Raw genomic sequence first — 50,434 nt, 5'->3', positions numbered from 1 at the left:
GGCACCTCCAAATGGAACAAGATCGAACACCGGCTGTTCTCCGCGATCAGCCGTAACTGGCGCGGACGACCCCTGGAATCCCACGAGGTGATCATCGAAACCCTCAGGGCAACAACCACATCCACCGGACTAACCGTAAACGCGGCACTCGACACCACCACCTACCCCCGCGGCATCAAGATCACCGACAAACAGATCGCTGCCCTGCAAGCCACCCAGCTACACCGCCACCAATTCCACGGCGACTGGAACTACACACTCACCGCCCACCACACCCCGACACGCCCGACACCACCTACCTAATTACTGCGCGAGCCCTTAGCTCACCGGCACGACCAGTCGACAGTCAGCACAACGATCTGGCTATTATGCGCCGAACCATAGCGACCTCGAGGACTGCGTCAACGCGGTCCTCGATTATCGTGAGCCAACGCCGTCAACCGGTTTGGCCACCGGCGCTAGTGTCCTGAGTCATTAATTCGGGTGCAGTAGTTGGCGATGCCGGCGAGAATTTGGTCGGCGGTTTTGAGGCCCACCCTCCAACTCGGCCCGCTCGTCGGCGGTCAACACGAACTCGATGGCGTGAGGTTCGGCACAACCCAATTCAACAACTAGATCGCAATTAATGACTTCAGGACATTAGTTGATATTTTCCGAAGGGTCAGGTCCTTCGTCCTCATGGGGCGGCAAGAACATGTTCATGTTGTGCGTGAAGTTATAGCGGCTGACGGCCATACCATTCACGAAGATTAGCCTGTCGTGATCGAATGCGTCTGCCGGGAAATCTGCCAAGTTTCCAGGAAACTGCGGCGGATCCTCTGACGAATCGTTATTGTAGTCGCCATACGAAGAGCTGGAATCTTCAGATCCATAGGAATAGGAGACTGGGAAGTCGGGCGGCTGACTATCATTCGAAACGAGAAGTAGATTGGAGCCGTAGCCATCTATTGGCACTGCCTGCAATGACTCGTCGATGTTAATCGCTGCGAGATTCGCAGTGGCGGTGGTAGCGTCTTCCTGAACGGAATTATTCACCAAGCCCGTGATATCGTCGGAAAAATCATTTGCGGAGCTGGTGGGGGTATCGTTGGTCAAGTTGTTGTTGCTGCTGCAGGTGTCAAGCTTGAATCTGCCGTGCCCGGTCAACCTGACGGTAAGTCGACCTACGCTGACCGTGGGATCGTGGGCGTTGATGGGTTTATCAATGGCTCCGGCAACGCCGCTGGCTAGCGTTAAAGAGCCCAATGCGGCGGCAGCCGCACATTTGCGTCGCCGCGAGCTGGTAAGCGAGGCTTTCGCATGGGTTAAATCAGTTTCGGCGGCGCTGCGACTGCTTTCGGGTATCACGGCGCGCCACAATGGAGACATGCTCAAGAATCTCCTTTAGCTGAGGTGTCGAGAGGTTGAGAAACTTCCATGCCGACGTCGAAGGAACATCTCGGGCATTAAGCAACGCCTCTTTCATCCGGTGCACACCGCGGTTATGTGCCAGAGATCTACCATCGATGGTTGTCAGCAGCTCAAGGCGTTCGGTAACGACCTTGCCCATTTTGGCCTGCTCGCGAGCACTGTATCAGCTACCGCTCTTGGTGACGGGGACACCATCACTGATTCCCGGCTGCGGCTGCGGTACTACGCTACCCAGGTGGACGTCGACGCGTTCTTGCTGACCCACCGCGGCACCTGGGATCGCCTCGACCAGTTGGTCAAAAAGCGTCGCTCGCTGACCGGTGCCGAGATCGACGAGCTCGTCGAGCTGTACCAGCGCGTGTCGACGCACCTGTCGATGCTGCGGTCGGTGTCGTCGGATTCGCTGCTGGTCGGCCGGCTGTCGAGCCTGGTCGCCCGCGCGCGGGCCGCGGTCACCGGCGCGCATGCGCCGCTGACCAGTACCTTCGTCCGGTTCTGGACCGTGTCCTTCCCGGTCGTCGCCTACCGCGCCTGGCGGTGGTGGTTGGCGACGGCGGTGGCGTTCTTCGCCGTCGTGGTGCTGATCGCATTCTGGGTGGCCGGCAGTTCCGAGGTGCAGTCGGTCATCGGAACTCCGGGCCAGATCAACGAATTGGTCAACCACGACGTCGAGTCGTATTACAGCGAGCACCCGGCAACGTCGTTCGCGCTGCAGGTCTGGGTGAACAATTCCTGGGTGGCCGCCAAGTGCATCGCGATGTCGGTCGTGCTGGGCCTGCCGATACCGCTGGTGCTCTTCCAGAACGCGGCCAACGTCGGAGTGATCGCCGGCTTGATGTTCGCAGCTGGCAGAGGTGGTTTGCTACTCGGTCTGCTGATTCCGCATGGACTGCTCGAGCTGACGGCGGTGTTCCTGGCCGCCGCTACCGGGATGCGGCTGGGCTGGTCGGTGATCGCCCCCGGTGACCGGCCGCGCGGACAAGTCCTGGCCGAGCAGGGCCGCGGCGTGGTGTCGGTGGCGGTGGGCCTGGTGGGGGTATTGCTGGTGTCCGGGCTGATCGAAGCGATGGTGACGCCGTCACCGTTGCCGACCTTCGTCCGGATCGCCATCGGCCTCTTGGCCGAGGCCGCGTTCGTTTTCTACATCGGGTACTTCGGCCGTCGCGCCGCCAGGGCCGGGGAGACCGGCGACATCGAGGACGCTCCCGACGTGGTGCCCACCGGCTGAGGCCCACTGCCGCGACAGTGAATCGGGCGACGCGACACGCCGCGCGGGCGTAGCACAATTCACACTCGGGGGCCGAAAACTAAAGCCGGCCAGTCGCTTTCATCGCCAGATAACGATCCGCCAGCGCCGGTGCAAGCTCGGCAGGCGGCGCGTCGACGACGTCCACTCCGCTGCGGCGCAGTCGCGACGCGATAGCCCGACGGTCGTTGCGGGCGCGTTCGGCGGCGGCCGCGTCGTAGACCGCTGCCGCGTCGGACCGCCCGATGGCCAGTTCGTCGACGCGCGGGTCGGCGACGGCGGCCACCACCACATGGTGTTTGGCCGACAGCTGCGGCAGCACCGGCAGCAGACCCTCGTCGAGGGCGGTGGCGTTGAGGTCGGTCAGCAGCACCACCAGCGACCGGCGCCGGGTGCGCCGTAGGATTGCGGAAATCATTGCCCGCCAATCTGATTCGACGAGCGCCGGGTGCAGCGGCGCCATCGCGTCGACCAGTTGGGCCAGCAGTTCGGTGCGCGACGCCCCGAAAACTGCCGCCCGGCTCACCCGGTCATGGGCCAGGAAGTCGACGTGGTCGCCGGCCCGCGACGCCAGCGCCGCCAACAGCAGCGCGGCATCCATCGACCAGTCCAGTCGGGGCCATCCGGCGGGATCGGCGGCAGTGGGGTCGACGCCGACCCGCCCCGCCGCCATCCGCCCGGTGTCGAGCACCAGCACCACCCGCCGGTCCCGCTCGGGCCTCCAGGTGCGCACCATCACGTCGGAGCGACGGGCCGTCGCGCGCCAGTCGATTGAGCGGACGTCGTCGCCGACGACATATTCGCGCAGCGAGTCGAATTCGGTGCCTTGCCCGCGGATCAGCGTCGGCAACAACCCGTCGATCTCGCGCAGTTTGGCCAGCCGCGACGGCAGGTGCTTGCGCGACAGAAACGGCGGCAGCACCCGGACCTTGCCCGGAACCGGTTGCGAACTTTGGCGGCCCGCCAAGCCCAGCGGTCCGAGCGATCTGGCGGTGACCACGGCCGCGCGCTGGTCGCCGCGGCGAACCGGCCGCAACTGGGTGGTTAGCTGCTGTCGCTCGCCGCCGCCGATAGTGATCTGGTGGCTGCGCGGTTCGCCGCGGGCGCTGGGCGGCCAGGCGTCGCGAACACGGCCGCGAAACCGGCGCCGGCCCTCGTTGTGAACGGACAGGCCGGCATCCGCGGGCTGGCCCAGCCGGATCGAGCTGTCGGCGGAGCGGGTGAAGCGCAATGTGCGGGGGCTGGCCGCCAGGGCGATGTCGATGACCACGGCCGTCATCAGCGCCGCCAGCAAGATGACGAAAGCCCTTGCCGGCCAAGGGGCCAACGCGATCGGCAGGACGCAGATCAGCGCCAGCAGTCCGGTACGTCCGGTCAGGACCACTAGCGGGGCACCGGAACCGACGCCAGTATCCCGTCCAGCACGCCGTCGGGTGTGGCCCCTTCGAGCTCGGCTTCCGGACGCAACATGATCCGATGCCGCAGCGTGGGGCGCGCCATGGCCTTCACGTCGTCGGGAGTGACGTAGTTACGCCCGGACAACCACGCCCACGACCGGGCGGTGCCCAGCAGCGCCGTTGCCCCGCGGGGCGACACACCGAGCTGCAGTGCGGGCGAGGAGCGGGTGGCCCCGACGATGTCGACGATGTAGCCCAGGACCTCGTCGGCGATCAGCACCTGACGAACCGCCTCGCGCCCGGCGGTCAGCTCAGCCGCCCCGGCCACCGGCCTGATCGCCGACAGGTCGCGCGGGTCGAAGCCGTGCGCGTGCCGGCCCAGGATGGCGATCTCGGAGTCGCGGGCCGGCAGCGTGACGTTGAGCTTCATCAGGAAACGGTCGAGCTGGGCCTCGGGCAGCTGATAGGTGCCTTCGTATTCGATCGGGTTCTGCGTGGCCGCCACGATGAACGGGTCCGGCAGCAGTTTGGCCTGGCCTTCCACGCTGACCTGACGCTCTTCCATGGCCTCGAGCAGCGCGGCCTGCGTTTTGGGCGGCGTGCGGTTGATCTCGTCGGCGAGCAGCAGATTGGTGAACACCGGGCCCGGCCGGAAGGTGAATTCGGCGCTGCGCGAGTCATAGACCAGCGAACCGGTGACGTCGCCGGGCATCAGGTCGGGGGTGAACTGCACCCGCTTGAACTCCAGCTGCAACGCGGCGGACATGGCCCGGACCATCAGCGTCTTCGCCACTCCGGGAACGCCTTCCAGTAGCACGTGGCCGCGGCACAGCAGCGCGATCACCAAGCCGCTGATCACACCGTCCTGTCCGACGACGGCCTTGCCGATCTCGGCACGTAACCCCAGCAATGCTTCGCGTGCCGAGTCCGCGGGCGCGGATTGGGTGGGAGCGGGTTGTGTCACGAGTGGGTGACCTGCCTTTCGATGTCGTCGAGCGCGCGGGCGAGGTGTAGTAGATCCTGGTCGGTGGCCGGTGGTGGGCCGTACAAGTGGTATCGAATGAATTCCGGGTCGGCCCCGCTGCGCCGGGCCACGGTCAGCACCACCGCCGGCGGGTCGGTGCCCGGGCCGATACCCAGCCGCGGCAGCAGCCGCTGCAGCGTGGCGGTGCGCAGCGCCTCGGCGGCGCGATCGCGGGCTCGCCGGGACCGGTACAGCCGGCCGCGGCCCTCGACCGTCTCCGATGCGCGCACCACCACGGGTATCGCTTCGGCCACCAGCGGGCCCAGCCGGCGCCCCTTCCAGAGTGCCGCCAGCAGCACCACCAGCCACAGCTGCCAGACGATCCACGTCACGTTTGTCGGGATCAGGTCGGACAGCGAACCGGGCTCCGACGTCTGTCCCTCGACGCGGTGTGGCGCGTACCAGACCAGCCGTGGCCGGTCGCCCGCGAGGTTCATCGCCAGCGCGGCGTTGCCCTCTTCGAGCAGGCCGCCGTTTGTCATGAAGTCGCTACTGCCGACCACCGTGACGGTTCGCCCGGCGTCGCGATAGCGGACCAATGCCCCGCCGTAACAGCTGACCACGTCCAGATCGTCCCTGGGCTGGTAGGCATCGCTGGGCCCGAAATGCACTTTTCCGGCCCGATTGGCTTCGCGCAGCGGGCATTTCGGCTGGGACGCGAATTGCTCGGCCGCGGTGATGCGCAGTTTCGGGGTGAGCGCCCTGCGGGCTCGCGCGGTGGGTTCGACCAGGAACAGGTCACCGGGGGCTTGTGCCAGCCGTTGCAGCAGTGCGCTGTCGGTCAGGTATTGAGTCTGGGCCACCAGCAGCAGCGAGTCGGCGCGGGCTAAGCGTTCGACGTCGGCGACCGTATTGGCGACGACGACCTCGACGCCGCCGTCGCGCAGCAACGTCACCAGCGCATGGGCGCCGGAGGAGTTGGTGGCCGCGGGATCCATCATGCCGCCGGGCCGCGGCGCGGTCAGGTAGGTGCCGACGGCGGCGACGAGGATGATCGCGACCAGCGCGAGCACCATGCCACGCCACGGCCGCCACGGACGCCGTCGCCGGGTGATACCCGGTGCCGGCATCACCGGACCTGCGCCCAGGAATCGGGCGCGGTGGGCCGTTCCACCGCAGACGAGGCATGAGCACGTGATCGCAGGTGGTCATCCAGGTCGGCGATCAGCCGGTAGGAATCTTGAGTTCCGGGCCGCTCGCCGTAGGTGACGTCATTGAAAGCCGTTGCTGCCCGGGCCAATTCGCCAGCCAGGTGAGGCAGGGCCGCGCCCGCGTCGGTGGCCAGCTCGTTGGCGGTGCGTCCGGGAGCCGGGTTCAGCACGCCGGTCTCTTCGAGCTCGCGCGCGACCGCGCGCAGCCGGTGCCGGATAGCTGCGGCCCAATTACCTTGGGCCGCAAACGCTTCAGCCGTAGCTCTATGCTGGGCCGCGGTGAGTTGGCCGGCTTCGAACAGCTGGTAGTCACCGCCGCGGTTGGTGCGCATGGTGCGGCGGGCGATGTGGACGGCGACGATCACCGCGATCACCGCCAGGATAAACACCACCGTCAGGGTGAACCAGCCGCCGGACACCGAAGCGCCCTTCTCCAACAGCCGGTACAACTGCTCGTTGAGCCAGTCGCTGAAAGCCGTCGACAGCGACGGCTTGGGGTAGATCGGTTTGTCGAGCTCATGCTGTGCTGCCTGATGGGCGGCATCGCGGTCGATGTCGATGGAAGGCATGGTCAGTCAGTCCTCACCAGTCGATCAGCAAGGCCGCGTGAGCCACAGGTTGTCGGTGGACTCCACCGCGGCGGGCCCACCGGCGGCACCGGTCTGCAGCACCAGATCGAAAGCCTCGGCGCGCATGCGGCGATCGGTGTAGAGCAGCACGACAACTCCGGCGGTGAACGGTGCGGTGATGATCTGGCTGATCGCCGAGCCGACGGCCGACAGCGTCGTGCCGACGAGCAGCATAGTGATGGAGCCTTCCGACGCGGTGACCCCCAGCAAGATCTGGCTCGCGATGCTGAAGGGCGCCGCGACCGCACCGCCAACCAGTCCCACCACCAGGGCCGTCAGTAACCGGATGCCCAGGACCCGCCAGAACCCGCCGCGGACCAGCCGGAACGATCTGGTGACCGCGTCGACCAGCGGCAGTCGCTCCAACACGATCAGCACCGGCGCGAACACCAACATGGTGTACAGGTAGGCCAGCAGCAACCCGACCAGCAGCAGCAGCGGGATGCCGACCAGGACCGCCGCCGCACCGTTGATCGCGGCCCCGACCCCGACCAGGATGACCACCACCAGCCCCGCGAGCGCCACCATCCCGGCGGCTTCCAGCAAGGCCAGCCCGATCAGTGCCAGTACGCGCCCGCGGACCCGGGCCCACGCCTCGCTGATCGTGATGGGAGACCCGAACACCGCGCGCCCGACGACGACGGTGAGGATTCCGCTCAGCAGCATGCCGCCCAGCCAGGTGACCAGACCACTGGCCGCGACCGAACCCATCCAGGCGCCGAAGACGCCCAGACTCAGCTCGGTTGACGGCTGGGTTTTCAGTTGGTTGAGGGCCGTCAGCGGTCCGACCGTGGCGATCAACGTGATGACCTGCATGATCACCACGACGATCGCGGTCAGACCCAGCGTCGCCTTCGGGTTGGTGCGGATGTAGCCGACCGCGCCGTTGTAGATATCGCTCAAGGTCAACGGCCGCAGCGGGATGATTCCGGGTTTGACTGCCCCGGGAACCAGGGGCGGGCCATATCCCGGTGGCGGCGCACCATATCCGGGCGGAGCGCCGTAGCCGGGCGGCGGGGGACCGTAACCCGGTGGCATGCCGTAACCGGGCGGCGGGCCGTATCCCGGCGGTGGGGCGCCGTAGCCCGGCGGCTGCGATGGTGGCGGCGGATAGCCGGCGCCTAATGGTGGGTACCCGGCCGGTACGTACCCGGGGGTCTCGGCCGGCGGGTCAACCGGATAACTCGGCGGCAGCGTACTCACCGGATGTGGCGGCTGTCGTCGTTGGTCATGGGCTCCATCCTGTCGGCGGTCTGCGCATTTCTCAATGCGGGTACGTCTTCCGGTCTTGGTGTCGGGTTCGGCAACCTCCGAAAACAACCCGCGTAGCGTCTCTGCCATGGCGGAACTCAAATCGCGGCTTCGGGCCGACCTGACCGAAGCGATGAAATCGCAGGATAAGTTGCGAACTGCGACCCTACGCATGGTGCTGGCCGCAATCCAGACCGAGGAAGTATCGGGCAAGCAGGCCAAGGAGCTCTCCGACGACGAGGTGCTCAAGGTGCTGGCCAGGGAATCCCGTAAACGTGGCGAGGCGGCCGAGATCTACACCCAGAACGGGCGGGGTGAGCTGGCCGCCAACGAGCACGCGGAAGCCCGGATCATCGACGAGTATCTGCCCACGCCGCTCACCGAGGCAGAAGTGGCCGACGTCGCCGACACCGCCATCGCCCAAGTGGCCGAACAGCTCGGGCATCGGCCCACCATGAAGCAGATGGGCCTGGTCATGAAGTTCGCCACCGAGATCGCCGAGGGCAAAGCAGACGGGGCCCGCTTGTCGGCGGCGGTCAAAGAACGGCTGTAGCGGCCCTTCTCCAAGATCACTTGCCGGAATCGAGCCTTTCGCGCTGCGGCACCACCACATATTTCGGATCCCTGGTGGATTCCACGCCGGCCTCGAACACGCCGAACCGCTGCAGCGCACTGCCGGTGAGTAGCGCCAGCCCGCACAGCGTCGCCGCGAACCGGCTCCGGCCCGCCGCCGCCGTGCCCAGCGCCCCGCCGATCGTCAGGTACTCCGCCCACTTGCGCAGCCGGTGCGGCTTTCCCGTGGTGTACGCCTCGGCGGCCAGCCCCAGCCGTTGCTCCAGCAGCCGCGACGCCGCGATCTCCAGCCCGGCGCCCACGACCGCCAGTCGCCGCGCCGGACCGGCCTCGGCCCCGGGCGCCAGCACCATGCCCCAGCCGCCGCCGCTGGCTGCGGCCGAGCCGGTGAAGACGAAGGGCAGATACGGGTGTGCCTCGTGCCAGGCGGGGACGGCGGTCTGCGACAGCAGGACCGCGGTGTAGGAGGCGACGCCGGGTGCGACGGCCGCCGCCGAGAGTCCGGCCGGGCGTGCCAACCAGCGCACGAGCGCTCCGACCCCGGTGCGCCGCAGCGCCGCCGGCATGAGCGCGGCGGCCCCGGCCAGCCCGGCGCCCGGCCCGTAGGCGGTCAGAATCCAGGTGCCGACGCTCATCGGCGAGCTCGGCTTGGCCACCCGCAGCATGTGGTGGAACCGCTCGGGGCGGCCGAGGTCGGCGACGAGGAAGTACATGCTGGCCAGGAGGCTGGCCAGCGCCCCGACTCGGCTGACTCGGCACAGCGCCGGACGCTCGGTCAGATCGGCGCCGGCGGCCAGCAGCGCCGACCCCGCCGACAGGCCACCGGAGAACAGGTAGGCCGCGATCTTCCACTCCCACACCGGTGGTTTGAGCACCGGACGCCCGTAATACGACCGGAACTCCGCTCGGGGCACGGCTAGCTGTTCCCGCCCGCTGCCCGCCCCCCGGGTCATAGCCGTCTCCCAACGAACGCCGACACCGCGGCGGCCACCAGCGCCGACGCGGCCATCCCGGCGTAGCGCCACATGGCCGGCAAATCGCGGGTGGGCACCACCGGATCCGGCGGCAATCCGTAGACCTCGGGCTCGTCCAGGAGCAGGAAGAACGCACCGTCGCCGCCGACGCCGTCGTCGGGATCGTGACCGTACAACCGCGCCTCGGTCACGCCGCGCTCATGCAGCTGCTCGACCCGGCGGGCGGCGCGCTCCCGCAGTTCGTCGAGCGGGCCGAACTGGATGGAGTCGGTGGGGCAGGCCTTGGCGCACGCCGGTTCCAGCCCGTCATGCAGCCGGTCGTAGCATAGGGTGCACTTCCACGCCCGGCCGTCACCCTCGCGGCGGTCGATCACCCCGTACGGACAACCGGACACGCAATACCCGCAGCCGTTGCAAATGTCTTGCTGCACAACGACAGTGCCGAACTCGGTGCGGAACAGCGCGCCCGTCGGACAGACATCCAGACATCCGGCATGGGTGCAATGTTTGCACACGTCGGAGCTCATCAGCCAGCGAAAGTCTGTGCGGGACTGCGGGTCGGCCGACGCGCCGGGGCGCTCGAATTTCGGGATGCCGAGGTCGGTAGCCGGCTGCTCGATGAACGCCACGTGCCGCCAGGTGTTTGCGCTGAGCATGCCGGTGTTGTCGAACGACATCCCCAGCAGGTTGAAGCCGTCGTCGGGCACCCGGTTCCATTCCTTGCAGGCCACCTCGCAGGCCTTGCAGCCGATGCACACCGAGGTGTCGGTGAAGAACCCGACTCGCGCGGGGTGCTCCAGATGCCCGGCATCGCCGGCCGGATCGCTCAGCGGGCCATAGAAACTGTTGCGGTTCAAGGGGTTTCCTCGCTATGGGTGTCCAGTCGGGTGCCGGTCGCCGTGGTGACGCCGGCGCGGCGGCGGTATTCGGCGATGTAGGCCAGCAGCTCCGGTCCGCGGGGCCGTCGTCCCGGTTGCACGTCACAAGTGCAGACCTTGCTCTCTTGGATGAAGACGTTGGGGTCCAACACCACCCCGAGCAGATCGTTGACCACGTCGCCGTCGACCAGGCCGGTGTAACCAAAATGGTAAGGCATCCAAATCTGTTGGACCACATGGTCTTCGATGCGAAGTGGCTTCATCCGCTCGGTCACCAGCACCCGTGCGTCCACCGCGGTGCGGCTGGTGATCACATGCGCCCAGTCCATATGCGTCAGCCCCCGGATACGCGCCAATTCCGGTGAAACCTCGACGAATAACGCGGGCTGCAGCTCCGACAGGTAGGGCAGCTGACGGCTCATCCCGCCGGCCGTGTGGTGCTCGGTAAGCCGTGCGGCGGTGAAGATGAACGGGAACACCTCGCCGTGGGCCTCCGGCGGCGCCGGGTTCGACGGATTGTCGTTGCGGCCATAAACGATTCGGGTCGGGTTGCCCTGCTGTCCATACATCGCGTTGCGCACCGGGGACTCGTGCGGTTCGTAGTGCGTGGGCAGCGGACCGTCGGCCAGGCCGCTGGGTGCGAACAGCCAGGCCTTGCCGTCGGCCTGCATGACGAACGCGTCGTCGCCGCGCAACGCCTCGACGCCCACCGCGCCTTTGGGCGGGCGGTAGTCCGGCGGCTTGTGCTTTTCGAAGTCGGGCACGTCGTGGCCGGTCCATTCCCGGTTCTCCGGATCCCACCAGATGAGCTTCTTGCGCTCGCTCCACGGCCGCCCCTGTGGGTCGGCCGACGCCCGGTTGTAGAGCACCCGGCGGTTCAGCGGCCAGGTCCAGCCCCACTGCGAGGTGTCCCGCCGGTCCGCCTGGTTGACGTCGTCGGCGTACACGCCGCTGTAGATCCAGCAGCCGCAGGCGGTGCTGCCGTCGGCCTTCAACTCGGTATAGCCGTTCACCGCCCGGCCGGTCGTCAGGTCGATGCCGTTGATGCGGCGCAGCACGTCCTCGCCAGAGGGCTCGTCACCTTCCATCGCGTAGTCCCAGAACAGCTCCAGCAACGGCCGGTCGCGCTCGTCGGTCGAGCCGGCCAGCTTCTCCCGCAACCGCCGGCCCAGGTGGTAGAAGAACCACAGCTCCGAGCGGGCGTCACCGGGCGGGTCGACGGCCTTTTCGCGCCATTGCAGCATCCGCTGGGTCTGGGTGAACGTGCCGGCCTTCTCCACGTGCGAGGCGGCCGGGAAGAAGAACACCTCGGTGCGGCAGGTCTGCGGGGTGATCTCGCCGGTCTCGACTTCGGGGGCGTCTTTCCAGAAGGTGGCGCTTTCGATCATCACGAGGTCGCGCACCACCAGCCAGTCCAGGTTGGCCATGCCGAGCCGCTGCAGCCGCCCGTGGGCGGAGCCGACGGCCGGGTTCTGGCCGAGCAGGAAGTAGCCGAACACCGTGCCGTCGACCATGTCCATGACGGTGCGGTAGGTGCCGTGGTCGCCGTTGATCCGCGGTAGGTAGTCGAAGCAGTAGTCGTTGTCGGCGGTGGCGTGCTCGCCCCAGTACTCCTTGAGCAGCGACACCATATAGGCGTCGGCGTTGTGCCAGAAGCCCTTCTGGTTCTGGCTCTTGATCCGGTCCAGGTAGTCGGCCAGGTTCGCTTGGCCGGCGTGCGGCATGGCCAGGTATCCGGGCAGCAGGTTGAACAACGTCGGCACGTCCGTGGAGCCCTGGATGCTGGCATGCCCGCGCAGCGCGAACACCCCGCCGCCGGGCCGGCCGATGTTGCCGAGCAGCAGCTGGATGATCGAGCCGGCGCGAATGAACTGCGCGCCCATGGTGTGCTGGGTCCAGCCCACGCTGTATACCAGCGCGGTGGTGCGCTCGCGGCCGGAATTTTCCGTCCACGCCCGCGCGACCCGCAGGAAGGTGTCGGCCGGCACGCCGCACACCCGCTCCACCATCTCCGGGGTGTAGCGGGCGTAGTGCCGCTTGAGGATCTGGTAGACGCACCGCGGATGCCGCAGCGTCGGGTCGGCCGGGATATCGCCCGCAGCACCCTCCACCGCCGGTCCGCCGGAGCCGAGCTGATCAGGGGCGGCGCGCAGCTTGTCGTCGGCCCCGCCGCGACCGCCATGGTGTGTTGACTCGTAATGCCAGGTGGCCGGGTCGTACGAGGCGGTGTCGGGGTCGTAGCCGCTGAACAGACCGTCGAGATCCTCGGTGTCGCGGTAGTTTTCGTCGACCAGGAACGCGGCGTTGGTGTAGGCGGTGACGTACTCGCGGAAGTCCAGCCCGTTGGACAGGATGTAGTTGATCACCCCGCCGAGGAACGCGATGTCACTGCCGGCGCGCAGTGCGACGTGGCGGTCGGCCAGCGCGCTGGTGCGGGTGAACCGCGGGTCGATGTGGACGACCTCGGTGCCGCGCGCCTTGGCCTCGATCACCCACTGGAACCCGACCGGATGGGCCTCGGCCATGTTGGAGCCCATGATGACGATGAAGTCCGAGTTGACCAGGTTTTGCTGATAGTCTGTCGCTCCGCCGCGACCGAAGGAGGCTCCCAGACCGGGAACCGTGGCGCTGTGTCAAATACGGGCTTGGTTCTCGATCTGCAGCGCGCCCAGGGCGGTGAAGAGCTTCTTGATCAGGTAGTTCTCTTCGTTGTCCAGGGTGGCGCCGCCGAGGCTGGCGATGCCCATGGTGCGGCGCAGCGTGTTGCGGTCGGCGTCGAAGTCCTGCCAGCCCTTGCGACGGGCGTCGAGCACTCGGTCGACGACCATATCCATCGCGGTGTCCAGGTCGAGTTCCTGCCACTCGGTGGCGTAGGGGGCGCGGTAGCGCACGACGGTTTCCCGCTGCGGGCCGGTGACCAGCTGGGTGCTGGCAGATCCCTTGGGGCACAGGCGTCCTCGGGAAATCGGGCTGTCCGGGTTGCCCTCGATCTGGATGACCTTCTGGTCTTTGACGTAGACCTTCTGCGCGCAGCCCACGGCGCAGAACGGACACACCGAGTGCGCGACGTGGTCGGCTTCGGCGGTGCGCGGCGTCAGCGTTGCCGAGCGGGGCGACTGTGCGGCTTTGCCGCGGCCCAGCGGGTCGGACCCGGTGAGCTGGCGGTAGACCGGCCACGACTGGATCAACTTCGCAAGCTTGCTTTCCGGGTGCATTGTTTGATCAAACCCTGCGGCGCACCTGCGGAGCAAACCCGCAGCCTTAACGCGTCGTCCTGGTGCCGTCCGCATCGCGGCGGGTAATCCTCAGTGCGTCAAGCCGTTCGAGCAACGGGACGGCGACCCGGCGCGTGGTGCCCAGAGCGCGGCGGGCGTCGCTGACCGTGAACGGCTGCGGTAGCGTCGCCAGGATAGCGGCCGCGCGTGGGAACGCGTCGGGCCCCAGCACGACGCCGTCGGCGACGCGGGTCAGCCGTCCGGCCCGCACGGCCGCGGCCAGCTCGCGGCTGCCCAGCTTCAGTTCGGCCAGTTCGTCGGCCTCCGGCGCCCGGAACGGTTCGGCGGCCAGCCACTCCTCCACGGTGCGCACCGCCTTGTCGACGCGCGCCGGCAGCGCCGCCCCGGGTTGCCGGACCAGGCCGTCGGCCACCTCCAGGCCGGTGCCGTCGAGCAGCTCGGACACCAGTTCGGCGGCCGGCAGGCCCACCCGCTGCCGCAGCGCTTCCAGCGGCATGCCCGCCGCGATGTCGCGCTCGGCCGCCCAGCGCCGCACCGTCGTGACCGCAAGCTCACGCCGCCCGGCCCACCACTGCGGATCGACCACCCACTCGCCGACCTGGCGGCCGGCGGCCGGCAGACCCATCGCGCGAAACTGCGTCACGGGTGCGCACTCGGGCGGGGGCACCCGGCCGGTCGCCAGCTGCTCGCCGCGGGCTCGGGCCGCGCCGCGGCGGCGCAACTCCGGCGGCCGCACATCGAGCACCTCGATGCCGGCCGCGATCCGGTGTTCCCCGGGATCGCGCAGCAACCCGACGTCGCCGACCCGCAGCGGCAACGCTCTGGCCAGCCGCAGCCGCGCCCCGGCCGTCCCCAGCGGGCGCACCCGCGCCGGCACCGCCGCGGACCCGAGGTGCAGCACCAGCTGGTGGTGCAGAGTGCCCGCCGACCGCAGGGCCACGTCGATCTCCGCGGTGTCCAGCCAGGCACCCGGCGTGCGAACGGTGTCGCCGCGAGCGATGTGCCGGCGATCCACGCCGCGCAGGTTCACCGCCACCCGCGCCACCGCACCGGCCGCGTCGACGTCGCGGCCCAGCGATTGCAGGCCGCGGACGGTGACGCGGCGTCCGGCGTGTTCGAGTTCGTCGCCCACCCGGATGGTGCCGGCGCTCAGCGTGCCGGTGACGACGGTGCCCGCACCGCGCACCGTGAAGCAGCGGTCGACCCATAACCGCACGTCGCCGTCGCGGTCCGGCCGCGGTAGCCGCATCGTGAGTGCCAGCAGTTGGGCCCGCACCTGGTCCAGGTCGGTGCCCAGCACGACCGGCGCGTCGGCCAACCGCGCCCGCACCTGCTCGATCGCCGGCGCCGGATCGGCAAGGTCTGCCTTGCTGATGACGACCAGCACGTGCCGAACCCGCAGCGCGTCTAAAGCCGCGAGATGCTCGTCGGACTGCGGCATCCAGCCCTCGGTGGCGGCCACCACGAACATGACGGCCGGAACCGGGCCCACGCCGGCCAGCATGGTGGGAACGAACCGTTCATGGCCCGGCACGTCGACGAACGCCAGCCGGCGCCCGTCGATCTCGGTCCAGGCGAAGCCCAGCTCGATGGTCAGGCCTCGGCGCTGTTCTTCGGCCAGCCGGTCCGGCCACATCCCGGTGAGCCGCTGGACCAGCGTCGACTTGCCGTGGTCGACGTGGCCCGCAGTGGCTATGACGAACACGCCAGCACCGCCGCCAGCACCAGGTCGTCCTCGTCTGGTGCCACCGTGCGCAGATCCAGCAGGCATCGGCCGCCCTCCACCCGGCCGACGACCGGGGGGCCGCCGGCGCGCAGCTTGGCGGCGTAGGACTCGGGCAGGCTCAGCCCGGCGCTGGGCAGTCGCACACCCGGGGCCCCGCCCCCGCCGACGGCCGCCACACAGTCCACCGCCTGCGCGCCGGGTAGCTGCGCGGCAAGGCTTTCAGCGCGGGCGCGCAGTTGGGTCACCTCGGCGGCCAGCGCTCGAGCTACCGGCGGCGGCGGCCCTACCACGGTCGCTTCCAGCGCGGCGAGGGTGAGCTTGTCCACCCGCAGCGCACGGGCCGCCGGATGGCGGCGCAGCCGCTCGATCAGGTCGGCATCGCCGAAGAGCAGGCCGGCCTGCGGACCGCCGAGCAGTTTGTCACCGCTGGCGGTGACCAGGTTGGCGCCGTCGCGCAGGGCGGTTGTCGCATCCGGTTCGTCGGGGAGTGCCGGATGCGGTTCCAGCAATCCCGAGCCGATGTCGACGACGAGCGGTGTGTCGAGTTGCGCCAATTCGGCCACGCTGACCGCCGAGGTGAACCCGGTGACGCAGAAGTTGGACGGATGCACCTTGAGCACAAACCCGGTGTCCGGCCCGATCGCGTCGGCATAGTCGCGCAGGCTGGTGCGGTTGGTGGTGCCGACCTCACGAAGCCGCGCACCCGTGGACGCCAGCAGCTCGGGGATGCGGAATCCGTCGCCGATCTCGACCAGCTCGCCGCGGCTGAGCACAATCTCTTTTCCCCCGGCGAGCGTGAACGCGGTCAGCAGCAGCGCGGCGGCGTTGTTGTTCACCACGTGCACCCCGCCGGCGGTGGGCACCGCCCGAGCCAGCGCGGCCAGCGTGCCCCGGCCACGGCGAGCGCGGCGACCGGTCGTCAGGTCGAATTCGACGTCGGTGGCGCCGCTGGCGGTGACCACCGCGTCCACCGCGGCCTGCGACAACGGTGCCCGGCCCAGGTTGGTGTGTACGACGACGCCGGTGGCGTTGATCACCGGCCGCAGGCTTGCCGCGGTGGCCGGGAGCGCGGCGACGGCGTGCTCGGCCACCCGCTCCGGCTCGATCTCGCCGGCGCGGGCCCGCTGCTGGGCCTGCGCGATCACGGATTTCACCAGGGTGCGGCCCAGCAGCTGTTGCGCCTCGGCGAGGCGGGGATCGGCGAGCAGCGCGTCGGTGCGCGGAACCCGTCGTCTGGGGTCAGTCATGTCCGGACCCAGGGAGGTGGCGGAGGCGGACGGGAATCGAACCCGCCAGCGGCAGCATCTGTCGCTCGACGGTTTTGAAGACCGCGCCGGTCACCAGACCGGAGACGCCTCCCTGGGCCATGGCGACAATTATGGACGCCATGGGTTACCGACTGACTCAGTACGCGCACGGCGGCGGCTGCGCGTGCAAGATCCCGCCCGGCGAGCTGGAGGACGTGGTGCGCGGATTGCGCGCCGGCGTCCCGGCTCATCCTGCCGGTGAGCTGCTGGTCGGGCTGGACAGCGGTGACGACGCCGCCGCGGTGCTGATCGAGGGCGGCACGGCACTGATCGCGACGACCGACTTTTTCACCCCGGTGGTCGACGATCCCTATGACTGGGGCCGAATCGCCGCCGCCAACGCGCTGTCCGATGTGTACGCGATGGGCGGGCGGCCGGTGGTCGCGGTCAATCTGTTGGGATGGCCGCGAGATGTGCTGCCGTTCGAGCTGGCCGCCGAGACGCTGCGCGGCGGGCTGGATGTGTGCTCGCTCGCGGGCTGTCATCTGGCCGGCGGGCACAGCGTCGACGACCCCGAGCCCAAATACGGGCTCGCGGTCACCGGAATCGCCGACCCAAACAGGTTGCTGCGCAACGACACCGGTAAGCCGGGCACCCCGCTGTCGCTGACCAAGCCGCTGGGCATCGGCGTCTTGAATTCCCGGCACAAGGCCACCGGCGAGCGGTTCGCGAACGCCGTGGAGGTGATGACCACGCTAAACGCAGGAGCGGCGGCTGCCGCGCTGGCGGCCGGCATCGAATGTGCCACGGATGTAACCGGTTTCGGGTTGCTGGGGCACTTGCACAAGCTGGCCAGGGCCAGCGGTGTGACTGCGGTGATCGACTCCGCTGCGGTGCCGTATCTGGACGGCGCGCGAGCAGCCCTGGCCGCCGGCTACGTCAGCGGCGGCAGCCGGCGCAATCTCGAGTGGGTGGCGCCGCATGTCGACCTGTCGGCGGTGAGCGAGCAGGAGGCGCTGCTGCTGGCCGACGCGCAGACCTCCGGTGGACTGCTGATCGCCGGCGAAATCCCGGGCGCACCCGTTATCGGCGAGCTGGTGTGCCGTGCCGAGCACACGATTGTGGTGCGCGGGCCGGCCTAGAACGCTGGCTCGGGCGCAAGCAGCTCTTATGGCCGGCCGTCGGCCGCACGCTTTTTTCGACGGCGACGATCGCGTTCAGACAATCCTCCCCAGATGCCGTAGCGCTCATCGTTGGCCAGCGCGTACTCCAAGCATGGACGTTTGACCTCGCAACCGCTGCAAATACGTTTGGCGTTGCGAGTACTGCCGCCCTTATCGGGGAAAAAGGTATCCGGGTCGGTCTGCGCGCAGAGGGCATACAAATGCCATTGCTGACCCCCCACGTCCGCGTCGAACATCTCAGGCTTGCGGGCATTCATGCTCACTGATCTCTAACGTCGCTGGGATAATTACACAGAATGGTTGATTTCGGTTCGGGAAAAATAACGAGTCCTGTTGAATGTTGGGCGATTTGGTATTATTGGGGTGGCTCGACGCGTCGTATTGGGCGACGAGGACCACCCGCGGTTTGGCGCACATCTCCACGACATCGGCTTCGCCAAGGCCTGGTCACCGAGGCGCTCGCGCAGGCGCCGGGCGCAACCGGCACGACGCTACTTGAGGTGGTCGAGAAGTAGGCCATTTGGACCAAAATATTCGTCTCGCCATTTCTGTAAGATTTGGGTGTGGTCGACATCGTCAGGGTGAAATCCAACCTGGCAATAGATTTTGACTTTTGGGGCGATGCCCTCGAAGAATGGAACTCGCGGCAGCGAGATTATGCTGCGCAGGGTGTCGATCGGGTGCCGCCAAGCCCACGGATCGGTGGCGATTGAGACGAGGAGAAGTATGATCGGCACCCACAAGAGGGCGAGCATGCCGGTCATTGAGAGAATTCGCATTCGCTCGCTGCCGCCTACGTACCGGTAAACGTCGAATGCAACCGCCTTATGCTCCATTTCTTCAATTGCATGCCAGTTCAGCATGGCTCGCACCTCCGGGTCGCTCAGTCGTTCTTGCAGCCAAGGAGTCGTCAATGCCTGTTCGCCGAGCACCGCAGTAAGGTGCTCTACAGCTGCCGTATTTGCTAGCGCCAGTTTTGCGACCGTATTCGGAATGCGATACAGGTTGTCCTTCATCCGTTTGACGAACCTGGTGCCCAGGGCATCGAGCAGCCTGGTCACCCAATATCCCATCCGGACCAGCTCCACGTTCAGGTTGCGGTGCTGCATCCCGTGGTTCATTTCCTGCCCGATGAAGCCGGCAACTTGATCCTTCAATACCGGATCGGCGATCTGATCTCGGTAACGGCGAACTGCCAGAATAAAGGATTCCTCTCCCGATGGTAAACCGCCGGACATGAGCGCAACGAGGTGACTCATCGCAATGTCACCCGCTACGAAATGTCGCCGGGATGGAGCCGCGTGGTGAAAGGAAAATGCGATTCGGCGAGTCTTTACCGCGCGCATCACAGCTGATTGCGGCCGGCTGTACGCCATATTGGTCCCCACGATTAGCAACCTGTCTCTACGACTTGGCGAATTAGTGTCAAGCGTGTTCCGTGACAGCGGCCACCCGGGCCGCAAGCTGAACGGTCCACTCCGGTAGTACCGACGGTACATATTAGTTCGGGAAAACCCGCTTAGTTGTCATCAGGATCATGAGGATCAAATGGCGGCAAATTAGCCCATCGCGGAAACCCATCTGGCCACATGATCCCAATCGGCGGCGGGGCATTGTTGTTGTTATTATTGTTGCCCATTTCGGCGTCAATATCGGCCGGCGCAGTATCCAGGTTTTCTGTGGCGAGGTCGCCTGCAATGATGTTTGCCGGAACTTCTTGAATATCAACGCCCACAGCGGTATTAGAGTTTGAAGTGGCGACGGGATCACTGGCGGTGTCGCCGTTGTTGCACCGGTGCCATCAGAACTGTCGATATTGCTGCTGTTACCAGAGTTGGTGTTGTCACCCTGGGCGATCCCGGAGTTTCCCGCGGTGCACGTGTCGAGTTTGAACCCGTGGTTGGCCGTTAGGGTAATGGCGAGTCGGCCGACGCTGACGTTAGGGCCGTTGGTGGTCGCAGTGCTGACGTCTAGGACGCCGCTAACACCGCTGGTTATTGCCAATGCTCCCAAGGCCAGGCCGGCGGCGCGGGTGCCACGCCGCGACTTGGTGAGACGGACGTGGCCCGGTGCCGAATCGGATCCGCTGGCGACGGCGTTGTCCCGCGGTTGGGACGCCCGGTCGGTGGAATATTCGGACATGCTGAAAGAAAGCTTCCTTTCGGTAACCGGCGCAGCAAATGGCTGCAGCACTGAAATCAGGGGTGCGCTGACGTCCGTAACGTCCCTAGCTGGGCTCGCTGTCTAGCTCGTGGCCTGCGGGCAGCAGCCCACTGGCGCGCGCACCGGGCATCACCACGCGCACAAGCGCCTCTGGCAGTGGCACCGCAACTCCCTTCCAAGCCCGCTGCCTCCACCTAAGCCGTTAAACCATTACCTCCCAGCGCAATACGCAAGGCATGCCAAATGAATCTGGGTGATCATAAGTGACCGAGCAATGCGATCTCCATCCCCCGAACGTGCGACAGCATGTCCCCCGATCAGAGGACCCACGCGAGCTAGCGTCACCGACGACGAAAAGCGACGACCGCGACGCCGGGCTGAGCTGCTAAAGCCGACCGGTACGAGCAGAGGTGCCGCGCCGGCCGGTAAGCCCGAGGTAGGCGGCGATGAGCAGGATCGCGACGACGACGCCGACCAGGAACGGGATGAACTCGAAGCCGCCGTTCTGATTCGAGTATCCGAGCCTGTAGGAAATCCAGGTGCCCAGGAACGCCCCGACGGCCCCTAACACCACGGTCATGATGACGCCGATGTTCTGCTTGCCCGGCATGATAAGGCGGGCGAGGGCGCCCACGATGAGACCGACCACGATGGCCCCGATGATTGTTCCGATCATTGTCCGCTCCTTTGCGGTTGAGGCGGGCCGTTGCCCGCTCCTGCGCTCGGTCTACCCGTTTTGACGCCGCGGCAAGCCACCGCGAGCGCAGCGCCAGGGCGAGTTTGGGGGCGATTTTTCGCCGTGACGTTATATGGGCCTATAGCCGGGTACCCCAGCGCGTATGACGAATTTCGGCTATACGTTGATGACCGAGCAGAGCGGGCCGAAAGAGCTTGTGCGGGACGCCGTTTCGGCCGAGCAGCGGGGCTTCGACTTTTTGGTCTGCAGCGACCACTTCTCGCCCTGGCTGACGTCGCAAGGACACGCGCCCAACGCCTGGGCGGTACTGGGTGCAGTGGCTCATGCCACCGAACGCCTCGACCTGTACTCCTACGTGACCTGTCCGACGATGCGGTATCACCCCGCGATCGTCGCGCAGCAGGCCGCGACCGTGCAGATCCTGTCCGACGGGCGGTTCACGCTCGGACTGGGTAGCGGCGAAAATCTCAACGAGCACATCGTCGGCCGGGGCTGGCCCGCGGTCGAGCGTCGTCAGGACATGTTGCGCGAGGCGGTCAAGATCATCCGCGAACTGTTCGGTGGCCGGCTGGTGAACTGGCGTGGCGACTATTTCCAGGTGGATTCGGCGCGCTTGTGGGACCTACCGGACGTGCCGATCGGCATCGGGGTGGCGATCGGCGGACCCAAGGCCGTCGACAAGTTCGCCAAACTCGCCGACCACCTGATCGCGGTGGAGCCCGACGGCGACCTGGTCGACTCGTGGCGCGCGGCACGCCAGGTTGCCAACGGGACCGGCGCCGGACGGGTGGTCGGACAGATACCGGTGTGCTGGGATCCCGACCGCGACGCCGCTGTCAAACGGGCACACGATCAGTTCCGCTGGTTCGGTGCCGGCTGGGCGGTCAACGCGGACTTGCCGACGCCGGCCGGTTTCGCTGCGGCGACGCAGTTCGTGCGTCCGGACGACGTCGCCGAGAACATCCCGTGTGGGCCGGATCTGGACGCCATCGTCGAATCTGTGCGGCCCTATTGGGAAGCCGGTTTCACCGATATCGCCCTCGTGCAGATCGGCGGACAGCACCAGGACGAGTTCCTCAAGGAGGCCGCCGAACCGTTGTTGCACAAGCTGCGGGCCGCGTCCTAACACACCACAAGGCAAGGGAAATGACGATGAAAGACGCTTCAGCGAGCGCAGCGGCCACTCTGGCGCGCGGCCTTGGTGGGGCCAGCCTGGGTCTCGGCCTCGCCGAAGTGCTGGCCCCAAGGAAAGTAGCCGTGCTCGCGGGCGTGGCCGACACGGACCCGTCGCGCTCGATCATCCGCGCGTTGGGGATACGCGAATGCGGCCACGCCGCCGCGTTATTGCTCGGCTCGCCGAAACTGGTGTGGACCAGGGTGGTCGGTGACGTGCTGGACGTCGCGCTGTTCGGGGCGGGGGTGCTCAGCCGTGGCCGGGGACCGCGGGCGCGCAGTGGCGTTGTCGCCGTCGCGCTGACCGTAATCGCCGTCGCCGACCTCTACGCCGCGACGCGCACCGCCCGCGACCGAGGCCACCGGCATGGCAGCGGTCCGAAGCATCGGTCGCTGCGGGCCGCGGTGACGGTGCGCCGTGCGCCGGAGGACGTGTATCGGTTATGGCGTGACCTGGAGAACCTGCCCAGCTTCATGCACCATCTGCGATCGGTCACCGCCGGCGACGGCGGGCGGTCGCATTGGGCCATCAACGCGCCGGTAGGGCAGCCCGTGCGGTGGGATGCGCAGATCGTCGAGGATGTGCCCAACAAGCGGATCGCGTGGCAATCGGTGCGCGATTCCGGGGTAAGGCACGGGGGCAGCGTCGAATTCACGCCGACGGCCGCGGGCGACGGCACCGAGGTCCGAGTCACGATCGGCTACCACATGCCGGGCGGTGCGCTCGGCAAGTCGGTTGCGACGCTGTTGGGCGAGTCGCCGGAACAGCAGGTCAACGACGACCTGCGGCGGTTCAAGCAGATCCTGGAAACCGGGCAGGTGCTGTATTCCGACGGGTCGCCGGAAGGCACGTCAGTGTTGCGCCAGATGCATCAACAGCCCGCACGGCCGGTGAGCGAAGGAGCTGTCCGATGAAGGCCATCGTCTGGGCCGGACGCAATAGCGTTGAGGTGCAATCGGTTCCAGATCCCGCGATCCGCAACGACCGCGATGTCATTGTGCGGGTCACCTCCACCGCCATCTGTGGTTCGGACCTGCACATCTACGACGGCTATATCCCCACGGTCAAGCACGGCGACGTGCTGGGGCACGAGTTCATGGGTGAAGTGGTCGAGGTCGGAAAGGCGTTGTCCAACTTGGCCGTCGGCGACCGGGTGGTGGTGCCCTTCCCGATCGCGTGCGGGGCCTGCTCGGCGTGTGAGCGCGACCTGTACTCGCTGTGTGAGAATTCCAATCCCAACGCCGGAATGGCCGAGAAGTTGTTGGGTCATTCACCCGCCGGGCTTTTCGGGTATTCGCACATGTTGGGCGGGTTTGCCGGTGGCCAAGCCGAATACGCGCGGGTGCCGTTCGCCGATGTGGGTCCGCTGAAGATCGACGACGATCTCACCGATGACCAGGTGTTGTTCTTGTCGGATATCCTGCCCACCGGCTACATGGGCGCCGAGATGTGCGGCATCACCCCCGGTGACGTCGTCGCGGTATGGGGTGCGGGTCCGGTGGGCCTGTTCGCAGTCGCCAGCGCCTACCTGCTTGGCGCGGCCAAAGTGATTGCGATTGACCAGGTTCCGTATCGGCTGGAGTTGGCCGTCCGGTTGGGTGCGACACCGCTGAACTTCGCCGAGACCTCGGTGCTGGAGGAGCTTCGGGACATCACCGCCGGGCGGGGTCCGGACCACTGCATCGACGCGGTGGGTATGGAGGCTCGCACCGGCTCTCGAGTGGTGGACGCCTACGACCGCGTCAAGCAGGCCGCGCGGTTGGAAACCGAACGGCCGCACGCACTTCGGGAAGCGGTGATGAGTTGCCGCAACGGCGGCACCATCTCGGTTATCGGGGTGTACGGCGGCGTGATGGACAAATTCCCCATCGGCGCGGTCATGAACCGCTCGCTGACCATCAAGACCGGCCAGTGCCACGTACAACGCTACATGCGGCCGTTGTTGGATCGGGTCTGCAGCGGCGAGATCGACCCCACGATGATCATCAGCCACCATCTCCGGCTCGACCAGGCTCCACACGGCTACGAGATCTTCAAACACAAGCAGGACGGCTGCACCAAAGTCGTCTTGAACCCATAAAGGAGCCATAAAGGAGCACTGCGATGTCGAAGGAGTTGCAAGGCAAAAGGATCGCCATCCTGGCTGCCGATGGCGTGGAAAAGGTCGAACTGGAGCAACCGCGCGCGGCGCTGCTACAGGCCGGTGCTCAGGTGGAGGTCGTGTCGTTACGGGGCGGCGAAATCCAAGCGCGGGAACACGATCTCGATCCGGCTGGCAGGTTCGCGGTTGACCGTGTGGTTGCGCAGGCGTCGGTGGCCGAATTCGACGGCCTGGTATTGCCCGGTGGGACCGTGAACCCCGACAAGCTACGTTCCGACAGCACTGCGGTGTCTTTCGTCCGTGACTTCGTGGAGTCCGGAAAGCCGGTTGCCGCAATCTGTCACGGGCCCTGGACGTTGGTCGAGGCAGGCGTGGTGAAGGGACGAACGCTGACCTCCTATCCCAGCATTCGCACCGACTTGCGCAACGCCGGCGCCAACGTCGTCGATGATGAGGTTGTCGTGGACGGCAATGTGATCACTAGTCGCTCACCATCCGACCTGCCGACGTTCTGCTCGACGATTGTCAATCAATTGGCGCAGGTCGAGGGGTAGCGATCGTCCCCGATCGGCCGGGTTTGGTTTCGAGCAGCGGTTTGCGGGCATTAGTACTAGGACGCCGTGATCGTCACGGCGGTGCCCCGAAAGGTCTACCTTGACGACCACCTACCCAGCCTTGGATGGCGCCACGGTCGCCGACATGGTGTACCAGCCACAATCCGACTCCCGTTTGCTCGTTGACACGATGAGGCGGACCGGCCTGATCCCGCGCCGCAGGGTCCTCGACCTGTGTACCGGAAGCGGTTTCGTCGCGATCGCCGCCGCTGAAATGGGCTGTGCCAGCGTCACCGCGTTCGACATCTGCCCACATGCCGTGCGCTGCTCCCGTGACAACGTCGCCGACGCCGGAGTGGACGTCGACGTTCGTCAAGGCTCGTGGACACGGGCTTTCGACTGCGCACCGTTCGAGGTGATCGTGTCCAATCCGCCGTATGTCCCCGCTCCGCCCGTCGACGACTCCGACGCTATCTCGCCGGCGGCCGGTCCGTCATGGGCCTGGAATGCCGGACCCGACGGGCGCCTGGTGCTGGATCCGCTGTGCGAGTCGGCGGCAAAGCTGTTGTGCGACGGTGGATCTCTGCTGCTGGTGCAGTCGGCTCTGGCGGGCGTGCAGCGGTCCATGGATTGTCTGTTATCGACCGGTTTGGACGCGGAAGTTGTTGCTTCTCAGTGGATTCCGTTCGGCCCAGTGTTGTCGGCGCGGGCGGCATGGCTGGAGGAGACCGGGCGGGTACCCCGCGGCTGTCGTGACGAGGAAATCGTGGTGATCCGGGCGGACAAGTCATGACTACCACCCGGGTTCAGGTGGTGCCCAACGGTCCGGTCCTGGTGTCCGGTCCGGTGCGCATCGAGACGCCCGGCGGCGGTGTCGTGGAATCGGACCGCTTCATGGTGGCCATCTGCACCTGCCGGCGCAGCAAGGAATACCCGCTGTGCGATACGAGCCACCGCAGGTGCCGGCCTCACGGGTCTGAGCAGAAGGCTCAAGCTAAACCCTGACCTGTCGCTCGCAGCCGGCAAGTTTGCGTTGAGAACCCGACGCTCGTGTCGGACCCGGCTGGGATAATCGCATGTATGTTCCCCGGGGGCTAGCCCGGGAGGTGGCGTGCGAGTCGAAACCTTGTCGAGCTCATATGACACGTCCACGGGAAAGCGGCGCACTGACCGCCCCTGACCTGGCTCGTGAGAGCTTTCTTACTGCTGCTGAGTGCCTTCTGCTGTGTCGCGGACTGGCGGCAGCTCATAGCTCTGGAGCTCTGCAACGAGCTTAGCGACGACTTCTTGCACGTAGACCTCTTCGTCTTTAGTCAGCCGGAAACGTCCTTCATGTAGCATCGATGCGTAAATGATTTCAAGCTGGAACCACAGTCGGCCCAGCAAATTGGTCCATGATGGATCCGCGACTTCTTCGAGCGATTGGATTATCGAATCTAAGTCACGAGCTACACGTTCGAGTCCGGAAAATTCGCCGGCGTAATAGTTCAGCGAGTTAAGCGCCAGCTGGCGGAGATAAGCGATCCGGTGGCGAGAATCCTCATCGTTCGTCAAGGTCGTCGGTCCCCGAAGGTCGGGGTAATGATGGTACCGTCGGCAGCTTGCACAGCGCTGATATGATTGTCGGGATCGTAGAAAACTGTCTTGCCTCCTCGGCTCGGCGAGCGCAGGCCGTTTTGAAGCGCATTTTGCACGACGCTTACCGGAATGCCTCTGCCCTGCATTTGGTCAAGGGCGTGTCCGCTGAAGGACGTTCCGTCAATCGTCGCAGGAGCATTCGTTCCGGGGCGGACATCCATTGGGCCGCCGCGCTGTCCGGTGGGCGTCGATGGATCTGGTGACGGTGCGTGCGGTTGCTGTGGTGCTGGTTGTGTCCAGTATCGGATTTCGGCGCGTATAGCGTCTTTGGCAGGCGTGTATTGTGCGTTTGCGGCATCTAATTGGCGCTCGAGTTGCGCCTTTAATGTGTTGTAATACCAGGCTTCTTGATTATAGGCGTTTACCGCGTTCCAATCGGCAGGATCAGGCGGATAGAGATTGTGGTAGCGCGCTGCTGTTTCCGGGCCGGTGCGCACCCGCCACCGGCTACTGCTGCGACAGAACCGCCATGAAGCCCAAACGCCGCCGCACTCGCGCCCAAGACCGCGCCCAACGCATTACCACCGAACGCCGCCACAGCCGCACCCCCCGCCTGAATCGAGTCCGCCGCGGTCCAACCCCGCCCCGCCCCACCCGACGACGAACCCCCACCCTTTTAAGCGCGAGGGCCTACACCTCGTCCAACGGCCGGCGCAGCGATGTCTCACCGGCCTGCCACGACCGCATCAGGCAGTCGGCCAACCGGTTTTCGAGGAGCTCGAACGCCCGCATCCCGAACACGATGTCCTGCTCGAGGTGTGGTTCTCGCTCGGCGAGATCGCCCACCACGTCGATGCGGACCACCTGTTCGTGTACCGCGTCCGCTTCCACGTGTTCGTGGTAGAAGGCGACACATTCCTCGGGTGCCTCCATCCGGCGCAGCGCCTCGACCATCCGCCGAGAACCCGGTGGCGAGGTGATCTCCGTCGCCGCGAAGTGTCCGATTGCGGCCCCCCGCAACCGCCGGTGCAGCCCGAACAACGACATGATGTTGACCACCGCCAGTGATTCGGCGGGAACCACGTCGAGATACCCCAGGTAGGTCGAATCGAGTCCGGCCGCGTCCAGGAGGTCGGCGAAAAGCTGCTGGTGCACCCGCGGGCCATAACCGGCACCGTATTCGTCGAACTCGACGGCGACGAATGCCGCCTTGGCCTGACCGGTCAGGCGTGGAATTGCCCAGGCATGCGGATCACCCTCTTTGAGGTGATACAGCGATCGGTGTGCAAAATATTCACGCATCTGCCGCCATGTTCCGGTGTCGCGCAGGTAATACGACGGCCCAGTGCCGTCGACGGGCTCTATCGAGAGCTTGTCCATTTCGGCCACGGCGGTGTCGTGCGGCTCGATGGGGCCGACATCACGACGCACGCCCGTCAGGAAAGCCCGCTCGAATTCGGCACGTAGGTGCAGCAGCGCGGGATTCCACTCCCAAGTCGGATCCACTCCGGAAAAGCCGCGGTAGTGCAGCTCATAGCACATATACAAGGCCAGCTGCAGATCGTGGCCGTAGGGATCGACGTCGCCCACCGAGGCGCCGATGCGGGTGAACTGGTCGCGGGGCGCCGGCCCGGTCAACGCCCGGCGCACGGCGATCGACAGTGGTCCGTGTCCGGCCGGTAGGGACGGCTCGACGTCAGATGAGCGTCGCTGCTTGACGGGCCTGAAGGTGGTACGGGTCACGCCCTTGAATACCCCGGATCCGGTAACTCAACCTGCCGCGGTTCAACCGAGGATCGGCCGTAGCCGCCGCGGGCGGCTAATGCGATTTGACGACCCGGACAGATTTGCCGCGATGCCGCCACGTGAATTGTGCTCCGGCAAGCCGTGATCTGAGCGAGATCGCCTGGATAATTTTCGTCCAACCCCATGTCTTCTATTGCCGATATGTAAGGACTAAACTCCTTGCATGCGCTGCGGGGGCGGCGCCGGCCAGGGTCTAACACAAGGCCCACTTCACATCCATTCCAGACACTCAGAGTGCCGGGGGGTTCGTCTATGCCCGCGAGGACCAATGTCATTGCATTGCAACCGAATCGACAACGTTTAGCGACACGGAATCAGGCTGGCCGCCAAAGCAGCCGGCACACGGCATTGCGGCCCACGCTTGCGCCGCCCAATTCCAAGGCCACTCAACGGCGGGCGGCCGCCGTCATCCGAGACCTCGATCAGAAGCGCGCCTTCGGAGCCAGGGTGCCCGGGGCCCAGGCGCCGGCCAACGAGCTCGCCCAACGGGTCGCCGCCGTTGCCCAATTCCTGCGCAAGCGACTGACCGGGGACTATCGCGTCGACGAGTTCGGCTTCGACCCCCACTTCACCGACGCACTGGTACGGCCGTTGTTGCGGTTCTTTTCGCGGTCGTGGTTCCGGGTCGAGGTCAGCGGGATCGAAAATCTGCCCGACAAGGGCCCGGCACTGGTGGTCTCCAACCACGGCGGGGTGTTGCCGGTCGATGCGCTGATGATCTCGACGGCGGTGCACGAACACCATCCCGCGCACCGAAACCTGCGAGCGTTGGCCGCCGATTTGTGTTTCGACGTGCCGGTCATCGGCGAGGTTGCCCGCAAGGCCGGTCACACGCTGGCCTGTCCCACCGATGCTCATCGGCTGCTGGCGGCCGGCGAACTCGCCGTGGTGTTTCCCGAGGGATACAAGGGCTTGGGCAAGTGCTTCAAGGACCGCTACAAGCTGCGCCGTTTCGGCCGCGGCGGCTTCGTGTCGGCCGCGGTGCGCGCCAAAGCGCCGATCATCCCGTGCGCGGTGGTGGGTTCGGAGGAGATCTATCCAATGCTGGGCGATGTCAAGCCCTTGGCGAGGCTGTTGGGCCTGCCGTACTTCCCGATCACCCCGTTGTTCCCGTGGGCCGGAACGGCCGGGCTGATACCGCTGCCGTCCAAGTGGCACATCGCATTCGGCCGGCCGATCGGCACCGCCGACTACGACCGCGCCGATGCCGACGACCCCACCGTCACATTCGAACTGACCGACCACGTACGGGAGACCATCCAGCAGATGCTGTACAGCCTGTTGATCCGCCGCCGCAACGTCTTCTTCGGCTAGCGAGGCAGCCGAAACAGCATCTCGATGGCAGTCCCGCCCGGGCTGTTGTCGATTTCCACGGCGTCACACAGGGCGTTGATCAGCGTCAGGCCCCGCCCGCCGTTGCCCGGATCGGCCGCCGGTGTCTTCCACGACCCGGAGTCGACGACCCGCGCCTGCACCGCTTCGTCGACGGCTCTCACATCGACCAGCATGGTCCCGACGCGGTGCCCGCGGTATGCGTGCTCGATGCAATTGGTACAGGCCTCGCTGATCACGAGCACGATGTCGCCGGCCCGTTCGTCGGAGACGTCGGCGGCTCGCAGCCACCACGCCAGCTGGCGCCGGATGCCCGCCAATTGATCTGGGGTAGCACTGGTTTCGATGCGTAGCGGCCCGTGTGGATGCCGGTATGCCACCATTGCGACGTCGTCGTCGTATCCTGCGGCCGGCGCCAATCGGCCCAGCACGGCATCGGCGACGGCATCGACCGGCAACATCATCGACGCTGCCAACACGTCGGCGACGCGTCCCAGGCCTTCGTCGATCGACTCGTACTTGCGCTCGACCAGGCCGTCGGTGAACAGCATCAGCGTCGAGCCGGGCAGCAATTCCTGGGAAGCCTCCGGGCGCGGCTGCGTTCGCCGGACCGCCAACGGCACCGAGCGGGCGTCGGTCAACAACGTGGTCCCGCGGCCGGGCTCGGCAAGCACCGCGGGCATGTGCCCGGCGTTGCTGTAGTCGAGGATCCCGGATTTGGTGTCCAGGATCGCCAGAAACACAGTGGTGCAGTAGGCATCCGGAATCAGCGACGCGGCCGCGTCGAGTTGTTCGAGCAACAGTGCGGGTTGCGCGCCGGTGAGTAACAGCGCGCGCGCCGAGCTGCGCAGCTGGCCCATGATCGCGGCGGCTGGCAACCCGCGGCCCACGCAGTCGCCGACGACAATGCCGATGCGGTGGTCGTCCAGTGCCAGCACGTCGTACCAGTCGCCGCCGATCTCCAACGGCGGCACGGCGGGTTCGTAGCGGACCGCGAAGCCCGGCGGCGGCTTTACCGGGGGCAGCATGGCCCGCTGCAGGGTCAACGATGTCTCACGGGCGCTCTCGAATTGCCGGACATGGCCGATGGCCAGGCTCAGGTGACCGATGAGCACCGTGACCAGCAGCCGATCCTCGGCGGTCACCCAGCGCGGCACCCGCAACTCGAGCCACAGCGCGACGTCGGCGGCACCCGACAGCACCGCGACCAGTCCCCGGGCTTTGCCCGGAGTGTCGGGCCACTCGATAGTTCTCGCCGTCAGCGGCAGTTGTTGGCGTGCCTCCTCAAACGTCTGGCGCAGCATCGGATCCATTCTGCGCCAAGACTTTTCGGATGGCTCCCCGGCGACCTGGACGGTCGGTTCACCGTCGCCGGGAGGCCATATGACGGCAACCACGCGTTGCACGTCGACCGCGCTGCGGCATTCGTCGAGGGTGATGGACAGCACCTCGGCCATGCTCTTGGCCACACCGACCGACGTGGCCAGCCGCAGCACCGCGCTTTCCCTTGCGGCGAAAGCTCGTTCGGCGGTGATGTCGCGCACCGTGCCCACGTACACGTCGCGGTCCGCGACCGCGCCCCGAACGGCGTTGATACTGACTGTCACCCAGACCAGATGGCCGTCGCGGTGCCGGATCGGCGTCTCGTACTCGGCAAAGCCGTCCCGCCGGACCCGCTGCTGTTGCTGGGCCGCGCTTTTCTTGTCGAGCAGCCACGGATGCGGCCACCGGTACGGCAAACCTTCCGGGGGATAGCCGATGATCTCGGCGAACGCGCTGTTCATCTCGATCACGGCGCCGTCGTGGTCGGCGACGAAGAATCCTTCCTGCAACGAGTTCACCAGCGCGTTGCGGAAGGTGTCGCGGTGGGCGAGATCCTCGGCCCGGGCCCGCTGCTGCTCGTAACGCCTGGTGCCGTCAAGGAATCCGCGGGTGGCGATGTCGAGGGCTGCCAGGGTCTGCAGCAGGAACTCCAGCGCGATCGGCCGGCCCGACGCGGCGTCTGCCGAGAGCTCGTCGAGCAACCGGAAGTGGTTCTCGATGATGTCGAGCATGCTGATGCGTTCCGCTAAGGCCCGGCGTCCGAGCTCATGGCCGACGGCCAGGCTGTCCTCGTCGCGCTTGTCCAGGTAGGTACGCAGCGCGGCGAAATAACGGGCGCGAAAGTCGTCGGTGTAGGTCATGTCGAGATGCCCCGGTGACGCGCGGCGAGCACCATCGCGTCGTCAGTGTCCTTGGCGTGCTTGACCAGTATCTGCTCGGCGATGGCGGTGGCGGAAGCAGCGAAGTCGATGTGGTCCAGGTGGTCGTCGGTGATGCCGTCGCTGGCGACGACCAGCAGGTCACCGGCGCGGATCGGCACCACCTTGGCCGGCGTGACCTCCGGTACCCGGTAGCCGACGATGCCGGCGGTCAGCCGCACGCTGGAACTGATCCGGACCCCGCTGATCGCCTTGGCGACCAGGTTGGCGGCCACGTTTCCCACGCCCGTCCAGCACAGCCCGCCGGCGGAGAAGTCGATTCTGGCCAGGGTCATCGCGACCCCCCGGGTGCCGTACAGCATGCGGTGGCAGAGCTGGATCAGCACCTCGAGACGTTCGTCGCGGGCGTCGTCGAGCACCTTGACGGCGATCCGTGCGGCCCGGGCGGCCTCCGGGCCGTGTCCAAGTCCGTCGAGGACACCGAACAGCGCCGCGTCACCGCCGATCTGGACCGCGATCGGCAGGTCGCCGCAGGTGTGCTCGCCCGGCCGCGGCCGGCCCGCGACCGCCCACTCGATCGGCCCGAACCGGCCGTTATCGCGCACGGGGCGGAACCCATTTCCACATTTCGACGATCGTTCCGCGACCCACCGCCGACTCGACGATCAGCCGGTCCATCAGGCGCCGCGCGCCCGGCAAGCCCATGCCCAGCCCGCGGCCGGTGGAGTAGCCGTCCTCCATCGCACGATCGACGTCCGCGATGCCCGGCCCCTCGTCCTCGGCGCGCACCACCAGCGCCTTGCGGCCCTCGCGCTCGGCCACCGCGACCCGGACCTCGCCCCGGCCGGCGTAGCTGGTGATGTTGCGGGCGATTTCGGAGATCGCGGTGGCGATCATGGTGACATCGGTCAGCGAGAACCCCAGCTCACTGGCGAGCTGATGTCCCGCGTGGCGAGCAGCGACGATGTCGTCGGGGTGGTCCACCTCGACGACGATGTCATCCGTCACTGCCGGGCCCGATCATCGGCTTTTCCAGGCCCAACTTGCGGTTCAGCAGCGCCAGGCCTTCCTCCAAGTCGAGCGCGGTGTGCATATCGTCGAAGGCCAGCCCCAGCTGCACCATCGCGAAGGCCACCTCCGGGCGCAGGCCCACGATCACCGTCTCGGCGCCACGCAGCCGGATCATCCGGGCGATCGTCTGCAGGGACCGGGCGGCAAACGAATCCAGCACCTCCACGGCGGTGACGTCGACGATGATGCCCTGGGCGCGGAATTCGGTGACGCGGTCCATCAGACGCTGCCGGAAGAGCTCGGTTTCGGAGTCGGTGAGCGCCGAGCGCACCGTCGCAATGAGAATCGGTCCCAGCTTCAGAATGGGTACCGGCATGGGCTGACCTTTGATGAGTGCCTACCCGGTCTAGTCGCCGGTGCGGGTGACTTCGTAGCCCAGCAGCCGCTCGGCTTCCTCGATACCGCCCTGTAGGTCGCCGACGGCGTTCATCTTCGACAGGTCCAGCCCGATTGTGACCAGGGTCAAAGCGATTTCGGAGGACAGGCCGGTGATGATCACGCTGGCGCCCATCAACCCGGAGGCGTCCACCGTTTGCACCAGGTGGTTGGCCACCGTCGAATCGATGGTCGGTACCCCGGTGATGTCGATGACCACGACCTTGGCGCGGTTGGCCCGGATGGCGCGCAGCAGCTGCTCGGTGACCTGGCGGGCGCGCTGGCTGTCCAGCACGCCGATGATCGGCAGAATCAGCAGCTGCTCGCGCACCTGCAGCACTGGCGTCGACAGCTCGCGGATGGCCTCCTGCTGCTGGCGGATGATGCGTTCACGTTCCTGCACGAAGCTGACCGCCACGGTGTTGGCGATCCGGTTGGCCGCCGGCTCGTAGGCGTCCAGCACCTGGTTGAGCATCTCGAAGTCGGTCTGGTACTTCTCGAACAGTGACCGGGCGAGCACATCGCGCAGCAGCAGCACGATGCCAACGACCTCGTCGGTCTCCACGCCCCGGGGAATGATGCGTTCCGACAGGTCGCGGGCATAATCCTGCAGCGCCTCGACGCTGCCGGTCTCGAGCACCTCGACGTAGTTGTCGTAGACGGCGGTCGCCTCGGAGAAAATCTCCTCCGGCGTCATCGCGGTGAGCAGCTCGGCCGCGGTGATCCGGCGCGCCCACTCCTCGCGCAACCCGGTCCGGTTCTGCCGCAGATGCTGCACCAGCTGTGGCAGCAAACCATCGCTGGAGACCGTCTGCGGGACGGTATTGGTGTTCGAAGTGTTCGAAGTAGTCGTGAGCTCCATCGGCAAGTCTGACATCTGGCCTCCCCAAGTGCCATGTCGCGCCCCGAAGGGCGCAGCTCATATGGGGAGACTAGCCTGGGGCGCGCCGCATAACGCGTCAAGGTCTTCTTCTTCTCGCAGTTCGGGAGGCGGGTTAGGCTTGCAGTACCCCCACGGCTTTGGACAAAGGACCGCCATTGTCAGCTCCTGATTCGATCACCGCCGAGGTCACGGACCACGACGGGGTCGCTGTGCTCAGTATCGGTGGCGAAATCGACCTGGTCACCGCTCCGGCCATGGAAGAAGCCATCGGCGGCGTGGTCGCCGAAAATCCGACGGCATTGATCATCGATCTGTCCGGCGTGGAGTTCCTCGGCTCGGTGGGGCTCAAGATCCTCGCGGCGACCTACGAGAAACTCGGCGGTGCGGCCGAATTCGGAGTGGTCGCGCGAGGCCCGGCGACCAGACGGCCGATCCACCTGACCGGCCTGGACAAAACCTTCCCGCTATATCCGACGCTGGACGAGGCATTGACCGGCGTGCGGGACGGCAGGCTGAACCGCTAACACATCACGTTTTCGTCACGATCGAGATAACGATCGTCTAAGAACTCGTCTTCACTTCTGAGAATTTGGCCGTTCCTTAACACAACGGGTCACACCAGTGCGCAACCGTCACGGCAACGACGGTTGCCGCCGCAGGCGCATGTTCGTCCTGGGCGAACGGCGCCCGGCGGCTGCTTTTCCTTCCGCTACTTTGGCTTTCGGGGATTCGGGAGCCTCCATGATCGGTTTGCTCATGCGAATCATGTGAAGGAATACGTCATGAAATTCAGCAGTATCGTCGCGCGTCGGCGCGTCGCCGGGGTCAGCGTCGGTTGCCTGCTCGGGGGGCTGGCCATCGGGGTCGTGGGCGCGCCGTCGGCGGTGGCCGCACCCGACTGCAGTCCGGAAGGCGTCCACGCCACCATTTCGTCGGTGACCGGCTCGGCGCAGCAGTACCTCGCCGCGCATCCGGGTGCCAACCAGGTCGTCATGGCCGCCTACGGGCAGCCGCGAGGCGAGGCGGCCGCCAACATTCGCAACTACTTCACCGCGCACCCCAACGAGTACTACGACCTGCGCGGGATTCTGGCGCCGATCGGCGACACCGAGCGCCAGTGCAATGTGACGGCCCTGCCCTCGCATCTGGAGTCGGCCTACCACGAGTTCATGGCGGGCTGACGCGGCGCCGGCAGCCGGAACGACCCGCCCCGACGATGTGGCGGGTCGTTCGGCTTCGGCCGGGCAAGCCGGTGGAAAATCGCCGTCCGGGTCTCGTCGAATGCGATGATCACCGGCATGGATGTCGACCATCCGGACCGGGACCAGCGCTTGGATCAGCGCAGACGCGGGGAGACCGAACTCCAACGGCTCGACCGCAATTGGAACAGCCTGCTGCAGGAGCTGCGGGTGGTCCAGACCGGTGTTCAGCTGCTCACCGGCTTCCTGCTGACGCTGCCGTTCCAGCAGCGCTTCGACACCTTGACGCTGCACGGTGTGTATCTGGCCACGGTGGGATGTTCGGTGGCCGCGACGGTGCTGCTGATCGCCCCGGTGGGCATGCACCGGCTGCTGTTTCGGCGGCACCGCCTGGTGGTTCTGGTGTCGGCGGCGCACCGGTGCGCCTACGCCGGTTTGGTGCTGCTAGGCCTGGCGTTGACCGGGGTGACGGTCATCATCTTCGACGCGGTGTCCGGGGTGACCGCCGGCATCGTCGCCGGGGCCTGCGCGTTGGCGCTGTTCGCGGTTTTCTGGGTGCTGGTTCCGCTGTTGCTGCGCACCCGCGACGTGCACCCGCCGGACTACTGACCCGCCGAGCCCCGGTGTGAGCCGCTGTCGCGGTGGGTAATTCCTCTGGGGACATGAGAGGAGCGCCGATGCGGCTGCGTCGCAGCGTCCTGAGCAAGCCCGGGATCGCCCGTAAACGGCGGGGTAAGGGCTTCGCCTACTACGGCCCGGACGGCGAGTTGCTGACCGACGGCCAGACCCTGCAGCGAATCAAGGATCTGGTGATCCCGCCGGCGTGGCAGCAGGTGTGGATCGCGCCGTATCCCAACGCGCACATTCAGGCGGTCGGCACGGACGCGGCCGGACGCCGTCAGTACCTCTACCACCAGGCCTGGCAGCAGGAGCGTGCCGAGGAGAAGTTCGACCGCGTGCTGGATTTGTCCAAGGAGCTGCCGGCGCTGCGGCGCCGGATCGCGGAGGACCTCGGCGGCCGGGGTCTGACCCGCGACCGGGTGCTGGCCTTGGCGCTGCACCTGCTCGATCTGGGCTACTTCCGGGCCGGTGGTGAGCAGTATGCGGACGACAACGACTCCTACGGGATCGCCACCCTGCGCTGTGAGCACGTGACGGTGCGCCGCGACGCTGTGGCCTTCGACTACCCCGCCAAGAGCGGGGTGCGGCGCACCCTGGAGATCGACGACCCCGAAGTCGTCCGCGCGGTGCGTTCGCTGACCCGCCGAAAGCCGGCTTCGGAGCGATTCCTGATGTGCCGCAACGGTTCTGGATGGGAAGAGATACGTGCTGACGACCTCAATGCGCGCTTCAAGGAGTTGGTCGGCAACGACTACAGCGTCAAGGACTTGCGGACCTGGCACGGCACCGTGCTGGCGGCCGCGGCGTTCGCCGACGCGGACCCGCCGGTGTCGCAACGGGTGACCAAGCGGGTCGAGGCGGCCGTGATGCGCGAGGTCGCCGAGGAACTGGGCAACACCGCGGCGGTGGCGCGCGGCTCCTATGTCGATCCCCGGGTGGTCGCCGGTTACGAGCAGGGCGCGACGATTGCCGCGGCGGCCCGGCGCGCGCGCCGCGCCCGCCGGGCCGCTGCCGCGCAGCAGATCCTGGAAAAGGCCACCCGGATGCTGGTGCAACGAATCGCTAAGGGGCAGAACGCATCCGGATTGCGGAAGTTGGCCAGAACGGCGTGATCCGGCGGCGCTACCCGGCGGCGGTGCGCTTGAGCGCGGTGTGCGGACTTTCGCCGTAGGTCTGGCGATAGAGTACGGCGAACCGGCCGGTGTGGGCGAAGCCCCAGCGCTGCGCGATTTCGCTGACCGTGGTGGCCGATCGATCGCCGGAGATCAGATCTTGATGGGCTCGATGCAGCCGGACCCGGCGAAGGTACTCAGTGGGAGTGGTGTCGAGCTGCTGGCGGAACAGGTACTGCACCGCCCGCGGCGTCAGATGCACCACGGCCGCCACATCCTTGACCGCGATGTTCATCGCGGCGTGGCGGTGAATGAACGACATCGCGGTTTGCAGGGCCTTGGGGACCGATGGGTCGTTGGGCGACGACGTTCCCGCGGTGACGTTGGACGGAAAGCACTCGAGTAGCGCGGCGGCCAGCAGGCGACCGGCCGCGGTGACCAGGAGCGGGTGCCGGGCGGTGTCGGCGGAGGCGAAGCTGGTGGTGACGTAGTCGAATGCGTCCCGCCACATGCGGGCCGCCGCGGGGGTACGCGGCCGGGAACCGAGGAACTCGACCTGCTGCGGCATCGGCGTGTGTGACCCCGCGGCGACCTGCCGCAGCAGGTCGGCGTCGATGCTGGCAATGGTGAACCGGACGCTGTTCAGCCGCAACAGCCGCGGAAATCCGTCGACGGCCAGCATCGGAGTGTCCGCCTTCGGAGAGCCGTCGCCGACCGCGATCAACGAGCCCGAGCGCGGCTGGATCACCTCGAAGCCGTCGCTGGTGCGGATTTCGCAGTCGACTCGGCCCTGGATCGTCACGTCGTCGACGGTGAGGTGTTCGGTTGCACACCGGCGGTGGGTGATCGTCGCTCCCCTGGCGAACTCGGTGATTCGCCAGCCCGGGTGATAGGCGTTGCCGAAGAATCTCTGGGCGGCGACCGGGTCGGCGGTGTGGAAGTGGGCGTAGCGCACCGCGGCCGGGCCGTCCGGTTGTTGCGGGCGATCCTTGCCGTCAAGGCTGACCGCGTCGCGCAGCTGCGGACGGGCACGGCACCGTGTGTCCTCGGTAACACTTGTCATTGTTGACAATAATGGTAGTGGATCTGCGCCACTATCGGGCGCTCGCCACGGCTTGCTGTTCGACCTGCGAGCTCACCTGACGATAGATGTTTAGCGCATCGAGCGCGATGCGCTCCCAGGTGAACCGCGACTCTGCGCGCAACCGCCCCGCGGCTCCCATTCCCGCACACTGGAAGCTTTGTCCTTGAAGAGTTTTCAATGCGATTGCCAATTCCCGGTGGTCGTTCGGCGATACCAGGAGTCCGGTGACCGAGTGCACCACGGTGTCGACCAGGGCGCCGGTGGACACCGCCACCACGGCGACGCCGCTGGCCATGGCCTGCAACGCGGCGCCGGCGCGCGGCGCCTGCCGCGGCGCGCACGCTACCACGTCCGCCGACCGCAGCAGCGCCGGCAGTTCGTGGGCCGCAACCGGGCCGGCGACGCGGACCCGGTTACTCACCCGCAGCTCGGCGGCGAGGTTTTCCAGGGCGCGCCGAGCTTCACGGTGCCGGGAGCCGGCCGGGGCGCTTTCGGCGATGACCAGTTCCGCCGCGGGGATCTTAGGCAGGGCGCGGATCGTCGCGTCGAAGCCGCTGTCCGGCGAGGGATCTGGGGCGACGCAGACAATGCGATGCTGGTCGCCACGGGCGAGCGCGGGACCCACGGGAGTAAAGCGGTCGACATCGACACCTGCCGACAAGACCGACAACCGCGCACGGGTGCGGCGCAGCCTGGCCAGCGCGCTGACGTCGTCAGTGCTGCCGGCGGTGACCCAGGTCGCGTTGCGGGCCAACAGCGGTTCGAGCCGGGCGCGTTCGGAGCCGTCGGGATGGCGACCGGCTCGGTGCGGCTGCGTGGTCAGGCCATAGAAGCTCTGCACGGTCGGCAGGCGTTGACGTTTCGCCGCCAGCTGGGCGGCCATGCCCCCCAGCCATCCGAGGGCATGAACGACGTCGGGAGGATCCGACGCCCACACAGCGGCAAGTTCGGCGGCCCAGTCGCCCACATAGGGCAACACCTGCACCGCAGGAATCGCCGCCACCGGGCCGGCGGTCACCGCAACGATCCGATAGCCGTGACCGGTCTCGGCACCCGCGGCATCCGAGAAGGTCGCCCGGCGGCGTACGAAGGCGGTGACGTCGTGCCCCTGGGTAGCCAACGCGGCGCACAGCTGCCCGCAGTCCTCGGTGACGGCCCCACCGTACTCGGGGTCGTACTCCTGAGCGACGTCGTCACCGCAGACGATCGCGATCTTCATTCGGCCATCCTCCGAACCTCGCGACTCCCTTCCCGCGTTTCTTGGGGCGTTCCGCGACGCGCGGAGACTACCCGCTATGCCGGAAGTGAAACCGCCGCAGAGGTTGTTTTCGCATTCCGGACCGATCGCCCGGTGCGGCTGTCAGCCGACGACCTCCATGAGCAGCAGCGCCCCGCCGATGAGGTCCCCGGCCGAGCGAAACGATGTGCAGGTGACGCGCACCTGAGCCGGGCGGCCGCGGCGGTTGACCGCATCGAGCACCGTTTCACCGAAACTGTCGGGGTCCACGAAGGCATTGCCGATCAACGGCCGCAGGTTCTCCATCGGCAGTCCGATATCCAGCGAGGTCAACGCCGAACCCGTCGCCTCGTCGGCTCGCAGCCCCCACAGGTCCTCGCTGCCGCTGTTCCACACCACCACCCGCATCTCCCGGTCCACCACGACCATGCCCAGCCGGACCGAGTTGACCAGCGAGTCCAGCAGATCCTTCAGGTCGTCCAGCTCGAGGGTGCGTTCCCGCAGAGCGTCGTTGATGGTGTGCAGCTCGTCGTTGGTGGAGTGCAGTTCCTCGTTCATGGTTTCGAGTTCTTCGTTGGTGGACTGCAGTTCCTCGTTGGTGGTCTCGAGCTCTTCCACCGTCGACTGCAGTTCCTCGTTGGTGGTCTCCAGCTCCTCGTTGGTGGACTGCAACTCCTCGTAGGCCGTCTCCAGCGCCCGGTTGGTCGCGACGACCTTGTCGAGCAGCGCGCGGGTCGCGGTGACGTCGAAGAACACGATCGAGACCCCGAGCAGGCCGTTCTGGGCGTCGATGAGTGGGTTGACGTGGATCTCGAACCACACCGTGTCGGCGCCCGGCCGCTGCCATTTGACGTCCTGAATCCGCGCCGGACGGCGCTCCACCTTGGCCTGCTCCAGGTAGGCGCGCAGCTCGACGGGCCGGTAGGACACTTCCAGATCACGCAGCAGCCGTCCGATGTCGCGGGCCGAAAGGCCGAACACCGTCTCGGCCTGCTGGTTGATCATGGCGACGGTGTCCTCCCGGGTGACCACGATCTGGGCCACCGGGCCGGCGCGAAAAGCCAAGTCCCGCAATGTTGTCAGGCCCGGCGAGTCGCCCTGGCGGTCATACAGCGCCGCCGCCGGGTCGTAGCGGTTGACGTTGGCGTGCGGTCCGGCGGCCTTGCGGAAGATTCGGTTCTTGAGGTTCAGCGGGGTGAATCGATCGCCGTGACTGAGCAGCATCTCGGCGTGCCCGAGGAATAGGGTGCCCTGTGGTGCCAGCGCGAAATGCAAGCGGCTCAACACGTTTCGCTGAGTTTCGGCGTTGAGGTACATCAGCGTGTTGCGGCACACCAGTAGGTCGACGCGGGAGATCGGCGCATCCTTGACCAGGTCGTTGCGGCCGAAGATGACGGTGCGACGCAGATCTTTGCGAAACACGTAGCGGCCGTTGAGCTGTTCGAAGTAGCGGGCCAACAGATCCGGCGGCACCGGCTCGACCGCCTTGGCATCGTAGGCGGCGATGCGTGCCTCGGCGAGCGCGTCTTCGTCGATGTCGGTGGCGTAGATCTTGACCCGTTGCCGGAACGCGTCGGCGCCCAGCGCCTCGGCCAACAGCATGGCCAGGGTGTAGGCCTCCGGGCCGGAGGCGCATCCGGCGCTCCAGACCCGGACCGGGTCGTCGGGACCGCGCTCGGCCAGCATCCGCGGAATCACGTCGGCCCTGACGAAATCCCAGGTCTCCTGGTCGCGGAAGAAGGCGGTCACGTTGATCAGGATGGTGTTGAACAGGGCGGCGAATTCGTCGGAGCTGGCCTGCAGGACGTCCAGGTAGTCGTCGAAGCCGGAGTAGCCGGCCTGATCCATCCGGTGCCGGACCCGGCGCATCAGCGACGCGCGCTTGTACCCGGTGAAGTCGAAGCCGCGGGAATCCCGCATGTAGCGCAACAAGGCCTCGAAGGACTCGTCGGTTGTGGCGTTCATGGCTATGACGTCCGCATTCGGTGAGGGGGTCCGACGGACTGGAACACTACTCGCGACGTCACAGCCCGTTTTCGGGACCGACGAGCGCCCACACCGTCTTGCCCGAGGAGGTCGGTGTGCTGCCCCACGCGCGGCAGAGGGCGGCGACGATGGACAGGCCGGACAGCATTTCGGCGCCGTGCCCGGCGTCTTCGTGTCGCACCGCGGGTCGATGGCTGTGGTCCTCCACCGCCACGGTGACGGTGTCTCGGTAGCTCTCCAGCACCAGTACCGGCGCGCTGTCGGTGTGCGCGAGCACGTTTTCTACCAGCACCGTGGCCACCGTGGCGGCTACGGCAGCGAGATCGCTTCTGGCCCATGCGGTTAGCCACGCCTGGATCAGTGAACGGGCCACCCGGACGCTGACCGCGGTCGGCGGAAGCTGGGCCCGGGTACGCCGCCGGACGTGTAGCGACGGTTCCGCCACCGCGGCGAGCGCGGACTCCCGGGTCGGGTGCGCCGGCACGTATCGCGCCACCCCGACCCTGGTGATCAGCCGCCGCGTCTTTGGGTCCTCGCAGGCAAGCAGCATGGGCACATCCGGCCAGGTGCTGACGTGCCAGCGGGCACTGGTGAACACCGACCAGGCCGAGGCCGATGGCACCGACAGGCGGTTCACGTCGACGATCACCGCGCGCGGTTCTTCCAGCGCCGCCTTAATGACGGCGTCGCGCAGCTCGCGGTAGGTCAGGCTGTCGAGCACGCCCTCGACCACCAGGACCGCTGTGTCGTCCTGGTGCTCGGTGTCGACCACCACGTGCCGGTTGTGCTCAGTCATCGTCATCGCCCGGGTGGCCCCGGTGGGGAACGCCGGCCGACAGCCGCTGGCTTAGCACGGCCAGCGCCCGCTCGGTCTCCTCGGCCCGGGCCGAGTAGCGCCGAAAAACCGGACCGTGACCGGCCTTGCCGGCCAGGTGCCGCGCCAGTCGGGCTTTCTCCTGCAGGCTGCGCAGCGCCACCCACAGTGCGCCCTCGATCTCGTCGTCGCGGGCGGTCAGCAGGGCGTCGGCCGTCCAGGCATGGCCGACGCGGCAGCGATAGTGGCCCTCGCCGATGGATACCAGCGAACCGTGGCAGTCCGGGCAGGTGTACCCCGAGGCCGTCCCCAGTTGCTGGGTGTCGAAGTCGGTCGAGAAAGGTGACGCCATGGCGATGCGGTTCTCCAGCTCCAGCGCGATATCGGGTTCCATGGTGAGCTCCTTGATTTCCCGGTGCGACAGCTCCTTGAGGACTGCCCCGATGTCGGCGGCGGCCGCCTCCCGGTCCAGCACGCCGGCGTGTCGGGCATTGGTCGGCATCGACGGAAACAGGGCATCCTCGGCTGTTTGGCCGATGGTGGTGCCGCCGCGGGCGCGGATTGCCGCGAGCCCCAGCACGCCGTCGTCGAGCACGCCGGACAACAACACCCCGATCGCGCGCGGCCCGAAGGCCAGCGCCGCCGACCGAAACAATGCGTTGATCGCGGGACGATGCCCGTTTTCGGTCGGCCCTTGCGACAGCACCACCCGGTGGTCGCTCACCAGCAGATGACGATCCGGCGTGGCCACATAGATGCGTCCCTGCTGCAGCGCGGCGCCGTGCTCGGCGGGCACGGCCGGCAGCGGCCCACTGCGATCGAGGATCTGCGCCAGCACGCTGGGTGCGCCCGGCGGCAGATGCAGGGTCACCAGGTAGGCGTAGGGCAGGTCGGGTGACAGGCCGGACGCCAGACAGCGCAGCGCTTGGACACCGCCCGCCGAGGCGCCCACCACCACGCCGCGCAGCTTGCTGAATTCGCTTTCCTGCATGACAACCCTGAATACCCAGTTCAAGGTTAGGCAACCGCCTTGTCGGTGGGTAGGTCCGACGCGGAAGGGGGACCGCAAATCGTCGCGAAAAAGCCGTTTAGCGAATCACCTTAAGGGTACTTGGCTCGCCATGTCGCAGCGTGACGTCAAGACGGTCCTGGTGTGGCACGTGCACGGGTCCTGGACGCAGGCGTTCGTGGCGGGCCGGCATCGGTATCTGGTCCCGCTGGCCGGCGATGGTGGTGCCGAAGGCCGGGGCCTGGCGGGCCGGTCGTGGCGCAACGCGCGCGAGGTCGCGCTCGAGGAACTGGGCCGGCACGACATCGACGTCGTGGTGCTGCAGAACCCGCACGAGGCGGCGCTGTGTGCCCGGTGGACGGGCCGCCGTGCCGGCCGCGACGTGCCCGCGGTGTACGTCGAGCACAACGCACCGCGGCCGCACGCCGAGCGCAGCCGCCATCCGGTTGCCGACCGCAGCGACATCCCGCTGGTCCACGTCACCGAGTTCAACCGGCTGATGTGGGACAACGGGTCGGCGCCGACCCGGGTGATCGAACACGGCGTCGCCGATCCCGGCCCGCGCTACACCGGCGACATCCTGCGCGCGGCCACGATGATCAACGAGCCACTGCGGCGGTGGCGCACGGTCGGCGCCGACCTGCTGGAACCGTTGTCGGCATACGCGGCCGTCGACGTGTGGGGCATCGGCAGCGAGGCGCTCTCCGTCAACCGCGGTGCCGTGACGGGCCGCGGCGATGTTGCCGCTCCGCGGTTGTGGGAGCAGGTCGCTCGCAGGAGGGTGTACCTGCATACCGCGCGCTGGACGTCGCTGGGTCTGTCGCTGGTCGAGGCGATGTTCCTGGGGATGCCGGTAGTGGTGGCCGGCACCACGATGGTCCCGCTGCTGATGCCCGCCGAGGCGGGCGTGGTCAGCGCCGACGTGGACGCGTTGGGGCGCGGCCTGCGCGAGTTTATGAACGACCATGCCAGCGCGGTCGCCGCCGGCAAGGCGGCGCGGGAATTCGCCACCAGCCACTTCTCGCTGGGGCGCTTTCTCGCTGAGTGGGACCAGCTCATCGAGGAGCAGTGCAGTCGATCCCGAAAGGAGCCGGCATGAGGATCGCGATGATCTCCGAACACGCCAGTCCCCTCGCCCATCTGGGCGGCGTGGACGCGGGTGGTCAGAACGTGCACGTCGCCGAGCTATCGGCCGCGCTGGCCCGGCGTGGCCACGAGGTGGTGGTCTATACCCGGCGCGACGACTCCGCGCTGCCCGACTCCGTCGAGACCGGATCCGGCTACACCGTCGCGCATGTGGCCGCGGGCCCGGCTCGCCCGTTACCCAAAGACGAACTGCTGCAATACATGTACGGGTTCGCGCGGTACCTGGACGCGGACTGGCTGGGCGCACCGCCCGACGTGGCGCACGCCCACTTCTGGATGTCGGGCCTGGCCACGCAGCGGGCCGCCCGGCCGCACCGCATCCCGACCGTGCAGACCTTCCACGCGCTGGGCTTGGTCAAACGAGCGCACCAGGGCGTCGACGACACCAGCCCCGGCTGCCGGATCGGGGTGGAGGCCGTCGTCGCCCGCGACGCCGACTGGGTGGCGGCCACCAGCACCGACGAAGTGTTCGAGCTGGTCCGGATGGGCCGCGCCCGGTCCCGGACGTCGGTGGTGCCGTGCGGAGTCGACGTCGACGCCTTCACCCCGGACGGTCCGGTGGCCGGCCGCGGCGATCGGCCGCGCATCGTGTCGGTGGGACGATTGGTGCCGCGCAAGGGATTCGACACGCTGATCCGGGCACTGGCCCGAGTTCCGGATGCCGAGTTGGTGATCGTCGGCGGCCCCGACCGCAGCCCACTGGCCGACGAGCCGGAGGCGCGCCGATTGCAGGAGCTGGCCGGGTGGCTGGGGGTATCCGATCGCGTACAACTGGCCGGGGCGATCACCCGCGACGAGATGCCGGCCATGCTGCGGTCCGCGGATGTGGTGGCCTGCACCCCGTGGTACGAACCGTTCGGCATCGTGCCGCTGGAGGCGATGGCCTGTGGAGTGCCAGTGGTCGCCACGGCCGTAGGCGGAATGCGCGACACCGTCGTCGACGGCGTGACGGGCCGGCTGGTACCGCCACGGGATCCAGAAGCGCTGGCCCAGGCGTTGTCGTCGCTGCTACCGGATCGGCGCTGGCGCGCAGCGTTGGGCACGTCCGGCCGGGAGCGGGCCCGGACCCGCTACAGCTGGGACCGGATAGCGGCCGACACCGAACGCATCTACGACAAGGTGGTGCCGTCCCGGCGCATGGCCGCCAGGTCGGGGTGATTCGGATGACGTTGCCGTTCAACGACTTTCGATTAGCCGCAATGACCGCTCAACCGGCTCGGGTAGCCGGCGCCGCTGCCGCAGCGCCTTCGGCAGGGCGCTGAGCGCCTCGAATAACGCTGCGGCGTGGGCGGTGTCGTGTGTCGCGGCCCAGGCCAGCTCGGCGGAGGCGCGGATGCACCGGTCTACCGGCCGGCGCAGGCACGCGGTGAGCATTTCGTTGCGCAGCACCCGGGCATGCTGGACGCGGTCCGGTTTTCGCGCCGGAGACGGTCGGTGGTATGCCACCAGCGCCCGGCAAAAGTACAGATCCCAGCCCCTTGCGGCCAGATCCCAGGCCAATAACGTCTCTTCGCCCCGGAAGTGCAGGATCGGGCTGAATCCGCCGACGGTCTGGAATGCCGCCTTGCGCACCAGCGCCGAGCAGGCCTGGAACCCCAGGATGGACGGCCCGGGCAAGGCCGTGTGTCGACCGAGCGGACTGTTGGCGAGTTCGTCGACCACCGGGTCGTCACGGTGCTGCGGCCAGACGACGGTTCGGCCTGCCAGTAGCGCCACGGTGGGATACGCGTCGAACAGCACCTCGGCAAACTCGACGGCCCCGGGCGCCCACCAGGAATCGTCGTCGCAGAACGCGACAAAAGGTGTGCTGCATTGTGCCACACCGATATTGCGGGCTACGGCGCCTTGGTTGCGGGTCAGGGGTATGACGGTCAACCGGCCGCCGGAGCGGGCCGCGAGCCGGTCGGCGGCCGCCACCGAGTGGTCGTGGGATGCGTTGTCCACCACCACGATCGGGCAGCCGGTGGTGTCCAGCAGACGTTCCAGGACGGTGCACAGCTCGCTGGCACGGTCACGCGTCGCGATCACGAAGGACGTTCGGGGCCGGCATGCAGAGTTTGCAGAGGGGACCGCCATATCCGAGTCCACTACCCCGGAATTACGCTGGCAAAACACGTTTCATCATCGAATTCCCGGGTACCAGACGCGGGTGCCTGGAATGTCGCGTGTTTTGGTCACTGGGGGCGCCGGCTTCCTCGGTGTTCACCTGTGCAAACAGCTGTTGGGGGCCGGCGTCGAGGTGGTCAGCCTGGACGACCTGTCTACCAGCTCCCCGGCCGCGGCGGCCCGGCTGCGGGGGCGGCCGGGTTATCGCTTCGTGCCCGGTGATGTCTGTGATCCCGCAGTCATCGGCATGGTGGGCGTCGCCTTCGACACCGTCTTCCATTTGGCGTCACCGGCTTCACCGCTGGACTACCAACGGTTGCCGATTGCGACGCTGCGGGCCGGATCCGAGGGCACGGCCACTGCTTTGGAGATCGTCCAGCGTGGCGGTGGCCGGCTGGTGCTGGCATCCACCAGCGAGGTCTACGGCGACCCCCAGCAGCATCCGCAGCCGGAAAAATATTGGGGCAACGTCAATCCCGTTGGCCCGCGGAGCGTCTATGACGAAGCCAAGCGCTATGCGGAGGCGCTGGCCTTCGCCCACCATCGAAAGCACGGAACCAACGTCGGAGTGGTCCGCATCTTCAACACCTACGGGCCGGGTATGCGCGCCGACGACGGCCGGATGGTTCCGACTTTCTGCCGGCAGGCGCTGCGTGGTGAGCCGCTGACCGTATCGGGCGCCGGAACCCAGACCAGGTCATTGTGCTACGTCGACGACACCGTGGCCGGTCTGATCGCGTTGGCCCGCAGCGACTTCAGCGGCCCGGTCAACATCGGCAACCCCACCGAGCTGACCGTGCTCGAGGTCGCCGAGCTGATTCGTGCGTTGGCCGACAGCGGCTCGATCATCGAATTCGGCCCGCCGGCCGTCGACGACCCGCAGCGCCGCTGCCCCGACATCACGCTGGCCCGCCAACGGCTGGACTGGTGGCCGCGGGTCGACCACCGCACCGGGCTGAGCCGGACGCTGCAGTGGTTCCGGATGACGCTCGACCAGTCGCGGCGGACCCCGGCCCGCGAACCGCTGGCGACATAGGAGGTCCGGTGCGAATCCTGGGCGTCAATGCCGTATTTCACGATCCGGCCGCGGCTCTGGTGGTCGACGGGCAGGTGGTCGCGGCCGCCGAGGAGGAGCGGTTCTCCCGGCGCAAACACGGCAAGCCGGCGGTGCCCTTCTCGACCTGGGAGCTGCCCGTGGCGGCGATCCGGTGGTGCCTGGATCACGCCGGTCTGCACCCGGCGCAGATCGACGCGGTCGGCTATTCCTACGACCCGGCACTGATGTACGAGGAACCGCTCGACCCGGCCGGCCTGGACCGGGACTGGGAGCACTTGCGCACGCTGTATGCACTGCGCGCGCCGCGATTCCTGGCATCCGCCGTACCCGGACTCAATCCCGAAGTCGTGCAACACGTTCGCCACCATATCGCGCACGCGGCATCGACAGCGCTGGCCTCGCCGCACCCCGACACCGCGGTGCTGGTGGTGGACGGTCGCGGCGAACGAACCTCGATGCTAGCCGGGGTGTACCGCGACCACAAGCTCGACGTGCTGGCATCGCAGCGGCTGCCCGACTCGCTGGGGCTGCTCTACGAAAGTCTCACCGAGCACCTGGGTTTCGCGCGTTCCAGCGACGAGTACAAGGTGATGGCGATGGCCTCCTACGGCCGCCCTAGGTTCCTCGGAGAGCTGCGCGACCGGGTGTACGCCTGCGCCGACGGCGGGTTCCGCACCAAGCCCATCGAGTGGGAGGAGTTGGCGCCGCGGCGCGCCCCGGAGTCGCACGACCTCGATCCGGTGCACGCCGACCTGGCCTGCAGCGTGCAGCGCGTCATCGAAGAGGTGTTGCTGGACCTGGTCGGCTGGCTGCGCGACCGCACCGACGGCGACGCACTATGCCTTGCCGGCGGCGTGGCGCTCAATTGCGTTGCCAATACCCGCATCTACGCGGAATCCGGCTTCGACCGGGTATGGGTGCAGCCCGCCGCCGGCGACTCCGGCACCGCGCTGGGCGCCGCGCTGGCGCTGGCGGCAGCCTATGGCGAGCCGATCGCCCCGATGCCGACCGCGCGACTGGGCCGCGGCTGGTCCGACCGGCAGATTCGGGCCGCACTGGACAGCGCGGCAATCAGTTACGAAGAGCCACAGGATATTTCGTCTGCCATTGGTGACGCGCTGGCGGACGACCGGTTGGTCGGCTGGTTTCAGGGCCGCGCCGAGTTCGGTCCCCGGGCCCTGGGCGGACGCTCATTGCTGGCCGATCCCCGTGATCCCGCCAACCTGGAACGGCTCAATTCGGTCAAGGGCCGCGAACAGTTCCGGCCGGTGGCGCCAATGGTTCTCGCCGAACGTGCCGCCGAAATCTTCTGCCGCGGCCCGCTGCCCAGTCCCTACATGCTGTTCGTGCACGACGTCGCCGAGGCGTGGCGCGAGCGCATCCCCGCGGCCACCCACGTCGACGGCACCGCACGCATCCAGACCGTCGACAAGGACGCCGAGCCGCGGCTGCACGCGACGATCAGCCGGTTCGCCCAGCGGACCGGGGTGCCGGTGCTGGTCAACACCAGCTTCAACACCGCCGGACGGCCGATGGTGGACTCCCCGCGGGATGCGCTCGAGGTGTTCGGCAGTTCCCCGATCGACGTACTCGCCATCGGCCGCTACCTGGTCAGGCGCCGCCGATGAGTTCCGGCTACGCGATCGTGGTGCCCACTGTCGGCCGAGAATCATTGTGCCGCTTGGTGACCGCGCTAGACCAAGGTTCGGGCCCGGCCCCCGAAGAGGTGGTGGTGGTCGACGACCGGAAAGCCCCCGACGCCGCCCTCGACCTGGTCGCCGGCTTTCCGGTGCGGGTGCTGGCCAGCGGCGGGCGCGGCCCGGCGGCCGCACGCAACGTGGGATGGCGGGCCACCAACACCCGGTGGGTGTGCTTCCTGGACGACGACGTGGTGCCCGGGCCGCGGTGGCGCTCGGAGCTGTCCGCCGACCTGGCGGCCGCCGGCGCGGCCGGTGCGGACGGCTCCCAGGCGGTCATCGAGGTTCCGGCGTCCCGGTCCGGCCGGCCGACCGACGACGATCGCCGGACCCTGCGGCTGGCGTCGGCGCGCTGGATCACCGCCGACATGGCATACCGCCGCGCCGCACTGGTCACCGTCGGCGGCTTCGACGAGCGGTTCCCCCGCGCCTACCGCGAGGACTCCGACCTGGCCGTGCGGATCATCGCGGCCGGAGGCCGGATAGTGCGCGGCGGCCGGCGTAGCCGGCACCCCGTGGCCCCCGCCACCTGGTGGTCCAGCGTGCGTGCGCAGGCCGGAAACCGCGACGACGCATTGCTGCGCCGCAAGTACGGCCGGTCCTGGCGAACCATGGTCGGCGAGGGGCCGGGTCGGCTGCCGGCGCACCTGGCCACCACCGCGGCCGGCAGCGTAACTGTGCTCGCTGGACTACTACGCCGGAATTCGGCGCGCCGCATCGCGGTGACGCTCTGGCTGCTGCTGAGCGCGGAGTTCACCGCCCGGCGCTGGCTGGCCGGCCCGCGTTCTGCCGTTGAGGCTCTTCGACTTTCGGTGACCAGCGCGCTGATTCCACCGGCCGCGGTGGCGCACCGGCTGGCCGGCGAATGGGTGTTTCGCCGGACCCGGCGCGACCCGCCGCTGGCGGTGCTGCTCGACCGCGACGACACGCTCATCGTCGATCGGCCCTACCTGAACGACCCCGACGGTGTTCGGCCCACTCCCGACGCCGTGCGTGCGCTGCGGCGGCTGCGCGAACGCGGGCTGTTGCTGGCGGTCGTCACCAACCAGTCCGGGGTGGCCCGCGGGCTGATCAGCAGCGACCAGCTGACCGCCGTCAACGCCCGGGTCGACGAACTGCTCGGCCCGTTCGACTCCTGGCAGGTGTGCGTGCACGCCGAACTGGACGGCTGCGGCTGCCGCAAGCCGCGGCCGGGCATGGTGCTGGCCGCCGCCGAGGCGCTGGCGGTACCGCCCAGCCGCTGCGTCATGATCGGCGACACCGGCGGCGATGTGGAGGCGGCCCTGGCCGCCGACGCCGACGCGGTGCTGGTGCCCACCGCGCGCACCCTGCCGGACGAAATCGATCGCGCGCAGGCTCGCGCGCGGGTGGCCGCGACCCTGGACGAGGCCGCATCGCTGGTGTTGCGGGAGTGCCGATGAAGACCGCCTCGAGTACCGCGATGGTGGCGCGGCTCGACAGTGCCGGCGACGTGCTGATCACCGGCCCCGCGGCGCGGGCGGTGG

The 50,434-nt window shown here is 67.4% G+C and carries 49 protein-coding genes, 1 tRNA gene and 1 pseudogene (1 of these 51 running past the window's edge); 21 read left to right on the top strand and 30 right to left on the bottom strand.

Going from position 1 to position 50,434, the window contains the following annotated elements; translation table 11 throughout:
• Positions 1–303: ISAzo13-like element transposase-related protein (locus tag B4U45_RS12570; RefSeq protein ID WP_423734690.1), on the top strand; the 303-nt coding region annotated here is incomplete at its 5' end.
• 336 nt (positions 304–639) lie between these two features.
• Here the strand turns inward: B4U45_RS12570 and B4U45_RS12565 are convergent.
• Positions 640–1,368, bottom strand: a complete 729-nt coding sequence (locus tag B4U45_RS12565) for a hypothetical protein (RefSeq protein ID WP_131808358.1) — start codon at positions 1,366–1,368, stop codon at positions 640–642.
• A 277-nt stretch (positions 1,369–1,645) separates the two neighbouring features.
• Here B4U45_RS12565 and B4U45_RS12560 point away from each other — a divergent pair, with 277 nt between their 5' ends.
• Complete coding sequence (locus B4U45_RS12560) at positions 1,646–2,638, top strand: stage II sporulation protein M (RefSeq protein ID WP_075549149.1); 993 nt, start codon at positions 1,646–1,648, stop codon at positions 2,636–2,638.
• A gap of 79 nt (positions 2,639–2,717) precedes the next feature.
• Here B4U45_RS12560 and B4U45_RS12555 read toward each other — a convergent pair whose 3' ends face one another.
• From B4U45_RS12555 to B4U45_RS12535, 5 genes and pseudogenes are all read right to left on the bottom strand, one after another.
• The gene (locus tag B4U45_RS12555; RefSeq protein WP_075549150.1) at positions 2,718–4,040 is read right to left on the bottom strand and encodes a DUF58 domain-containing protein; all 1,323 of its coding nucleotides are present in this window, start codon (positions 4,038–4,040) and stop codon (positions 2,718–2,720) included.
• A pseudogene (locus B4U45_RS12550) lies at positions 4,040–4,994 on the bottom strand (AAA family ATPase). Before B4U45_RS12550 ends, B4U45_RS12555 begins: the two are co-directional and overlap by 1 nt.
• Before the next feature lie 19 nt (positions 4,995–5,013).
• Complete coding sequence (locus B4U45_RS12545; protein ID WP_183155061.1) at positions 5,014–6,165, bottom strand: DUF4350 domain-containing protein; 1,152 nt, start codon at positions 6,163–6,165, stop codon at positions 5,014–5,016.
• Positions 6,147–6,797, bottom strand: coding sequence for a DUF4129 domain-containing protein (locus B4U45_RS12540; RefSeq protein ID WP_075549153.1), 651 nt, complete (start codon positions 6,795–6,797; stop codon positions 6,147–6,149). Before B4U45_RS12540 ends, B4U45_RS12545 begins: the two co-directional genes overlap by 19 nt.
• A 24-nt stretch (positions 6,798–6,821) precedes the next feature.
• Positions 6,822–8,060 (bottom strand): hypothetical protein, encoded by a 1,239-nt coding sequence (locus B4U45_RS12535; protein WP_075549166.1) that lies wholly within the window; start codon positions 8,058–8,060, stop codon positions 6,822–6,824.
• A 136-nt stretch (positions 8,061–8,196) separates the two neighbouring features.
• Here B4U45_RS12535 and B4U45_RS12530 point away from each other — a divergent pair, with 136 nt between their 5' ends.
• Positions 8,197–8,661 (top strand): GatB/YqeY domain-containing protein, encoded by a 465-nt coding sequence (locus tag B4U45_RS12530; protein ID WP_075549154.1) that lies wholly within the window; start codon positions 8,197–8,199, stop codon positions 8,659–8,661.
• Positions 8,662–8,677: 16 nt separating this feature from the next.
• Here the strand turns inward: B4U45_RS12530 and nrfD are convergent, their stop codons facing one another.
• The 6 genes from nrfD to B4U45_RS12495 all read right to left on the bottom strand — a co-directional run bounded on the left by nrfD (position 8,678) and on the right by B4U45_RS12495 (position 16,854).
• Complete coding sequence (nrfD, locus tag B4U45_RS12525; RefSeq protein ID WP_219859408.1) at positions 8,678–9,634, bottom strand: NrfD/PsrC family molybdoenzyme membrane anchor subunit; 957 nt, start codon at positions 9,632–9,634, stop codon at positions 8,678–8,680.
• The gene (locus B4U45_RS12520) at positions 9,631–10,512 is read right to left on the bottom strand and encodes a 4Fe-4S dicluster domain-containing protein (protein ID WP_075549156.1); all 882 of its coding nucleotides are present in this window, start codon (positions 10,510–10,512) and stop codon (positions 9,631–9,633) included. Before B4U45_RS12520 ends, nrfD begins: the two co-directional genes overlap by 4 nt.
• Positions 10,509–13,748, bottom strand: a complete 3,240-nt coding sequence (gene fdh, locus B4U45_RS12515) for a formate dehydrogenase (RefSeq protein ID WP_099224205.1) — start codon at positions 13,746–13,748, stop codon at positions 10,509–10,511. Before fdh ends, B4U45_RS12520 begins: the two co-directional genes overlap by 4 nt.
• A gap of 46 nt (positions 13,749–13,794) precedes the next feature.
• Positions 13,795–15,474 (bottom strand): SelB domain-containing protein, encoded by a 1,680-nt coding sequence (locus B4U45_RS12505; RefSeq protein WP_075549158.1) that lies wholly within the window; start codon positions 15,472–15,474, stop codon positions 13,795–13,797.
• Positions 15,462–16,742 carry an L-seryl-tRNA(Sec) selenium transferase gene (gene selA / locus B4U45_RS12500; RefSeq protein ID WP_075549168.1) on the bottom strand — a complete coding sequence of 427 codons (1,281 nt, stop codon included), beginning with the start codon at positions 16,740–16,742 and terminating at the stop codon, positions 15,462–15,464. Before selA ends, B4U45_RS12505 begins: the two co-directional genes overlap by 13 nt.
• 17 nt (positions 16,743–16,759) lie before the next feature.
• Positions 16,760–16,854, bottom strand: a tRNA-Sec gene (locus B4U45_RS12495).
• A gap of 28 nt (positions 16,855–16,882) precedes the next feature.
• On the opposite strand from B4U45_RS12495, the gene selD reads away from it, so the two are divergent.
• Complete coding sequence (gene selD / locus B4U45_RS12490; RefSeq protein ID WP_075549169.1) at positions 16,883–17,884, top strand: selenide, water dikinase SelD; 1,002 nt, start codon at positions 16,883–16,885, stop codon at positions 17,882–17,884.
• Positions 17,885–17,910: 26 nt separating this feature from the next.
• Here selD and B4U45_RS12485 read toward each other — a convergent pair whose 3' ends face one another.
• The 4 genes from B4U45_RS12485 to B4U45_RS12470 form a co-directional block, all read right to left on the bottom strand.
• The gene (locus B4U45_RS12485; RefSeq protein ID WP_083134960.1) at positions 17,911–18,183 is read right to left on the bottom strand and encodes a WhiB family transcriptional regulator; all 273 of its coding nucleotides are present in this window, start codon (positions 18,181–18,183) and stop codon (positions 17,911–17,913) included.
• Positions 18,184–18,417: 234 nt separating this feature from the next.
• On the bottom strand, positions 18,418–19,314 hold the full coding sequence (locus B4U45_RS12480; protein WP_371687273.1) for a metal-dependent hydrolase: 897 nt from the start codon (positions 19,312–19,314) through the stop codon (positions 18,418–18,420).
• A 131-nt stretch (positions 19,315–19,445) separates the two neighbouring features.
• Complete coding sequence (locus tag B4U45_RS12475; protein ID WP_131808359.1) at positions 19,446–19,661, bottom strand: hypothetical protein; 216 nt, start codon at positions 19,659–19,661, stop codon at positions 19,446–19,448.
• An 813-nt stretch (positions 19,662–20,474) separates the two neighbouring features.
• On the bottom strand, positions 20,475–20,765 hold the full coding sequence (locus tag B4U45_RS12470) for a GlsB/YeaQ/YmgE family stress response membrane protein (protein WP_075549160.1): 291 nt from the start codon (positions 20,763–20,765) through the stop codon (positions 20,475–20,477).
• Between the two features lie 163 nt (positions 20,766–20,928).
• On the opposite strand from B4U45_RS12470, the gene B4U45_RS12465 reads away from it, so the two are divergent.
• The 6 genes from B4U45_RS12465 to B4U45_RS12440 all read left to right on the top strand — a co-directional run bounded on the left by B4U45_RS12465 (position 20,929) and on the right by B4U45_RS12440 (position 25,620).
• Positions 20,929–21,912 (top strand): LLM class F420-dependent oxidoreductase, encoded by a 984-nt coding sequence (locus tag B4U45_RS12465; RefSeq protein WP_075549161.1) that lies wholly within the window; start codon positions 20,929–20,931, stop codon positions 21,910–21,912.
• 26 nt (positions 21,913–21,938) lie between these two features.
• Entirely contained in the window at positions 21,939–22,874 is a 936-nt protein-coding gene (locus B4U45_RS12460) for an SRPBCC family protein (RefSeq protein ID WP_075549162.1), read from the top strand.
• Positions 22,871–24,040, top strand: coding sequence for a zinc-dependent alcohol dehydrogenase (locus B4U45_RS12455; protein ID WP_075549163.1), 1,170 nt, complete (start codon positions 22,871–22,873; stop codon positions 24,038–24,040). The genes B4U45_RS12460 and B4U45_RS12455 overlap by 4 nt, the downstream gene beginning before the upstream one ends.
• A 23-nt stretch (positions 24,041–24,063) precedes the next feature.
• Positions 24,064–24,615: a type 1 glutamine amidotransferase domain-containing protein gene (locus tag B4U45_RS12450; protein WP_075549164.1), complete on the top strand. Its 552-nt coding sequence runs from the start codon at positions 24,064–24,066 to the stop codon at positions 24,613–24,615.
• A 100-nt stretch (positions 24,616–24,715) separates the two neighbouring features.
• A complete protein-coding gene (locus B4U45_RS12445) occupies positions 24,716–25,408 on the top strand; it encodes a HemK2/MTQ2 family protein methyltransferase (RefSeq protein ID WP_075549165.1) in 693 nt (230 codons plus the stop codon).
• A complete protein-coding gene (locus B4U45_RS12440; RefSeq protein WP_082275615.1) occupies positions 25,405–25,620 on the top strand; it encodes a CDGSH iron-sulfur domain-containing protein in 216 nt (71 codons plus the stop codon). The genes B4U45_RS12445 and B4U45_RS12440 overlap by 4 nt, the downstream gene beginning before the upstream one ends.
• A gap of 195 nt (positions 25,621–25,815) precedes the next feature.
• On the opposite strand, the gene B4U45_RS12435 is transcribed toward B4U45_RS12440, so the two are convergent.
• The 3 genes from B4U45_RS12435 to B4U45_RS12425 all read right to left on the bottom strand — a co-directional run bounded on the left by B4U45_RS12435 (position 25,816) and on the right by B4U45_RS12425 (position 27,936).
• The gene (locus B4U45_RS12435) at positions 25,816–26,169 is read right to left on the bottom strand and encodes a hypothetical protein (RefSeq protein WP_131808360.1); all 354 of its coding nucleotides are present in this window, start codon (positions 26,167–26,169) and stop codon (positions 25,816–25,818) included.
• Positions 26,166–26,690, bottom strand: a complete 525-nt coding sequence (locus B4U45_RS12430; RefSeq protein ID WP_158006383.1) for a DUF4258 domain-containing protein — start codon at positions 26,688–26,690, stop codon at positions 26,166–26,168. Before B4U45_RS12430 ends, B4U45_RS12435 begins: the two co-directional genes overlap by 4 nt.
• Before the next feature lie 193 nt (positions 26,691–26,883).
• Entirely contained in the window at positions 26,884–27,936 is a 1,053-nt protein-coding gene (locus tag B4U45_RS12425; RefSeq protein ID WP_083154234.1) for an iron-containing redox enzyme family protein, read from the bottom strand.
• 315 nt (positions 27,937–28,251) lie between these two features.
• On the opposite strand from B4U45_RS12425, the gene B4U45_RS12420 reads away from it, so the two are divergent.
• Positions 28,252–29,313 carry a lysophospholipid acyltransferase family protein gene (locus tag B4U45_RS12420; RefSeq protein WP_083154236.1) on the top strand — a complete coding sequence of 354 codons (1,062 nt, stop codon included), beginning with the start codon at positions 28,252–28,254 and terminating at the stop codon, positions 29,311–29,313.
• Here B4U45_RS12420 and B4U45_RS12415 read toward each other — a convergent pair.
• Genes B4U45_RS12415 through B4U45_RS12395 form a run of 5 tightly spaced genes read right to left on the bottom strand, consistent with a single transcriptional unit; the run spans position 29,310 to position 33,840 of the window.
• Positions 29,310–31,514: a SpoIIE family protein phosphatase gene (locus B4U45_RS12415; RefSeq protein WP_075547809.1), complete on the bottom strand. Its 2,205-nt coding sequence runs from the start codon at positions 31,512–31,514 to the stop codon at positions 29,310–29,312. The two genes, B4U45_RS12420 and B4U45_RS12415, sit on opposite strands and share 4 nt — an antisense overlap.
• Positions 31,511–32,137 (bottom strand): SpoIIE family protein phosphatase, encoded by a 627-nt coding sequence (locus tag B4U45_RS12410; protein ID WP_075547810.1) that lies wholly within the window; start codon positions 32,135–32,137, stop codon positions 31,511–31,513. Before B4U45_RS12410 ends, B4U45_RS12415 begins: the two co-directional genes overlap by 4 nt.
• Positions 32,127–32,540, bottom strand: coding sequence for an anti-sigma regulatory factor (locus B4U45_RS12405; protein WP_075547811.1), 414 nt, complete (start codon positions 32,538–32,540; stop codon positions 32,127–32,129). The genes B4U45_RS12410 and B4U45_RS12405 overlap by 11 nt, the downstream gene beginning before the upstream one ends.
• Positions 32,530–32,919, bottom strand: coding sequence for an STAS domain-containing protein (locus tag B4U45_RS12400; RefSeq protein WP_075547812.1), 390 nt, complete (start codon positions 32,917–32,919; stop codon positions 32,530–32,532). The genes B4U45_RS12405 and B4U45_RS12400 overlap by 11 nt, the downstream gene beginning before the upstream one ends.
• A gap of 30 nt (positions 32,920–32,949) precedes the next feature.
• A complete protein-coding gene (locus B4U45_RS12395) occupies positions 32,950–33,840 on the bottom strand; it encodes an STAS domain-containing protein (protein ID WP_371687272.1) in 891 nt (296 codons plus the stop codon).
• A 176-nt stretch (positions 33,841–34,016) separates the two neighbouring features.
• Here B4U45_RS12395 and B4U45_RS12390 point away from each other — a divergent pair, with 176 nt between their 5' ends.
• The 4 genes from B4U45_RS12390 (at position 34,017) to B4U45_RS12375 (ending at position 36,793) form a co-directional block, all read left to right on the top strand.
• Positions 34,017–34,385, top strand: coding sequence for an STAS domain-containing protein (locus tag B4U45_RS12390; RefSeq protein ID WP_075547814.1), 369 nt, complete (start codon positions 34,017–34,019; stop codon positions 34,383–34,385).
• Positions 34,386–34,643: 258 nt separating this feature from the next.
• On the top strand, positions 34,644–35,042 hold the full coding sequence (locus tag B4U45_RS12385) for a heme-binding protein (RefSeq protein WP_075547877.1): 399 nt from the start codon (positions 34,644–34,646) through the stop codon (positions 35,040–35,042).
• Between the two features lie 117 nt (positions 35,043–35,159).
• Positions 35,160–35,669, top strand: coding sequence for a DUF6328 family protein (locus tag B4U45_RS12380; RefSeq protein WP_075547878.1), 510 nt, complete (start codon positions 35,160–35,162; stop codon positions 35,667–35,669).
• 68 nt (positions 35,670–35,737) lie between these two features.
• Positions 35,738–36,793 carry a DNA topoisomerase IB gene (locus tag B4U45_RS12375; protein ID WP_075547815.1) on the top strand — a complete coding sequence of 352 codons (1,056 nt, stop codon included), beginning with the start codon at positions 35,738–35,740 and terminating at the stop codon, positions 36,791–36,793.
• A gap of 10 nt (positions 36,794–36,803) precedes the next feature.
• Here B4U45_RS12375 and B4U45_RS12370 read toward each other — a convergent pair whose 3' ends face one another.
• The 5 genes from B4U45_RS12370 to B4U45_RS12350 form a co-directional block, all read right to left on the bottom strand.
• Positions 36,804–37,856, bottom strand: a complete 1,053-nt coding sequence (locus B4U45_RS12370; RefSeq protein WP_082275474.1) for a helix-turn-helix transcriptional regulator — start codon at positions 37,854–37,856, stop codon at positions 36,804–36,806.
• Between the two features lie 31 nt (positions 37,857–37,887).
• Complete coding sequence (locus B4U45_RS12365; RefSeq protein WP_075547816.1) at positions 37,888–39,096, bottom strand: glycosyltransferase; 1,209 nt, start codon at positions 39,094–39,096, stop codon at positions 37,888–37,890.
• A gap of 141 nt (positions 39,097–39,237) precedes the next feature.
• Positions 39,238–41,079, bottom strand: a complete 1,842-nt coding sequence (locus B4U45_RS12360; protein ID WP_075547817.1) for a CheR family methyltransferase — start codon at positions 41,077–41,079, stop codon at positions 39,238–39,240.
• A 58-nt stretch (positions 41,080–41,137) separates the two neighbouring features.
• On the bottom strand, positions 41,138–41,896 hold the full coding sequence (locus B4U45_RS12355) for an STAS domain-containing protein (RefSeq protein ID WP_075547880.1): 759 nt from the start codon (positions 41,894–41,896) through the stop codon (positions 41,138–41,140).
• Complete coding sequence (locus B4U45_RS12350; RefSeq protein WP_122526512.1) at positions 41,889–42,905, bottom strand: chemotaxis protein CheB; 1,017 nt, start codon at positions 42,903–42,905, stop codon at positions 41,889–41,891. Before B4U45_RS12350 ends, B4U45_RS12355 begins: the two co-directional genes overlap by 8 nt.
• A 130-nt stretch (positions 42,906–43,035) precedes the next feature.
• Here B4U45_RS12350 and B4U45_RS12345 point away from each other — a divergent pair, with 130 nt between their 5' ends.
• Complete coding sequence (locus tag B4U45_RS12345) at positions 43,036–44,022, top strand: glycosyltransferase (protein ID WP_183155059.1); 987 nt, start codon at positions 43,036–43,038, stop codon at positions 44,020–44,022.
• Positions 44,019–45,227 (top strand): glycosyltransferase, encoded by a 1,209-nt coding sequence (locus B4U45_RS12340; protein ID WP_083154243.1) that lies wholly within the window; start codon positions 44,019–44,021, stop codon positions 45,225–45,227. Before B4U45_RS12345 ends, B4U45_RS12340 begins: the two co-directional genes overlap by 4 nt.
• A gap of 18 nt (positions 45,228–45,245) precedes the next feature.
• On the opposite strand, the gene B4U45_RS12335 is transcribed toward B4U45_RS12340, so the two are convergent.
• Positions 45,246–46,145, bottom strand: coding sequence for a glycosyltransferase family 2 protein (locus B4U45_RS12335; protein ID WP_075547884.1), 900 nt, complete (start codon positions 46,143–46,145; stop codon positions 45,246–45,248).
• A gap of 82 nt (positions 46,146–46,227) precedes the next feature.
• Here B4U45_RS12335 and B4U45_RS12330 point away from each other — a divergent pair, with 82 nt between their 5' ends.
• The 4 genes in view from B4U45_RS12330 to B4U45_RS12315 are tightly spaced (at most 8 nt apart) and all read left to right on the top strand, a layout consistent with a single transcriptional unit that may run on beyond the window.
• Entirely contained in the window at positions 46,228–47,211 is a 984-nt protein-coding gene (locus B4U45_RS12330) for an NAD-dependent epimerase/dehydratase family protein (RefSeq protein WP_176357732.1), read from the top strand.
• 8 nt (positions 47,212–47,219) lie between these two features.
• The gene (locus B4U45_RS12325) at positions 47,220–48,860 is read left to right on the top strand and encodes a carbamoyltransferase family protein (RefSeq protein ID WP_075547882.1); all 1,641 of its coding nucleotides are present in this window, start codon (positions 47,220–47,222) and stop codon (positions 48,858–48,860) included.
• A complete protein-coding gene (locus tag B4U45_RS12320) occupies positions 48,857–50,350 on the top strand; it encodes an HAD-IIIA family hydrolase (protein ID WP_075547820.1) in 1,494 nt (497 codons plus the stop codon). The genes B4U45_RS12325 and B4U45_RS12320 overlap by 4 nt, the downstream gene beginning before the upstream one ends.
• A protein-coding gene (locus B4U45_RS12315) for a glycosyltransferase family 9 protein (RefSeq protein WP_241780274.1) crosses the window boundary here: on the top strand, positions 50,347–50,434 show its start. 944 nt of this gene lie beyond the right edge of the window; the window shows 88 of its 1,032 coding nt (coding positions 1–88); it begins with the start codon at positions 50,347–50,349; the stop codon falls past the right edge of the window. Before B4U45_RS12320 ends, B4U45_RS12315 begins: the two co-directional genes overlap by 4 nt.

Source organism: Mycobacterium persicum, from assembly GCF_002086915.1.
Lineage (GTDB): Bacteria > Actinomycetota > Actinomycetes > Mycobacteriales > Mycobacteriaceae > Mycobacterium > Mycobacterium persicum.
This window is presented reverse-complemented; position numbering and strand designations above follow the sequence as displayed.

Bases quoted from the DNA above. Each gene is read 5' to 3' on its own strand.
- B4U45_RS12565 (WP_131808358.1), bottom strand. From the start codon at position 1,368: ATGTCTCCATTGTGGCGCGCCGTGATACCCGAAAGCAGTCGCAGCGCC.
- B4U45_RS12540 (WP_075549153.1), bottom strand. From the start codon at position 6,797: ATGCCTTCCATCGACATCGACCGCGATGCCGCCCATCAGGCAGCACAG.
- B4U45_RS12530 (WP_075549154.1), top strand. From the start codon at position 8,197: ATGGCGGAACTCAAATCGCGGCTTCGGGCCGACCTGACCGAAGCGATG.
- nrfD (WP_219859408.1), bottom strand. From the start codon at position 9,634: ATGACCCGGGGGGCGGGCAGCGGGCGGGAACAGCTAGCCGTGCCCCGA.
- selA (WP_075549168.1), bottom strand. From the start codon at position 16,742: ATGACTGACCCCAGACGACGGGTTCCGCGCACCGACGCGCTGCTCGCC.
- selD (WP_075549169.1), top strand. From the start codon at position 16,883: ATGGGTTACCGACTGACTCAGTACGCGCACGGCGGCGGCTGCGCGTGC.
- B4U45_RS12485 (WP_083134960.1), bottom strand. From the start codon at position 18,183: ATGAATGCCCGCAAGCCTGAGATGTTCGACGCGGACGTGGGGGGTCAG.
- B4U45_RS12470 (WP_075549160.1), bottom strand. From the start codon at position 20,765: ATGATCGGAACAATCATCGGGGCCATCGTGGTCGGTCTCATCGTGGGC.
- B4U45_RS12465 (WP_075549161.1), top strand. From the start codon at position 20,929: ATGACGAATTTCGGCTATACGTTGATGACCGAGCAGAGCGGGCCGAAA.
- B4U45_RS12460 (WP_075549162.1), top strand. From the start codon at position 21,939: ATGAAAGACGCTTCAGCGAGCGCAGCGGCCACTCTGGCGCGCGGCCTT.
- B4U45_RS12455 (WP_075549163.1), top strand. From the start codon at position 22,871: ATGAAGGCCATCGTCTGGGCCGGACGCAATAGCGTTGAGGTGCAATCG.
- B4U45_RS12450 (WP_075549164.1), top strand. From the start codon at position 24,064: ATGTCGAAGGAGTTGCAAGGCAAAAGGATCGCCATCCTGGCTGCCGAT.
- B4U45_RS12440 (WP_082275615.1), top strand. From the start codon at position 25,405: ATGACTACCACCCGGGTTCAGGTGGTGCCCAACGGTCCGGTCCTGGTG.
- B4U45_RS12420 (WP_083154236.1), top strand. From the start codon at position 28,252: ATGCCCGCGAGGACCAATGTCATTGCATTGCAACCGAATCGACAACGT.
- B4U45_RS12415 (WP_075547809.1), bottom strand. From the start codon at position 31,514: ATGACCTACACCGACGACTTTCGCGCCCGTTATTTCGCCGCGCTGCGT.
- B4U45_RS12400 (WP_075547812.1), bottom strand. From the start codon at position 32,919: ATGCCGGTACCCATTCTGAAGCTGGGACCGATTCTCATTGCGACGGTG.
- B4U45_RS12395 (WP_371687272.1), bottom strand. From the start codon at position 33,840: ATGGAGCTCACGACTACTTCGAACACTTCGAACACCAATACCGTCCCG.
- B4U45_RS12385 (WP_075547877.1), top strand. From the start codon at position 34,644: ATGAAATTCAGCAGTATCGTCGCGCGTCGGCGCGTCGCCGGGGTCAGC.
- B4U45_RS12380 (WP_075547878.1), top strand. From the start codon at position 35,160: ATGGATGTCGACCATCCGGACCGGGACCAGCGCTTGGATCAGCGCAGA.
- B4U45_RS12375 (WP_075547815.1), top strand. From the start codon at position 35,738: ATGCGGCTGCGTCGCAGCGTCCTGAGCAAGCCCGGGATCGCCCGTAAA.
- B4U45_RS12370 (WP_082275474.1), bottom strand. From the start codon at position 37,856: ATGACAAGTGTTACCGAGGACACACGGTGCCGTGCCCGTCCGCAGCTG.
- B4U45_RS12365 (WP_075547816.1), bottom strand. From the start codon at position 39,096: ATGAAGATCGCGATCGTCTGCGGTGACGACGTCGCTCAGGAGTACGAC.
- B4U45_RS12360 (WP_075547817.1), bottom strand. From the start codon at position 41,079: ATGAACGCCACAACCGACGAGTCCTTCGAGGCCTTGTTGCGCTACATG.
- B4U45_RS12355 (WP_075547880.1), bottom strand. From the start codon at position 41,896: ATGACTGAGCACAACCGGCACGTGGTGGTCGACACCGAGCACCAGGAC.
- B4U45_RS12350 (WP_122526512.1), bottom strand. From the start codon at position 42,905: ATGCAGGAAAGCGAATTCAGCAAGCTGCGCGGCGTGGTGGTGGGCGCC.
- B4U45_RS12345 (WP_183155059.1), top strand. From the start codon at position 43,036: ATGTCGCAGCGTGACGTCAAGACGGTCCTGGTGTGGCACGTGCACGGG.
- B4U45_RS12340 (WP_083154243.1), top strand. From the start codon at position 44,019: ATGAGGATCGCGATGATCTCCGAACACGCCAGTCCCCTCGCCCATCTG.
- B4U45_RS12335 (WP_075547884.1), bottom strand. From the start codon at position 46,145: ATGGCGGTCCCCTCTGCAAACTCTGCATGCCGGCCCCGAACGTCCTTC.
- B4U45_RS12330 (WP_176357732.1), top strand. From the start codon at position 46,228: ATGTCGCGTGTTTTGGTCACTGGGGGCGCCGGCTTCCTCGGTGTTCAC.
- B4U45_RS12320 (WP_075547820.1), top strand. From the start codon at position 48,857: ATGAGTTCCGGCTACGCGATCGTGGTGCCCACTGTCGGCCGAGAATCA.